A 57,671-nucleotide genomic window follows, 5' to 3' on the forward strand; every position below is an offset into this window, starting at 1 on the left:
ACCCCCACCAAAAACAATATCGTTATCCGGGTGCGGGTTTCTCTGGTGTCCCCCCTACAGACCCCCCCCCCCCCGGGGGGCGCCCCGGGGCCCGCCCCCCCACCGCTGCGATCCTCAGGGGACGCACGTATCGGGTCTCGTCGGGTTGTCGAAGGGGTGTTGTCTCAGGGTCAGCGCTCGTCTTCGGCCACGGTGGCCCGAGGCGCCGTCAAGCGGTCGGTCTCATCCTGTATTTCGACGGCGACCTTGCGCAGCTCGGGCTCGAACTTGCGTGCGTGGTGAGCACAGAACAGCAGCTCTCCGCCGCTGGCCAGAACCACCCGGAGGTATGCCTGTGCGCCGCACCGGTCACAACGGTCGGCGGCCGTCAACGGACTGGCGGGAGTCAGAACCGAATTCACGTCGCCTCTTCTCTACTCGACGAGGACTGCATCGATGTTCACAACATCAAACCAGCCTCGAACGTTCCCGGGGGTGATCGTGTCATGTTCGACCCCGGTTGGGCACACCCCATTTTCCCTTAGTTCGTACGAGCGTCCTTCCCGGATGTCTGTGTCGTCTGTCTCTGTGCATAAGGACGTGCCCCGGCGCGCGGTGGTTCATGCCATCACTCGATCGCGCGATCGAATGAATGTTCGAGCATCGGGTAGGCTCTAGCGGCGAGCCGCCGCCGAGCGGTCACCGCGCCCCGGTAGCCTGTGCTCCGGCGCCGCGCAGGTGATCACCGGGGGACAAGGCCCGATGGCCGCAGTTGAACCCCGGTCGCACCCCGGTGCCGCCGACAACTGCACCGGAACACCCGACGCACCCAACGACTCAGGGGAGTTGCACCGCGTGACCGCCCAGACGACTGCGCAGTCGACCGCGCTGCTGGCGGGCGAGCCCGACCACTCGAACTACACGGCACGCCACCTCCTGGTCCTCGAGGGACTGGACGCGGTACGCAAACGGCCCGGCATGTACATCGGCTCCACCGACAGCCGCGGCCTCATGCATTGCCTGTGGGAGATCATCGACAACTCGGTCGACGAGGCGCTCGCCGGCTACGGCACCCGCATTGACGTGGTACTTCACCACGACGGATCGGTCGAGGTACGCGACGGCGGGCGGGGTATCCCGGTCGACGTCGAGCCCAAGACGGGCATGTCCGGCGTCGAGGTCGTGATGACCAAACTGCACGCCGGCGGCAAGTTCGGCGGCGGTTCGTACGCCGCCTCCGGCGGCCTCCACGGCGTCGGCGCCTCGGTCGTCAACGCCCTGTCCGCCCGCCTCGACGTCGAGGTGGACCGCAGCGGGGCAACACACAGCGTGAGCTTCCGGCGGGGTACGCCGGGCCAGTTCACCGGCGAAGGGCCCGACGCCAAGTTCACCGTGGGCGCCGGTCTGCGCAAGGTCGGAAAGGTCCCGCGCACCCGCAGCGGCACGCGGGTCCGTTACTGGGCCGACCGGCAGATCTTCCTCAAGGAAGCCCGGCTGGACCTCGAACTGCTGCACAATCGCGCGCGACAGACCGCATTTCTGGTCCCCGGACTGACCCTCGTTGTTCGCGATGAGCGAAATTCCGATGCGGTCGACGAGCAGACGTTCCACTACTCGGGCGGCATCAGCGAGTTCTGCGAATTTCTCGCGCCGGACCGGCCGATTTGCGACGTTATCCGCATCAGCGGCGAGGGCACCTTCAAGGAGACCGTGCCCGTCCTGGACGACCAGGGCCACATGGTGCCCACCGAGGTCCAGCGCGAACTGGGCGTCGACGTGGCACTGCGCTGGGGCACCGGCTACGACACCACGGTGCGGTCGTTCGTCAACATCATCGCGACGCCCAAGGGCGGCACCCACGTCGCCGGGTTCGAGCAGGCCCTGCGCAAGACCGTCAACGACGCGCTGCGCGGCGCCAAGCTGCTGCGGGTGTCCGAGGACGACATCACCAAGGACGACGCCCTGGAGGGGCTCACGGCGGTCGTCACGGTGCGGCTCGCGGAGCCGCAGTTCGAGGGCCAGACCAAGGAGGTGCTGGGCACCTCGGCGGCCACGCGCATCGTGACCAACGTGGTCTCGCGCGAGCTCAAGGCGTTCCTGACCACGAGCAACCGGGCCCACAAGGCGCAGGCCCGCGCGGTGCTGGAGAAGGCCGTCTCCGCCGCGCGCACCCGGATCGCGGCACGTCAGCACAAGGACGCGCAGCGCCGCAAGACCGCGCTGGAGACGTCGGCCCTGCCGGCCAAGCTGGCCGACTGCCGCAGCGACGACGTGGACCGCAGCGAGCTGTTCATCGTCGAGGGCGACTCGGCGCTGGGCACCGCGAAGCTCGCGCGCGACTCGGAGTACCAGGCGCTCCTGCCGATCCGCGGCAAAATCCTGAACGTCCAGAAGGCATCCGTCTCGGACATGCTCAAGAACACCGAGTGCGCGGCGATCATCCAGGTCATAGGGGCGGGTTCGGGCCGGACGTTCGACATCGACCAGGCCCGCTACGGCAAGATCATCTTCATGGCGGACGCCGACGTCGACGGCTCGCACATCCGCACGCTGCTGCTCACGCTGTTCCAGCGGTACATGCGTCCGATGATCGAGGCGGGCCGCGTGTTCGCCGCGGTCCCGCCGCTGCACCGCATCGAGCTCTCCAATCCCAAGAAGGGCCAGGAGAAGTACCACTACACGTACTCCGACAACGAGATGAAGCAGACCCTGCTGGAGTTCCAGCGCAAGGGAGTCCGCTTCAAGGAGCCCGTGCAGCGGTACAAGGGCCTCGGCGAGATGGACGCCGACCAGCTCGCGGAGACCACGATGGACCCGCGGCGGCGCACTCTGCGGCGCATCAACCTCGCCGACCTCGAGGCCGCCGAGCGCGTCTTCGACCTGCTGATGGGCAACGAGGTGGCGCCCCGCAAGGAGTTCATCACCAACTCGGCGGCGCTGCTCGACCGTTCGCGCATCGACACCTGAGCGTCCCGGACCGGTCGCCGAAGGGCGGCGGGGGCGCGCAACGCACCGGCAACGGTCGGCGAAACGATCGGAATCGGACGTCCGAAACAGGGCCCGGAACCACGTGGTTCCGGGCCCTTTGGCACGCTCTGGCCGGGAACCGGCAAATCTCGCCACGCATTTCATCCGATCGTGTGAATCGGATGCAGGGCGCGCTCCGGCCGGGCGCCGACTGTCCATGCTGAAGTCCGGCCCTCCCCGACGACTCCCGAGTGTGCGACGCGCACGACCCGGCGGGGGAGGCCACCGGACGAGGAGAGTTTTCGTGACCACCAGTTCGTACCGCGACTCCGAGTACGGGCGGGCACAGGACCGGGGCCCCGTCCCGGTCGCGCGCACGGGGCGCCACGCACGAACCCCCGACACGCGGGAGGACGTCTACCTTCAGGTGCAGGCGAGCCCCGAGTTCCAGGAGATCCGCCGCCGCTACCGCGACTTCGTCTTCCCCATGTCGGCGCTGTTCCTGGCCTGGTACCTGGCGTACGTCCTCGCCTCCACCATGGCCCGCGACCTGATGGCGCGCCGCCTGGTCGGCGAGTTCAACGTCGCTCTCGCGTTCGGGCTCGCCCAGTTCGCGTCCACCTTCTTGATCACGTGGCTGTACGCACGCAACGCCGTGCGCAAGCGCGACCGCGCCGCGCTGAACCTGCGCTGGGACACCCAGGAGCGCTTCCGGTGATCGCCGCGAGCGACCTGGCCTCGGCGGCCGGGGACGACCACCGCATGCTCACCGTCGGCCTGTTCCTCGGGTTCGTCGCCATCACGCTCGGCATCACGATCTGGGCGAGCCGGCACAGCCGTACGGCCAACGACTTCTACGCGGGCGGGCGCGAGTTCTCCGGCGCGCAGAACGGCCTCGCCATCGCGGGCGACTACATGTCGGCGGCGTCGTTCCTGGGCATCGCCGGCCTCATCTCGCTGGTGGGCTACGACGGGTTCCTGTACTCGATCGGCTTCCTGGTCGCCTGGCTGGTCGTCCTGATGCTGGTGGCCGAACTCGTCCGCAACTGCGGCCGCTACACGATGGCCGACGTCCTCGCCTTCCGTATGAGCCAGCGCCCGGTGCGCACCGCCGCGGGCGCGTCCTCGATCGTCGTCTCGATCTTCTACCTGCTCGCCCAGATGGTCGGCGCGGGCTCGCTGGTCGCGCTGCTCCTCGGCGACGCGAACGGCTCGGCGCAGACGCTCACCATCATCGCCGTCGGCGGCCTGATGATCGTGTACGTGACGTTCGGCGGCATGAAGGGCACGACCTGGATCCAGATAGTCAAGGCCGCGCTGCTCATGGCCGGCGCGGTGACCCTGACGGTGCTGGTGCTGCTGCGCTTCGACGGAAACGTCAATGCGATGCTGCACACCGCGGCCCAGACCAGCGGGCACGGCGAGGCGTTCCTGCAGCCGGGGCTCCAGTACGGGAGCTCGCTGACCAGCCGCATCGACTTCATCAGCCTCGCGCTCGCACTCGTGCTGGGGACCGCGGGGCTGCCGCACATCCTGGTGCGGTTCTACACCGTGCCCACCGCGCGGGCCGCGCGCCGGTCGGTCATGTGGGCGATCGGCCTGATCGGCGCGTTCTACCTCATGACGATCGTGCTGGGCTTCGGCGCCGCCGCGATCCTCGGCTCCGACGCCATCAGGTCGTCCAACGCCGCGGGCAACACCGCGCTGCCGCTGCTGGCCGAGGAACTGGGCGGGGGCGGCGACTCGATCGGCGGCGTCGTGCTGCTGGCGGTGATCGCGGCGGTGGCGTTCGCGACGATCCTCGCGGTCGTCGCGGGGCTGACGCTGGCGTCCTCGTCGTCCGCCGCGCACGACCTCTACGCCGCGGTCATCCACAAGGGCCGGGCGAGCGAGAAGGAGGAACTGGCGGCGGCACGGCTTTCCGCGATCGTGATCGGCGCGGTCGCCATCGCGCTGAGCCTGACCGCGCAGAAGCTCAACGTCGCCTTCCTGGTCGCACTGGCGTTCGCCGTCGCGGCCTCGGCGAACCTGCCGACGATCCTGTTCACGCTGTTCTGGCGCCGCTTCAACACCCGCGGCACGGTGTGGGCGATCTACGGCGGACTCGTCTCGTCGGTGGTCCTGGTGATCTTCTCGCCGGTCGTGTCCGGCGGCCCCAACCCGCTCGTGACGGGCGTCGACTTCCACTGGTTCCCGCTGGCCAACCCGGGCATCGTCTCGATCCCGATCGGCTTCCTGGCGGGCTGGATCGGCACGTTGCGCTCCAAGGAGGAGCCCGACGACTCGAAGTTCGCGGAGATGGAGGTCCGTTCCCTGACCGGCGCCGGCGCGTACTGACGAGGCGCAAGGTCACGCGGCGCGCGGCAAAGCGGCACGTGGCAAGGCAGCAGGGGCATCGCAGTGCGCGGCGCTCGGTACGCGCGACGCTAGTGCGCCGGCATCACCAGGCGCGGGCGCATGCTCAGCGGGTTGAGCAGCCCCTTGCCGCAGCTCTCCGGCCGCTCAGGCTCCTCGGCATGGGCCGTCACCTCGACGGTCCACGTCCGGCCGTCCACGTGGTCCACGCGTACGGTCCACACGCCGTCGGCGTGCTCCTCCGGCTCGGCGACGGCCAGGACGTCGGCGGTGTGCTCGACCGCCTCCTCGCGCACCGCGAGCTCCGCCGCCTGGGCGGGCCGCGACCACGTCGAGCGGCCCCGGCAGCCCGCCACGAGCATCATGCCGGTACGCGCGGCGTCGAGGGCCGCGACGGCCCCGTCCGCGTCGAGGCGGCCGTACACGTACCCGTCCGGCAGCACGACGGCGGTCGGGGCGAAGCGGTGGCCGCCCAGGTGGGTGGCCTCCCAGACCGAGCCCGGCACACGCCCGGCCAACGCGTCGGCGAGCGGGCGCCCGGCCGTCGCGCAGCAGCGGTCGCGCTTGCCGTTGGTGCACACCAGGACCAGGGGCTCGTCGGACGGGACGCCGATCTCCGGTTCCGCGGCACCCGCAAGCGCCGCGAAGTCCAGCGCGAGAAGGTCCTCGACGGAGTCGACGGAGAGCCTGCGCATCCAGGTGTTGCCGGGCTCGGTCCAGGCCAGGAACACGGTGCGGGACGCGCCCGGCAGGTCCGCGGTACGGCCCGGCGTCCGGATCAGCGTGGCCCGGAACCCCGCCGCGGCGGCCCGGCGCTCGACGGTGCCGCCGATCTCCGGGTCGATGCCCCGGCTGCCGGTCAGGGCCTTGGCCGCCCAGGGACCGGGGTGCTCGATCAGGAGCCAGCCGCGCGCGGTCGGCGCCGTCCCGGCCATCGGCTCGGCGTACGTGCTGGACAGAACAGAGCAGGTCTCCACGGATGTGTACCGTACATGGTCAACTTTTCGGACGGAGCGGCCGCCGGGCGGGTATCCGGTCGGTTGCCGGTGGCATTTCCGGATCTTTACGGATCAACCGCTCCGCCCGGGCCGGAATGATCGCGGCGGGCTACGGTTGGGAGCAGTAACCGAGACCGGGGGAGCGCACCGGCATGGCAGACCAGACGTCCGGGACACCGGCCTTCGCCCTCGACGACGCGGTGGCGATCGCCCGCCGGGCGCACGAGGGCCAACTCGACAAGGGCGGCAAGCCGTACATCGCCCACCCGCTGCGCGTCATGCGCGCCGTCGAGGCCGAGGGCGAGTGGCACCAGATGGCCGCCGTCCTGCACGACGTCATCGAGGACACCGACGTCACCGCCGCTGACCTGCACGGGGCCGGCTGTCCGAACCCTGTCGTGGCGGCCGTGATCGCGTTGTCCAAACTGCCGGGCGAACCGCTTGAGGCCGGCATGGCCCGGGCCGCGGCCGATCCGATCGCCCTCGTCGTCAAACGTGCCGACATCGCCGACAACTGCTCCGAAGCACGCCTCGGCCAGCTCGACGAAGTCACCCAGACCCGCCTGCGTGCCAAGTACGCCCTCTCGGTGGCCCTCCTGGAGCAGTACGCCCCGCACTGAGCGCGTCGACAACCCCAAGAGCACCACGCCCCCGCAGCAGCCGGCCGCAACGGTTCGGGGGTGGCTGACGTCTCGTCAGCCACCCCCGCTTGTCGCGCGTACGTCCGTCAGGGCGTCGGCGGTCCCGCCACCACCGCCACCGGCTTGGCCAGCGGGGACCCGGAGCCGTCCCGGCGGCGGTCCACTTCCGGGAGGTCGACGGGGGTGCCGTTGGCGTTCGCCGCGCGGAGGGGGGTAGGGCCTGCCCAGGCCAGGGCCAGCGCGGTCTCGCCCTTGAGGAAGCGTTGGCAGCGCACCCCGCCGGTGGCGCGTCCCTTGCGCGGGTACTCGTTGAACGGGGTGACCTTGGCGGTGCCGTGCTCGGCGCCGAACAACGCGTCGCCGCTGTACGCCGCGACCGTGACCACGAGGGCGTCCGCTCCCGGGTCGACCGCGGTGAACGAGATGACCGAGTGGCCTTCGGCCAGCTTGATGCCGGCCATGCCGCCCGCCGGGCGGCCCTGGGGGCGTACCAGCGAGGCGGGGAAGCGCAGCAGCTGGGCGTCGTCGGTGATGAAGACGAGGTCCTCGTCGCCGGTGCGCAGCTCGACGGCGCCCACGATACGGTCGCCGTCCTTGAGCGCGATGACCTCCAACTCGTCCTTGTTCGAGGGGTAGTCGGGGGTGACGCGCTTGACGACGCCCTGGGCCGTGCCCAGGGCCAGGCCCGGGGAGTCGGTCGCGAGGGAGGTCAGGCACACCACCTTCTCGTCGCCCTCGAGGGTGACGAACTCGCTGATCGGCGCGCCGCCCGAGAGGTTCGGGGCGACGCTGCTCGGCGGCAGCGAGGGCAGGTCGACGACGTTGACGCGCAGCAGGCGGCCGGTGTCCGTGACGACGCCGATCTCGGCGCGCACGGTCGCGGCGATGCCGGAGACCACCACGTCGTGCTTGTGCCGCGCGCCCTCGGTGGCCAGCGGGTCGGCCCCGGGGGTACGCGCGAGCAGTCCGGTCGACGACAGCAGCACGTGGCAGGGGTCGTCCGTCACCTCGAGCGGCACCGCCGCGGTCGGCGAACCCGCCGACTCCAGGAGCACGGTGCGCCGCGGCGTCCCGTACTTCTTGGCCACCGCGGCCAGTTCGTCCGAGACGATCTTGCGGAGCCGCTGGTCCGAGTTGAGGATCTCGGTCAGCTCGTCGATCTCCGCCTGGAGCCTGTCGCGTTCGGCCTCCAGTTCGATGCGGTCGAAGCGGGTCAGGCGGCGCAGCGGCGTGTCGAGGATGTAGGTCGCCTGGATGTCGGAGAGCGAGAACGTCTCCATCAGGCGTTCCTTGGCCTGCGCGGCGTTGTCGCTGGCCCGGATCAGCTCGATGACACGGTCGATGTCGATGAGCGCGACGAGCAGGCCCTCGACCAGGTGCAGGCGCTCCTGGCGCTTGCGGCGCCGGAACTCGCTGCGCCGGCGTACCACCTCGAAGCGGTGGTCGAGGTAGACCTCGAGGAGTTCGCGCAGGCCGAGGGTGAGCGGCTGCCCGTCGACGAGCGCGACGTTGTTGATGCCGAAGGTCTCTTCCATCGGCGTCAGCTTGTAGAGCTGTTCGAGGATCGCCTCGGGGTTGAAGCCGTTCTTGACCTCGATGACCAGGCGCAGCCCGTGCGCTCGGTCGGTGAGGTCCTTGAGGTCCGCGATGCCCTGCAGCTTCTTGGACTGCACGAGCTCCTTGACCTTGGCGATCACCTTCTCCGGGCCGACGTTGTACGGCAGTTCGGTGACGACGATGCCCTTGCGGCGCGGCGTGACGTTCTCGACCGTCGCGGTGGCGCGGATCTTGAACGTGCCGCGGCCCGTCTCGTATGCGTCGCGTACGCCGCCGAGCCCGACGATGCGGCCGCCGGTGGGCAGGTCCGGGCCGGGGATGTGCTTCATGAGGTCGTCGAGGGTGGCGTGCGGCCGGCGGATCAGCTCGCGCGCGGCGGCGATGACCTCGGTGAGGTTGTGCGGCGGCATGTTGGTCGCCATGCCGACCGCGATGCCGGAGGTGCCGTTGACCAGGAGGTTCGGGAACGACGCGGGCAGGACCTGCGGTTCGCGCTCCTGGCCGTCGTAGTTGGGGCCGAAGTCGACGGTGTCCTCGTCGATCGACTCCACCATGAGCATGGCGGCGGGGGACAGGCGGCACTCGGTGTACCGCATGGCGGCGGGCGGGTCGTCGTTGCCGAGGGAGCCGAAGTTCCCGTGGCCGTCGACCATCGGGAGCCGCATCGAGAACGGCTGGGCCATGCGGACCAGCGCGTCGTAGATGGCGCTGTCGCCGTGCGGGTGCAGGCGTCCCATGACTTCGCCCACGACGCGCGCGCACTTCACGAAGCCGCGGTCGGGGCGCAGGCCCATCTCGTTGGCCTGGTAGAGGATGCGCCGGTGGACCGGCTTGAGTCCGTCGCGTGCGTCGGGCAGAGCGCGCGAGTAGATGACCGAGTACGCGTACTCCAGGAACGAGCCCTGCATCTCGTCGACGACATCGATGTCGAGGATGCGTTCCTCGAAGTCGTCGGGCTGGTCCTGGCCAGGCGTCTTCGTGCTGCGGCGGGCCATACTGCGGCGGGCTCCTTAGGCTTGGGGCGGACGCGCCCCATTGTGTCCCCCCGGTAGGACATGCGAGTGCAGCGACCCGACGCCGGGCGGGGGATCGTCCGGGTTTGCGGGCGTTCTTCGCGCCGGGTGAGGTATGAGGGCCACGCTAACGGGGAATGGGCCGGTGTTCGCCGCACTTACGCGAGGCACGGAGGGCTGCCATGGACGACCCGCAGATCCTGGACCGCATCCGCTCGATGGTCGACACCGAGCACGCGCTGCGCGACCAGCTGGCGCAGGGGAAGATCACGGCCGAGGAGGAGCAGCAACTGCTGCACGCCATCGAGGTCGAGCTCGACCAGTGCTGGGATTTGCTGCGGCAGCGCCGGGCGCGCCGCGACGCACGCGAGGACCCGGCGGCCGCCGCGGTGCGCCCCGCCCGCGAGGTCGAGGGCTACCAGCAGTAGGCGGTCGCGGGACAGTCGCGCGGTTTGTTCCCGGCTTCGCCCGCCGCGAACGCCGGCTTCGCCGCCCCGGGTCGGGTGCTTTCCGTCAGTAAGGTTGCATGCAGGCCGCCGATGCGGCCGCTCGTGGTGTGGGGCCGCGAGGCGCCGGCGGAGAGGACTGATGGGGCATGGCTGGTCTGGCCGAGACGTTCACGGCGACCGAGCACCGGCTCGCCAACGGGTTGCGGGTCGTGTTGTCCGAGGACCACATCGACCCGGTGGCCGCCGTGTGCCTGTGGTACGACGTGGGTTCGCGGCACGAACAGCCCGGCCGCACCGGGTTGGCGCACCTGTTCGAGCACCTGATGTTCCAGGGTTCGGCCAACGTGCACGGCAACCAGCACTTCGAGTTCGTGCAGTCGGCGGGCGGCTCGCTCAACGGCACCACGAGCTTCGAGCGCACCAACTACTTCGAGACCATGCCGGCCCACCAGGTCGAGCTCGCGCTGTGGCTGGAGGCGGACCGCATGGGCGGCCTGCTGGAGGCGCTGACGCAGGAAAGCCTCGACAACCAGCGCGACGTGGTGAAGAACGAGCGCCGCCAGCGCTACGACAACGTGCCGTACGGCACCGCGTGGGAGCGCCTGGTGGCGATGGCGTTCCCGGCCGGGCACCCGTACCACCACATGCCGATCGGTTCGATGGCCGACCTCGACGCGACGACGCTCGAGGACTGCCGGGAGTTCTTCCGCACCTACTACGCGCCCAACAACGCGGTGCTCGCGGTGGTCGGCGACATCGACCCCGAGCAGACGCTCGCCTGGGTCGAGAAGTACTTCGGCACGATCCCCGCGCACGACGGCAAGCCGGTCCCGGCCGACGGCACGCTGCCGCCGGTGATCGGCAGCGAGGTCCGCGAGACGGTGTACGAGGACGTGCCGTCGCGTTCGCTGATGGCCGCGTACCGGCTGCCCGTCGACGGCGCCCGCGAGGCCGACGCCGCCGACCTGGCGCTGACCGTGCTGGGCGAGGGCGAGAGCTCGCGGCTCAACACGCGCCTGGTGCGCCGCGACGAACTGGCAGTGTACGCCGGGTTCGGCATCATGCGGCTCGTCGGCGCGCCGTCGGTCGCGCTGCTGGACGTGAAGGCGTCCGGTGACGCGGAGGTCGAGGCGGTGGACGCCGCGGTCAACGAGGAGTTGGCGCGCTTCGCCGCCGAGGGCCCGACGCCGGCCGAACTGGAGCGGGCGCAGGCGCAGATCGAGCGCGGCTGGCTCGACCGAATGGCGACCGTCGGCGGCCGCGCCGACGAACTGTGCCGGTACGCCACGCTGTTCGGCGACGCGTCGCTTGCGTTCAGCGCATTGGACCGGGTCCTGGACATCACCGGCGAGGAGGTCCGCGCGGTCGCCGCCGAGCGCCTCCTGCCGGAGAACCGCGCGGTGCTGGTCTACGAGCTGCCTGCCGAGGACTCCGACGACGGCAGCGACACCACCGACACCGACGACGCCGAGGGGCAGGCCGCCTGATGACCCAGACCACGATGGTGTTCCACCCCCGCCCCGGCGCCGGTCCGGAGAAGTCCTGGACCTTCCCCGCGCCCGACCGCACGCGCCTGGCCAACGGGCTGTCGGTACTGCGCGTGCACCGCCCCGGGCAGCGTGTCGTCGCCGTCGAGCTGCTGCTCGACGCCCCGCTCGACGCGGAGCCGGAGGGCATCGACGGCGTCGCGACGATCATGGCCCGCGCGCTGAGCGAGGGCACCGACACGATGGACGCCGAGACGTTCGCCGCCGAGTTGGAGCGCTGCGGCGCCACGATGGACGCCGGCGCGGACCATGCGGGCGTGCAGGTCGCGCTGGACGTCCCGGCGTCCCGCCTGGAGCGCGCGCTCGGCCTGATGGCCGACGCGGTGCGCGCGCCCGCGTTCCCGGCCGACGAGGTCGACCGGCTGGTGCGCCAACGCCTCGACGAGATCGTGCACGAACTGGCCAGCCCCGCCCGCCGGGCCGCGATCGCGCTGTACGGCGAGTTGTTCGACGCGGCCGCGCGTATCTCGCGGCCGCGAGCCGGCACCGCCGAGAGCGTCGCGCGGGTCGACCGTGCGGCGGTCGCGGACTTCTTCGCCGCTCACGTGCGCCCCGCCACGGCGACCGTCGTCGTGGTCGGCGACCTGGACGGCGTCGACCTCGACGGCATCCTCGACCGCACGCTCGGCCGGTGGACCGGCAGCGACGCCCCGCCGACCGAGGTCGCGGCCGCACGGACCGACGACGCGGCGCGCGTGGTGATCGTGCACCGCGCCGGCAGCGTGCAGACCCAGGTGCTCGCCGGGCGTCTCGGCCCGGACCGGCACGACGCGGTGTGGCCGTCGCTCAGCATCGGGACGTACTGCCTAGGCGGCACGCTGACGTCGCGGCTGGACCGGGTGCTGCGCGAGGAGAAGGGCTACACGTACGGCATCCGCGCGCTCAACCAGTCGCTGCGCTCCGGCGCGCTGCTGGCGATCACCGGCTCGGTCGAGACGGATGTGACCGGGCCCGCGCTGGCCGACATGGTGGCGGTGCTCAAGACGCTGGCCGCCGAGGGGCTGACCGACGACGAGCGCGACGCCGCGGTGCAGAACCTCGTCGGCGTCGCCCCGCTCAAGTACCAGACGTCCCGCTCGGTCGCCGACTCGCTCGCCGACGTCGTCGCGCAGCGGCTCCCGGACGACTACCTGCCGGGGCTGTACGCGCGGCTCGGTGCGGTCGCGACCGCGGACGCCTCGGACGCCGCGGTGGCCGGCTTCGACCCGGAGCGCCTGGTGATCGTGCTGGTCGGCGACGCGTCGCAGATCCGTGAGCCGGTCGAGGCACTCGGCCTCGGGCCGGTCACCGTGATCGAGTAGGCACGGCCCGCTCGACCACTCCGGACAAACTCCTGGCAAAGTAGTCCCCAAGGATGACTTGGGTGCGCCTCCGCCGTCGCCCGTACGGCGGAGGCGCTCTGCTACCCGGGCATGAACGTCAACCCCGGCTTGTACGCCGCCCTTTCCAGCCGCATACGGTGAGGTCCATGACGCAGGAGACGACAACCGACGACGTGGCCGGCCGCGTGCTCGACGACAGGCGCGGACTGTCCGCCGCCGATGTCGCCGAACGCGTCGCGCGCGGTGCGGTGAACGACGTACCCGTACGCTCCAGCCGGTCGACCGGCGAGATCGTCCGCTCCAACGTCTTCACCCGGTTCAACGCGATCATCGGCGTGCTCTTCGTCATCATCCTGGTCGTCGGACCGATCCAGGACGGCCTGTTCGGCTTCGTCATCATCGCCAACACCGGCATCGGCATCATCCAGGAGATGCGCGCCAAGCGGACCCTGGACCGGCTGGCGGTGATCGGCGAGGCCAAGCCGAGGGTGCGCCGCGACGGCGTGGCGGTCGGCGTCTCCTCGCACGAGATTGTCCTCGACGACGTCATCGAACTGGGGTCCGGCGACAAAGCGGTGGTCGACGGCATCGTCACCGAGGCGGCGGGCCTGGAGATCGACGAGTCGCTGCTCACCGGCGAGGCCGACCCGGTGCTCAAGCAGCCCGGCGACCCGGTCATGTCCGGGTCGTTCGTGGTGGCCGGGTCCGGTGCGTTCCGGGCCACCCGGGTCGGCAAGGACGCGTACGCCGCCCAGCTCATGGAGGAGGCGTCGCGCTTCACGCTCGTCGCGTCCGAACTGCGCGGCGGCATCAGCACGATCCTCAAGTACGTCACCTGGGTCCTGATCCCGGCCGCGATCGCGCTGGTCATCAGCCAGTACCGGATCAACGACGACGACGTTCCCGAGGCGATCCGCCGCATGGTCGCGGGCGTGGTGCCGATGGTCCCCGAGGGTCTGGTGCTGCTGACCTCGCTGGCCTTCGCGGTCGGCGTCATCCGCCTCGGCCGCCGCCAGTGCCTCGTGCAGGAGCTGCCCGCGATCGAGGGCCTGGCCCGCGTCGACGTCGTGTGCCTGGACAAGACCGGCACACTGACCGAGGGCGGCATGAACGTCACCGAGGTCCGCGCGCTGGACCCGTCGCTGCCGGTGCGCGAGGCGCTCGGCGCGCTGGGCACCACCGACCCGCGCCCCAACGCGAGCCTCCAGGCGATCATCGAGGAGTGCGACGCGCCCTCGACGTGGACCGAGGACGCCACGATCCCGTTCTCCTCGGCCCGCAAGTACTCCGGTGCGACGTTCGTGGTCGACGGCGCGCGTCAGTCGTGGCTGCTGGGCGCGCCCGAGGTGCTGGCCCGACCCGGCGACCCGATCCTCGCCGAGGCGGAGGACCTGGGCTCGCACGGACTGCGCGTCCTGCTGCTGGTCCGCACCGACGAGCCGGTCGAGGACCTGACCGCGCCCTACAACCCGCTGCACGGGCACCCCGCGGCGCTGGTCGTGCTGGAGCAGCGGCTGCGCCACGACGCGGCCGACACCCTCGCGTACTTCGCCGCCCAGGGGGTGGCCACCAAGGTCATCTCCGGCGACAACGCCGTCTCGGTGGGCGCGGTCGCGGCCAAGCTCGGCATCCCCGGTGCCGAGCACCCGGTGGACGCGCGCACGCTGCCCGAGGACCGCGACGCGATGGCCGACATCCTGGAGAAGAACACCGTCTTCGGCCGCGTGACCCCGCAGCAGAAGCGCGACATGGTCGGCGCGCTCCAGTCGCGCGGCCACACCGTGGCGATGACCGGCGACGGCGTCAACGACGTGCTGGCTCTCAAGGACGCCGACATCGGCGTCGCGATGGGCTCCGGCAGCGAGGCAGCGCGTGGTGTCGCGCAGATCGTGCTGCTCAACAACAGCTTCTCGGCGCTGCCGTCGGTGGTGGGGGAGGGCCGCCGCGTCATCGGCAACATCGAGCGCGTCTCGAACCTGTTCCTGACCAAGACGTCGTACGCGGTGCTGCTGGCGATCCTCGTCGTGATCGTCAACGTGCCGTACCCGTTCCTGCCGCGCCACCTCACGCTGCTGGCCTGGTTCACGATCGGCACGCCCGCGTTCTTCCTGGCCCTGGCCCCCAACAAGGAGCGGGCGAGGCCGGGCTTCGTGAACCGGGTGCTGCGCACGGCGGGGCCGGCCGGGTTCATCGCCGGTACGGCGTGCTTCACGTCGTACCTCATCGCCCGCGACTACTACGGCGGTACCGAGGCCACTCGCAGCGCCGAGACGTCGATCGCGACCCTCACGCTGTTCCTGGTCGCCCTGTGGGTCCTTGCGATCATCGCCCGGCCCTACACCCTGTGGCGCATCGCGCTCGTCCTGACCATGGCCCTGGGCTTCGCCCTGGTGATCAGCGTCCCGGCCTTCCAGAAGTTCTTCGACCTCAAGCTGGTCGGCACCGAGATGCCCTGGACCGCCGTCGGCATCGCCGTGGTCGCGGCCCTGCTCATCGAGATCGTCTGGCGCTGGATCGGCAAGCGCTGGCCCGCCGTGGAGGACGCGGCCGCCCCCAAGGCGACGGCCGGTCTCCCCGCGGCATAAGCGGTCCCTCGCGGCGCTCGCCTAGGCGCTGATCAGGCGGACGACGGCACCGCTCAGGTTGAGCGCCAGGGTGGCGAAGGACATCACGGTCGCCGGGATCCGTAATCTGCCGGCCGGGTCGGTCGTCGGCTGGCGGCTCCCGCCGCCGAGGACGATCCGCGTCTCGGCGCGCACGTTGTGTCGGCGCACGCTGAGCCAGGCGGCCGGTCCGCCGGCCGCCGCGCACAGGCACGACGCGCCGAGCGACACGGGTGCCGGGAGCAGGCCGTCGGACAAGACGGTCGCGGCGATCGACACGATCATGGCGGCGAAGGCCGCGAGGACGGTGACGTTCACCTGCTGGAAGGTCGTCAGCGGTTGGCGGATGCCTTCGCGGACCTGGTGCGCGCGCAGTACGTCGGCGGCGTTGTCGCGGATTCCGCGGCGCCTGGACGCGTCCGCGCAGCGCACCGACACCGTGGCGCCGGACAACCGGTCGAGGGCGACGACGAGCCGGGTGTCCGCCGTGGTCAGCGTGATGGTCAGGTTGTCCAGCGTGTCGGGGTCGCCCAGCCTGCGGCCGAGTTCGGTGCGGAGGGCGCGCAGGCTCCGTGCGGTGACCTCCTCGCCGTTGCGGCGAGTGCCGAGGCACACCGATGCGCCGTGGCCGACGAAGTGCCGGAACTGGTCGAGGACGCGCGGCAATTGGCCCGGCTCGAACTTGCAGCCGAAGTACGCACTCGTCGTCGTGGTGGTGGACGGGGCGCCGGTCGGCGCGTCCGCAGATGTTGTCATTGCTCGATTCCGTCGGAGGCTCCGGAGGCCGGAGGCGTGGGTCAGGAGGCGGTCGTGTCGCGCGAGTCGCGTACGACACGGCGCGCGGCGTCCTCGGCGAGGCGCGCGGCCGCCCACCGGTTCGTGAATTCGTCGATGTCCCCGCCGAGGGCCGCCACGACCAGCTCGGTCTGCGGGAGGCGGGGAAGCCGTGGCCCGCGCAGGACGCGCAGCACGGTCTCGGTGCTCATGCCGCCCGCGGCCCGCCGGGCGACGATCGCCGCCGGGGGTTCCCCGGCCGCGGCGTGCAGTTCGGCCATGGCGCCGAAGAACCGCTCCACCGGGCCGGACCCGCGGCTGCGGGACCTGTCGCCCGGGAGGCCGGATCGCGCGCGTTTCGGCTTGTTCCATTCGGCGCGGGCGCGCAGCCACGTCTGGTGCAGCAGCCACGGATCGGCGCCGCAGGACAGGGCAAGTTGCCGCGTGACGGGCCACGAGGGGACGCCGCGCCCGGCGAGCACCCGCTTGAGGTACGAGTGCGAGATCTCGGATCGGGCGGCGAGTTCCCGGGGCGCGGTCCCGGACGACGTGACCATGTCCGCCAAGAGGCGGGCGAACGCACGGACGACGGGCGGGCCGGGCCAGGTCGCATCCTGGGCCGCGGCCGCCTCCTGGAGGTCGCGGACGGTCCCCAGCCGCCGTTCGGCGCCCGCATAGCGCTTGCGGGCCACGGCGGGAGTCAGCGAGAGCGAGTTGGCGACCACGGTCCAGGGCAGGCCCTCGCGTCGGGCGCGGACGACGCAGGCCTCCACCAGGCGCTCCACATGCGCCGTGAGCTCGGCCGCTTCGCGCAGCAGCGCCGGATCCGGGCCCGTCGCGTGGCGGAGCCGGAACCGGAGGTGCGCGACCATGCGGAATGTCTGCGGCCCGAACCACCTGGTGAACTCGTCCGCGGGGGGCTGCCCCGGGTCGCTTTGCGCGGACCTCGACTTCCGGTACGCCGCGCTCCGGCACGCGCCGCCGCAATACCGCCGCGGGCGCCCGCGCGAAACGGCGCGACCTCGGATTTCCGTGCCGCAATGGCAACACGTTGCAATTTCTGCCGGTGTTTCGACGGTCACCGGGCGCCTCGCGGAGGGCGGCTCCCCGGAATATCGTGTCGCGGCATGGTCGTATTCGAATTTCGTGACAATGCCACGCGCGTCGCGTCCCGCCCGGCGCAGGAATATGTCGACAGGCCACGGGCCCCGCGCGTTGCCGCCACGACTGTGCAGGACACGGTCCCATTCGTGGCGGCGCGTGGGCCACGTGCTTCGGAGCGCGGGGCTGACGCGATGTCGACAACGCCGGCTACGGGCACGCGGGGAGCCCGCGCCCGACGGCGTTTTCCGGCCGGTGCGTCCGGGCCTGTGATAGCACTGACCTGTGGCGCCGTGGGGCGTGACCTATCTACGCTCGGCGCGTTGTGCCTGGTGTGCTCGGGCAGGCCCGAGCACATCGGAACGGTCGGTGGACTGGTCAATTGGGACCTCGGGTTCTGTTTGTGGGAATTCGGACACACCGGCTGGTCGGGTAGCCCCCGGGAGAATGGATTGGTAGCCCTGATCCCGGGGGACTACGGCTAGAGATTACTCGCGTGGGAGCCACCGAGCGGATATCTGGGGCTGGAAGGCAACGCCTCGCCCGAGATTTTCCCTGTTGATCAAGCGTGATCGCATGATCGGTCCCGAGGGGCCGCGAATTAGGCGTGTCCCGGTCGAATTCCCAAGGCAATGTGATCGTTATCCGTGACGGCATGAACCGTTGGACGGAGAATCGCCAAAATGTCGCGATCGACAGGCGATGAATCTGCCCTTTGTCGCGATGGTCGGTCTTGGGTGGCGATAGCGGGGGGTGGCGCGGTGACGGCTGAACGCGCGCCGGTCTCTCGGACACCGGGCTCCGGCCCGGCCGGATCATGCGGGCCTGGTCAAAACGGTGAGGCCACACCGCCTCGGTGGAGGCGATGTGGCCAGGCGCGGTGGTCGGACCTGTCGGGCCGCGAGGCCGCGCGAAGCGGCGGGTGCATCGGCCGCCGGCCCGTCGAGGGGCGGACCCCGCACGTGCGGAAGCCCCGGGCACGCGGTGGCGTGTTCCGGGGCTCCGTCAGGTTGTTCGGCGCCGGGCCGTCCCTGGTCAGGCGCGCGGGGCCGGCTGGTAGAGGACGGCGGCCCAGCCGTCGGGGCCGACGACCTGGGCGCGGACCTCGTGCGGGCCCTGCACCGGCTCGGCCACCTTGAAGCCCGCCTCGCGCAGCGGCGTCAGCGCCGCCTCCAGGTCCGCGACCTTGACCATGACCGACGCGCCCTCGCCCTCGCGGTCGGTGCCGGACAGGGCGATCCGGTTGCCGTTCACGTCGAACTGCGCCCAGCGGTCGCCGTCGACGAAGGTCGGCTCGGTGCCGAGCACCGCGCTCATGAACGCGACCGCGGCGGTCATGTCGGCGACGGGGAACGCGGCGGACAGGCCCTGTGCGGACATGACGACCTCCAGCGGGATACGTGGTCGGGGGCAGTGCGCCACCGGGTGCGACAGGCGTACATCGGGGCACACGGCCGATCGGGAGCCGATCGGGATCATCTGATGGTCTATCAGATCCCGGGGGGTGGCGGGCCGGTCGCGCGCGGTGACACCGGTCACGGCTCCCGGCGCCGACCGCCCGGGCCGGAAACGCGCAAATCCCCGCCACGGCACCGACGCCGCGCCTCGCTGCCCCCGCGTCCGGTGGCTTAGTGTCGGCAGCGTGGACCCCACACAGCCGACCCCGCCATCCGCCGGGCCGCCAGTAGGGCCGGCCGCGCCGCCCGAGCCCCCGGCGTTCCCGCAGCACTGGGAGGCCGACGTCGTGCTCCGCGACGGGGCGACCGCGCACCTGCGGCCGGTCGGGCCGCACGACGCCGACCGGCTCGTCGAGTTCTACGCCCGGGTCTCCGACGAGTCGAAGTACCTGCGGTTCTTCACGCCGTACCCCCGTCTCTCGGCACGCGACGTGCGGCACTTCACCAACCACGACTGGATCGACCGCGTCGGCCTCGGCCTGTTCGTCGGCGACGCCCTGGTGGCGATCGTCCGGTACGACCGGATCGGCCCCGACGGACGCGCCGTCCGCACCGGCCCGCACGGCAGGTCCTCGACCGCCGAGGTCGCCTTCCTCGTCCAGGACGACCAGCAGGGGCGCGGCGTCGCCTCCGTCCTGCTGGAGCACATCGCGGCCGTCGCGCGCGAGCGCGGCATCCGCCGGTTCGTGGCCGACGTGCTGCCCTCCAACCGCCGCATGATGAAGGTCTTCACCGAGGCGGGGTACACCCAGCAGTCCGCGTTCGAGGACGGCGTCGTACGCCTGACCCTCGACCTGGAGCCGACCGACACCTCCACCGCCGTCATGCTCGCCCGCGAGCACCGCGCCGAGGCCCGGTCCACCGCCCGCCTGCTCAACCCCCGCTCGGTGGCCGTCATCGGCGCGGGCCGCCGCGAGGGCACGGTCGGCAACACCCTGCTGCGCAACCTGGCCGAGAGCGGCTTCGCCGGGCCCGTGTACGCGGTCAACCCGGCCGCGGGCGACCCGATCGAGGGCGTACCGGTGTACCCGACCGTCGTCGACATCCCCGGCGAGGTGGACCTCGCCATCGTCGCGGTCCCCGCCCGGGCCGTGCAGCAGGTCGCCCAGGACTGCGGCCGGCACGGGGTACGCGGCCTCGTCGTCGTGTCGTCCGGCTTCGCCGAGACCGGACCCGAGGGCCGCGAGCGGCAGCGCCGCCTGGTCCGCACCGCGCGCAGCCACGGCATGCGCGTCATCGGGCCGAACTGCCTCGGCGTCCTCAACACGGACCCCGAGGTGAGCGTCAACGCGAGCCTGTCGCCCCGCATGCCGCGCCGCGGCCGGGTCGGCATGTTCGCGCAGTCCGGCGCGCTCGGCATCGCGATCCTGGAGTCGACGGTCAACCGGGGCATCGGCCTGTCGACGTTCGTCTCCGCGGGCAACCGCGCCGACGTGTCCGGGAACGACCTGCTCCAGTACTGGGAGGACGACCCGGCCACCGACGTCGTCCTCCTGCACCTCGAATCACTCGGCAACCCGCGCAAGTTCACGCGCCTGGCCCGCCGCGTCTCGCGCCGCAAGCCGGTGGTCGTGGTCAAGAGCCTCCGGCACGCCGAGGGCGTCCCGCTGGGGCACGCCACCCGGGCGCTCAGCCTGCCCGACCAGGCGGTCGACTCGTTGTTCCGGCAGGCCGGCGTGATCCGCGTGCCCACCGTCGCGGAAATGTTCGACGTCGCCCAGCTCCTCGCCTACCAGCCGCTGCCCGCGGGCGACCGCGTCGCGATCGTCGGCAACTCGGACTCGCTCGGCCTGCTGACCCAGGACGCCTGCACGAGCGCCGGGCTCGACCCCCTCCGTCCGATCGACCTCACCACCTCGGCGACCGCCGAGGACTTCCGCAAGGCGCTCGGCGACGTCCTCGCGTCCCCCGACTCGGACGCCGTCGTCGTGGTCTTCATCCCGCCCCTCACCACCTCCGGGCAGGAAGTCGCGTCCGTCATCGCGGAGATGGCCGAGCGGGCGGTGACGGCGGGCAAGCCGCTCGTGGCGACGTACCTCGCACACGAGGGGCTGCCGGACCAACTGCGGCGGCTCGACCCCGACGGGGTACCGGCGCCGGGCTCGGTGCCGTCCTACCCCGCGCCGGAGAACGCCGTGCGCGCCCTCTCGGAGGTCGTGCGCTACGCCGCCTGGCGCCGCCGCCCCGCCGGCGAGGTCGTCGAGTTCGAGGACGTCGACGCCGACACCGCGCGCGGCCTGGTCCGCGCCCGCCTCGGCGCCGCGGACGCGGCCGGGCTCTCGCCCGCCGAAGCGGCCGAACTGCTCGGCTGCTACGGCATCCACCCGAGCCCCGCCGTACGCGTCGACAGCGAGGACGCCACCGTCGCTGCCGCCGAGCAGATGGGCTATCCCGTCGTGCTCAAGACGATCGCCGAACATTTGCGGCACCGCGTCGACCTCGACGGCGTACGCCTGGACCTGGGCACCGAAGCGGGTCTGCGCCGCGCCTTCCGCCGCATGTCCACGCGCCTCGGCGGCCCCGACCAGGCCCGGCTGGTGGTCCAGCGCATGGCGCCGCGCGGGGTGGCGACGATGGTGGGGCTCACGTACGACGAGTCCTTCGGCGCGCTGCTGCGCTTCGGTCTCGCGGGCCCGGCCTCCGAACTGCTGGGGGATGTGGCGCACCGCGTGGTGCCCGCGACCGACCAGGACGTCGCCGACCTGGTCCGGGACATCCGGGCCGCGCCCGTGCTGTTCGGCTACCGCGGCGCGCCGCCCGTCGACGTCGGGGCGCTGGAGGAACTGCTGCTGCGGCTTTCGCAGCTGGCCGAGGACCTGCCGCAGGTCACCTCGGTCGTGCTCGACCCGGTGGTGGCGACGGGGGAGGGGCTGACGGTGCTGGACGCGCGTGTACGCCTGTCGCGGCCGCCGCTGCGCACCGACCTGGGCCCGCGATCCATGGGCAACCCCCGCTGAACCGCACGCCGGAGCCCGGGGTTGCAGCGTCGATTGAAGCGTCGAATTGAAGGCGCCGCATGAAGCGTCGAGCCGAAGCGTCGCATCGAAACGCTGCATCGAAGCTCCGGTTGACGCCCGGAAGCCGTAGGCCGGCAAGCCCCCGAAACGCGAGCCGCGGCGGTACGCGCCCGTCTCCAGGTCATACCGCCGCCGGCCCGGCCGCCGCGGCGCCGATGCCACCCCGAGCCGTGGCACCCGCGCCGCCGCTGCGGCCTCCGGTCAAGCCCGTCGCCATGCCCCTCCGCGCACGCCCTCCACGTGGCGGCGCATCATGCCGACCGGCCCGTCCGGACCGACCGCTCCCACGCCGGGTTTCCCCGATCCCACCGGCGCGGGTGCGGTGCCGCCCGAACTCCCGGTGCGGGAGCGCGGACGCTGTGCCGGACGGCCGGGGGCCACCGCGAACGGTGCGTCCCTATCGCCCCGTCCGTCCTGCACAACGGACAGTCAACCGGGTCGTGCCGGACGAGGGGAGGGCGCGCGTGGGGCGCGCGGTTGCGCGGCACGTGGGGTCCCCCGGGGGTGTGCCTCACCGTCACCCGTACGGGGACTGTCGTGAGGTCGACAAAGAGTCATAAGGCGAATGCGCCGGGTCGCGGCGCGCGACCCGGCAGACGCCGCCGCGAACCCGACGCGGTCCCGTCGCGAACCGTTCGGCGGCCCGTCCGAGCGCGCTCGCAGCACGCCCCGATCGCCAGGATGGCGCGCGGGGGCGCTCGGAGGTGCCAGGATGGGGGGCATGGCGAAGACCACCACCTCGACCCAGGGCCTGCGTACGGCCATCGAGCGCAGCGGCTACTACCCGAGCCTCGTCGCCGACGCGGTCGAGTCCACGATCGGGACCGAGCAGGTCGACGCGTTCCTGGTGCACCAGGAGACCACGTTCGACTCCAACGAGGTCCGGCGGCACGTGACCGTCCTCGTCCTCACGCCCGGCCGCTTCCTGGTCAGCCACACCGACGAGCACGCCCCCGACGACACGTCCCCGACGCCGTATGCGACGACGTCCACCGAGACGGTGCGGATCGACCGCATCGAGTCGGTGGTGGTCAGCCGCGTCGTCGGCAACCCCGCCGAGTACGTCCCCGGCGCCCCGCCGCGCGAGGTCGTGCTCACCATCGGGTGGGGCGCCGTCGGCCGCATCGACCTGGAGCCGGCCGGCTGCGCGGACCCGAACTGCGACGTCGACCACGGCTACACCGGGGCGATGACCGCCGACGACCTCTCGCTGCGCGTCAGCGAGGCGGCCGACGGCCCGGACGCGGTCGAGCACACGCTCGCGTTCGCGCGCAGATTGTCCGAGGCCATCGCCGGCTCCGGCCGGTGAGCGCCGCACCCTGGGCTCCGGAACCACCACCAGTCCCCGTCCCGCGCTACGGCGCCGGGGCACTGTCCGACCTGCTCCCGTCCGTCGCGGCGTCCCTCGGGATGCCCGGTGAGCGCAACGTCCTGGGCCTGCGTGAGACCGAGCGCGCCGTCGTGTTCCTCGTCGACGGCCTCGGCTGGGAGCTCCTGAAGGCCCATCCGGACTGGGCGCCGTACCTCACGTCGCTGGTCCCCGGCGCGTGGGGCGGGCGCGGCGAACCGCTGACGGCCGGCTTCCCGGCGACGACGGCGACGAGCCTGGCGTCGTTCGGCACGGGCCTCCCGCCGGGCGCGCACGGCCTGCTCGGCTACACCGTCGCGATCCCCGGCGACGCGCGGCTGATGAACCAGCTGCGCTGGGACCCCTATGTGCCGCCGCGCGAATGGCAGCCGCATCCTCCGCTGATGGAGCGTGCCGCCGCCGCGGGCATCACGGTCGCCCAGGTATCCGACCCCCTGTTCGAACGCACGCCGCTGACCCAGGTGGCGCTGCAGGGCGGCACGTTCGTCGGCCTGCAGGGCGGGCTCCCGCGCATGCACGGCGTCGTGGAGCAGTTGTCCCGGCCCGGGCCGGTGCTGGTCTACACGTACGTCAGCGACCTCGACAAGGCCGGGCACGTGCACGGCGTCGACTCCGACGCATGGCGGATCGAACTCGCGCGCGTCGACGGCCTGGTCCGTGCGCTCGCCGAGCAACTCCCGCCCGGCACCGCGCTGTACGTCACCGCCGACCACGGCATGATCGACGTGCCGATGGCCGACCGCATCGACGTCGACACCGACCCGGAGCTCTCCGCCGGAGTCGCGCTGCTCGGCGGCGAGGGCCGGGCCCGGCACGTGTACGCCGTCCCGGGCGCGGCGTCCGACGTCCTGGCGATCTGGCAGGACGTGCTCGCCGACAGCTGCTGGGTGCTCTCCCGCGACCAGGCCGTCGACGCGGGCTGGTTCGGCGAGGTCGAGGACCGCGTGTACCACCGCATCGGCGACGTCGTCGCGGCGCCGTGGGCGGATGTCGCGATCGTCGCGACGCGCCGGGAGCCCAACGAGTCGCGCATGGTCGGCCTGCACGGGTCCATGACCGCGGTCGAACAACTGGTGCCCCTGCTCGAAGTGCACGCCTGACCCGCGCCTGCCCCCGAGTTCGGTCCATGCCACAGGCTGACCAAGACCTGACCGGCGTCGTCGGCCGGACCGGCTCGCCGGTCGTCCGCCGGGCAAGCGAAAGGGCGCCCTCCCGGCGGTAACCGGCAGGGCGCCCCGCGCGCTTCGCGGGCCGCGGCCCTCGAATGCGTCAGCTCAGGCCTGCTTGCGCTTCTTCAGCAGAACCGAGGTGAGGGCCGCGATGACGGCGATCGGCAGGACTATCTTGAAGAGCTTGCCCATGGTGGTGAACCCCCTCGAGTGATCGGGTGCCGGGCCGATGGCAGTGGGTGCCCGCGGCCGACCCCGCGCCTTTCCGGTGACGCGGGATCAACTCCCGGGCGGGCCCGACGGTTCCGACTCTATGCGATGAGGTCCCTTACGGCGCCGACGCCTCGTCCATGTCGCCGGTCGACGCGATCACGGAGAACGTCGCGCCGTGCGGGTCACCGCAGGTGGCGTGGCGTCCGTACGGCGAGTCCTGCGGCTCGCTCAGCACCGCGCCGCCCGCGCGGCGCACCTTGGCCACCGCGTCGTCGGCGTCCTCGACGCAGAACGTCACGGCCCAGTGCGCGTGCACCTCGTCGGGCCAGTTCTCGTCCATGCCCATGACGCCGCCGATGGGCCGCCCGTCCACCAGGATCGCGTGGTAGTCGAAGCCGTCCGCGCTCATGTCCTCGTAGTCATAGCCGAACGCGGTGGCATAGAACTGCCGCGCGGCCTTGCTGTCGCGCGTCATCAGCTCGTTCCACACGATGCCGCCCGGCTCGTTCACGAGTTCGGCGCCGATGTGGGTGCCGGCCTGCCACAGTCCGACCACCGCGCCCGTCGGGTCGGCGAGCAGGGCCATGCGCCCCAGGTCGAGGACGTCCATCACCGGGAACACCTCGGTCGCGCCCGCCGCCTTCATCGCCAGGACCGCCGCGTCCGCGTCGCCGACCGCCAGGTAGGTCGTCCAGGCGATCGGCATGTCGGGTTCGGGAAGCTTCATCATCCCGGCGACGCGCTTGCCGCGGACGGTGCAGTTTGTGTAGAAGCCGAGCTCCTCGGGGCCGATCTCGCCCTCCCAGCCCAGCACCGTGCCGTAGAAGTCCAGCGATGCCCGGAGGTCCGGCGAGCCCATGTCGACCCAACACGGGACGCCCTGCTTGTACGGGCCAGTCACTTCGCTCATCACTGCCTCCACAGCACAGCTGTCCGGTCAAATCCGGGAATTACCGAAAGTCGGGAGAAATAGCGAGCTATCGGTTCGATGCTGGCACGGCGGGCAGGCGGTGTCGCGGGGAACGCGCGAAGCGCCAGGGGTGAACGCCGACACAGCGCGGGGCGGCGCACGCCGGACCCTCCGGCACGGCAGGATGCGGTGGGTGAACCCAGTCATCGACACCACAGAACTCGCCGCCGCGCTGCGCTCCGCCGAGCCGCCGGTCCTGCTCGACGTGCGCTACCGCCTCGGCGGCCCGCACGGCCTCCCGGCGTACCGCGCCGGACACCTGCCCGGCGCGCACTTCGCCGACATGGACGCCGAACTGTCCGCGAAGCCGGGCGGCGACGAGCGCGGGCGCCACCCGCTGCCGGACCCGGAGGACTTCGCGGCGGCGATGCGCCGCGCGGGGGTCTCGGCGGACCGCGACGTCGTCGCGTACGACGCCGCGGACGGCATCGCCGCCTCGCGGGCGTGGTGGCTGCTGCGCTACTTCGGCCACGAGCGCGTGCGCGTGCTGGACGGGGGCTACGCCGCGTGGGTCGCGGCGGGGCACCCGGTCGACGCGAGTGACCCGGAGCCGGGGGCGGGCGACTTCACCCCGGTGCCGGGCGGGATGCCGCTGCTGGACGCCGACGAGGCCGCGCAACTCGCACGCGACGGCGTGCTGATCGACGTACGCGCGGCCGAACGGTTCCGGGGCGAGACCGAGCCGGTCGACCCGGTCGCCGGCCACATCCCCGGTGCGGTCAACATGCCCGAGACGTCGGTGGCTGGTCCGGGCGGCCTCCTGCTCGGCGCCGACGTGCTGCGCGAACGGTACGAGGCGCTCGGCGCGTTCCCGGGCGCCCGCGTCGGCGCGTACTGCGGCTCGGGGGTGACCGCCGCGCATGCGGTCCTGGTGCTGGAGCGCTCGGGCATCGAGGCGGCGTTGTACGCGCCTTCGTGGAGCGGCTGGATCGCCGACCCGCGCCGCCCGGTGGCGGTGGACCCGGCAGGGTGAGGCGTAGGCGGCGTACCGGCCGGTGACCCGGCGGTCGGGGCGGTGGCGTACCGCGGCGGCTGACGGGGTGTCAGATGGCCGTCCAGTGCGTCGCCTCGCGCCGCCCGGACGCCGTGTAGGCGACGAAGCCGATCAGCCCGGAGGGCAGGTCCGTCATCGTGAAGCGTCCGAAGCCGTCGGTCAGCACGGTGCGGACCCCTTCCGCGTGCCGGACCTCCAGGCAGACGCGGCGCGGCACGGTGAGCTGGCCGAGGATGCGGCGGCGCGGGCCGAGCGGGTACACCTCGACCACCACGGTGAGGGTCGGCGCGTCGAAGGTCAGGACGTGCGGCGCGTCGCCGACCGCCCAGCGGCTCATGGCGAGCGGCGGCGCGGCGGCGTGGTGGTGGTGAGAGGGCGGCTGGTCGTGGCGCGCAGGAAGTCGGCGAGCCAGGGGTCGACGGCGCCGAACAGCAGCCGGACCTCGGCGAGCAGTGCCCGCTCGTCCTGATGCGTGACCCGGTCCGACGTGCCAACGCTCATTTCCCACCGCCCCCCGTAGACAGGTACTGCGGAGCAACACTGAGCATCCTTGCGGACACACTAGGGCTCTGGGGCACAAATGAGGAAGTGATCAGCGAACTCCGCCGGTTGGGTGACCCGGACGCCCGGGTCACTCCCGCTTCTTGCGGCGGCTGCCGAAAACGATCTCGTCCCAGCTCGGCACGGTCGCGCGCCGGCCGGGGCGGACCCCGTCGGCCTCGGCCTGCCGGTCGGTCGCCCCGATGAGGCGGTCGCGGTGCGGGCCCACGACGCGCGGCACCAGGACGTTCTCGTACGCCGATCCGGCCGACGGCGGCGCGCCGCCGCCCGCGGCCGCTGCGGCCGGGGCTTCGGGCTCCTCCTCGTCCGGCACGGGGGCGGGCACCGGGCGCGTACGCTCGGCGCCGATCGCGGGCACGTCGATGCGCATCGGCTCGCGCACGGTGTCGCGCATGGCCTCGCGCTGCGGGCCGGACGGCTCGCGGCCGAGGCCGGGGACCGCGTCGAGGAGGCTGGTGATGGCGTCGTCGCCGGTGTTGCGCGGCAGCGACGCGAGGCGCGGGCGGAACGGGAACGGCGTCTCGGCGCCCGCGGTCTGCTCGCCGACCAGCGAACGCGCCTCGTCGTCGTTGGTGGTGACGTGGCGGCGGGGCGGGTCGAAGCTCCAACTCGCCGAGTGCATCTCGCCGTCGGCGCGGTAGAGGAGGAGGATCTCCCAGCTGCCGTCGTCGCGCCGCCACGAGTCCCACTGGATGGAGTCGGCCTCGGCGCCGCGCAGGTGCAGGCGCTCGGTGACGATCTCGCCGAGCAGCGGTCCGGCGGACTCGCCCTGGCGGCGGATCGGCGTCTTGCGGGCGCGCTCGGCCATGAACGCGCGCTCGGCGAGGACGGGGCCCTCGAACCGGCGCACGCGGTCGACGGGGATGCCGGCGAGCTGCGCGACCTCTTCGGCCGTCGCGCCCGCCCTTATGCGTGCCTGGATGTCACGGGGGCGGAGCTGGCTCTCGACCTCGATCTCGATCTGTCCGAGCCGTGCGCGGTCGCCGCGGACGGCGGCGCGCAGCCGCTCGTCGATGGCAAGGCTGAACTCGGTACCGTCGGCAGCCTTCAGCACCAGCCGTGTGCCGTCGTTGCTGACGGCCACGACACGCAGTTCGGGCATGGGGACCTCCCGGGTGGTGCCTGCCGACGTCACCTGCGTCGTTGCTCCCGTTACGAGTGTGACTTGCCCAGTGGCGGCGTGCCACAACCTGACCGATTTGTCCTGGCGTGTCGGATTTTCGTACCCGTCACACCGGTATGTCGTGGTTGCTCCTTGGGTGGAGATTCCGGAGAAATCAGCCGCAGGAGTGCAGTGTCTGATTTGCGGGCCTCCGATCACATTGCGATCGGTCGCTTCCCCCCTCCACGCAGGTCGTTCCGGAACCTGGCGTGAACAGTACTCCATTCGGGGGCGGGGCCGGGCCGCACCGCGCCGTAACGACGCGTCCACATCCGGGCGAAAAATTTCGGCCGTCTCCGGTGAGGTTCCTCACAAGATCCCCGCAGACGGAACGGCCGTGGGGTTCCCGGGGGTCCGAGAGGGAGGAAGTGTCCGTACTAGTCCATTGGAGTCCCTCTCGTTACGTCTGATCATCTCTCATCCCTACTCGTCCGATCTGATGAGCCATCAGTTCGCCCGCCCGCACCGGAATCCCGTGGTCCGGCGGCGGCTCCGACCGACCGTGAGCAAGGAACGTGATGCAGGAAAGGCCCGACACCGAACGCCGTCGGATCGAACTCAGCGTTGTCCAGGTGGTGGGAAGCGCGCTTGCCGCCGTCTCCTCCGCGTTCCTGCTCTCCAAGCTCGGGGCCGCGGGGACGGTGATCGGCGCGGCGATAGCGAGCGTGGTCGCGACCGTCGGCAGCGCGGTGTACGTCCATGTGTTCCGCCGCACGAGCGAACAACTGCGCGACGTACGCGCGCAGATCGGCTCCGCGGTTCCGGGCGCGCCCGGTCCGTACGGCGGCCACCGCGGCCATGGCGCAGCCGACACGGCCAGGACGGCCGGCGCGGACCCGGGAGCCTCCGGAGCGGGCGCGGACGACGCGACGCGCGTACTCCCGGTGTTCGAGCCGGTGTTCGACCAGGCGTTCGACCCCGGGCCGCGGGCGACCGCACCGCTCGGCCCGACGGGTGAACCCGCAGCCGTGCGCGAGCAGTCGCGGGCCCGGACGTGGTTGGTGCGCTCCGGGATCGCCGCCGTCGCGGTGTTCGCCATCGCGATGGCGTCCATCACGGTGGTCGAGCTCGGCATGGGCCGTTCGTTCGCCAGCCTGTTCGGCAACGGCGGCAGCAGTTCGACGATCGGCGACTTCACCGGCGGAGGCGGCGACAAGCCCACGCCGGAGAAGAAGGAGGGCCCCCAGGACACGCCCGGCACCGAGGAGGGCACGACGCAGGACGGTCAGGAGGACAAGGGCGGCAGCGGAGGAAAGGACCCGTCGGGGACACCGGCCTCGCCGACCCCCGGCGCGTCCCAGGGCACCCCCTCCGATGGCACGACCGACAGCCCCGACCCGACCGGTGGCGCCAAGCCGCCCACGGGCTCGCCTGATCCGACCGGCGCGCCTTCGTCCGGAACGCCCCCGACCACCCCGTCCGCACCCCCGTCCGGCGGCGCGGCGAGCCCGCCCGCGGGGGACAAGCAGTCGGGCTCGGGGCAGCAGGCCGACACGCAGCGCCAGGACGCCGGCTCCGCGTCCTGACCGCCGCGCCGCGGCCGACCGTCCGGCACCCGCCGGGTGCGGCTACTCGCCCAGCACCCGGCGCAGGTAGTCGTTGCCGAAGCGGCGGTCGGGGTCCACCCGGTCCCGCAGCGCGGCGAAGTCCTTGAAGTGCGGGTAGGCGTCCGCGAAGTACGCCGCGTCGCGCGTGTGCAGCTTGCCCCAGTGCGGGCGCCCCTGATGGGCCGTCATGATCTTCTCGACCGCCGAGAAGTAGCGCTCGTGCGGGGTGCCGCGGAACATGTGCACGGCGATGTACGCGGTGTCGCGGCCGTTGGCGGTCGACAGCCACATGTCGTCGCCGGGCGCGATGCGTACCTCGACCGGGAAGGACACGTACTCGTCGCCCTTGTTGACGAGTTGGTGGACCTCGCGGAGGGCGGCGGTCAGCGCCTCGCGCGGCAGCGCGTACTCCATCTCCACGAAGCGCACCCGCCGCGGGCTGGTGAAGACCTTGTACGACGCGTCCGTGTACGTGCGCGCCGACAGGGCCTTGCTCGACACGCGCGCGATCGCGGGGATCGTCTTCGGGGCCGCCTTGCCCAGGCGGCACGCGAGCCCGAACACGCCGTTCGACAGGAGTTCGTCGTCGAGCAGGAACTTCGCGCGCGAGAGCGGCTTCGCGGGTCCCGAGCTGCGGTTGTTGCGCTTCACGTTGCAGCTGTCGGTGTGCGGGAACCAGTAGAACTCGAAGTGGTCGTTGTCCTCGCGCAGCTCGTCGAATCGCCCGAGCACCTCGTCGAACGGCATCGGCTCCTCGCGCGCCTCCAGGAGGAACGCGGGTTCGACGCCGAAGGTCATCGCCGTGACGACGCCGAGTGCGCCGAGGCCGACGCGGGCGCCCGCGAACAACTCGGCGTTCTCGTCGGGCGAGCAGTTCACGATCTCGCCGTCCGCGAGGACCATCTCCAGGGCCTGGACCTGGCCGGCCAGCGCGCCCGACGCGCGTCCGGTGCCGTGTGTCCCGGTAGCGGTGGCGCCCGCAAGGCTCTGCACCGCGATGTCGCCCATGTTGGTGAGGGCGAGGCCGTGTTCGGCCAGAAGGTCGTTGAGGCGTTCGAGCCGCAGCCCCGAGCCCACGGTCACCGTGCCGCCGGCCGCATCCACTTCACGGACCTCGGTGAGCCCGTCGGGGCGTACCAAAACCCCGTCCGTGACCGCGACGGATGTGAAGGAGTGGCCCGCCCCGACCGCCTTGACCCGCAGGCCGTCGGACGCCGCCCGCCGCACCAGCGCGGACACCTCCTCGGGGGACCGCGGCGTGGCCACGCGCCTGGGCTGGGCGGTCTGGTTCCCGGCCCAGTTCCTCCAGGGCATCGGGGTCAAGCTGCTCAACGGCTCCTCCAAAGGTGCGGAGGCGGGCCGTCGGCCCTGACGGGCTTCCTGCGCGCGGGCCTCCTGCGTGGGATGTCCGGACATTACCCGCCGGTCACCAGCCTCGGGAAGACCCGTGGACCGCAGGGGGACTCCTTGCGGCCGTGGTTCGGCGCAGCAGGACGCGCGTCACACGCGCACGCCGCGACCGCACCGCGCCGAGGTCGCGCGGGTGGGAGGATCGGCACATGCACGACGCCGCGCCCGGCAACGACGCCGGACCCTTCGACGCCCTGCTCCTCCTGTCGTTCGGCGGCCCCGAGGGCCCCGACGAGGTCGTCCCGTTCCTGGAGAACGTCACGCGGGGGCGCGGCGTGCCGCCCGAACGCCTGGCCGAGGCCGGCGCGCACTACGCGCAGTTCGGCGGGGTGAGCCCGATCAACGCGCAGAACCGCGAGCTGATCGCGGCGATCGAGAAGGAGTTCGCGGCACGCGGACCCGCGCTGCCGGTCTACTGGGGGAACCGCAATTGGCGGCCCTACCTGACCGACACGCTGCGGCGGATGGCCGACGACGGGGTGCGGCATGCGGCGGTGCTGGTGACCAGCGCGTACGCCTCCTACTCGGGCTGCGGGCAGTACCACGAGAACCTGTTGGCCGCCCAGGCCGAACTGGGGGACGCGGCGCCGCGCCTCGACAAGTTGCGGCACTTCTTCAATCACCCCGGCTTCGTGGAGCCCCTGGTCGACCACGTGGTGGCCGCGCGCGCGAGCCTCCCCGAAGCGCTGCGGCCGGGGGCCCGCCTCGTGATGACGACGCACTCCATCCCGACCGCGACCGCCGAGACCTCGGGCCCGGACGGCAACGCGTACGTGCGCCAGCACCAGGAGACGGCCCGCCTGGTCGCCGCCGGGGTGAAGAAGGCGGTCAAGTTTCCGCACGTTCCATGGGACCTCGTGTTCCAGAGCCGCAGCGGGCCGCCGCAGGTGCCCTGGCTGGAGCCGGACGTCAACGACCACCTCGAACGCCTGCACGCCGACGGGGTGCGCGCCGCGGTACTGGTGCCGATCGGCTTCCTGTCCGACCACATGGAGGTCGTCTACGACCTGGACGTGGAGGCGGCCGCGACCGCCGAGCGCCTCGGCATGCAGGTCGTCCGGGCCGCGACGACCGGCAGCGACCCGAGGTTCGCGGCGGCCGTACGCGATCTCGTGCTCGAACGCGCCGCCGTGCTGCGCGGCGACCACCCCGAGCGGTGCGCCCTGGGCACGATGGGCCCCTCGCACGATGTGTGCCCGCTCGGGTGCTGCCCGGACCCGCGGGGCAGGGGCGAGGGCCTGCGTGGCGCCGCACTGCACGGCACTCCCGCCTGACCACCCCCGCCTGAGCCCCGGCCCCCACACCCTGGGCAGCCTCCGCGCGGCCGACCCCCGCGACGCGCCCGCGCGGACCGCGGGAGCGGCTGCCAGGATGGCTCTGTGACCACGGCACCCCACGGCGACACCGCCGACCTGCTCGAACTGGCGCTCGGCGCCGCGCGGCTCGCGGGCGGCATGCTGCTCGCCGACCGTCCCGCCGACCTCGGTGTGGCGGCGACGAAGAGTAGCCCGACCGACGTCGTCACCGAAATGGACACGGCGGCCGAGAAGCTGATCGTCGAGTACCTGCGCGCCCGGCGCCCGCACGACGGGTTCCTCGGCGAGGAGGGCGGCGGCGCGCGCGGCGAGAGCGGCATCCGGTGGGTGATCGATCCGATCGACGGCACCGTCAACTACCTCTACGGACTGCCGGCCTGGTGCGTCTCGATCGCGGCGGAGGACGCGGACGGCGCGGTCGTCGGCGTGGTCGAAGTGCCGACCCAGCGCGAGACCTTCCACGCGGTGCGCGGCGCGGGGGCCTTCCGCGACGGGACCGCGATCCGCGCGAACGACGCGGTGCCGATGTCCCGTGCGCTGGTCGCCACGGGCTTCGGCTATACGGTCGAGCGCCGTACGCGGCAGGCCGGCGTCGTGCACGAGCTGCTGCCCCGGGTGCGCGACATCCGCCGGTACGGCTCGGCGGCGATCGACCTGTGCGCGACCGCGTGCGGCCGCGTCGACGCGTACTACGAGCGCGGGCTCAACCCCTGGGACGTCGCGGCGGGCGCGCTGATCGCCGCCGAAGCCGGCGCGCGCGTGGGGCTGCTGAGGCACGAGGACGACGGGTCGAACCTCGTGGTGACCGCGGCGCCCGCGTTGTACGCGGAGCTGGTCGAGGCACTGGACGCCCTCGGCGCCTGACGCGCGTGGCCCGGACAAACAACAACCCCCGGCCGACGCGCGATTCGCGTCCGGCCGGGGGAGTGGTCACCCCGTTGATTCCTTCGCTTGTTCCAGGTGGGTCCGTCAAAGCCGAGACGGGTCCTTCAGGCTGACTCGGGCAGCACCTGCACGCCGTGGTCCGAGGCCATCCGTACCAGGTCCTGCAACTCTTCCTGCTGAACTTCGACCAGGAAGTCGTCGCCGGTGTCGGAGGCCAGCTTGAGGGCCTGCTCTGTCTCGCGTATCCGACGAAGGACGTCGGCAGTGAACTCGTCCATCATGTGGGGGCCCCAAGAGACTCGAATGGTCGCCGGTTTCGGTTGTCCTACCCCTGGTTTCGCGCGCCGAAAACCGGGATGCCAGGTGGCAGTGTGACCCTCGTCGCATTGATGGGCGGCGGGATGCGGGCGCTTCACCCGGGAGGGAACATTCGGGGCGGCCCGTGCCCTTACCGACGCTTTACCGAGGCCCGGGGCAAGATGGAGGCACCGTCGGCGCCGTCCCTCGAGGCAGGGCGCGCAGTCAGGCCGCGGACGGCGGCCGACGGTCCAATCTCTCGGTGGCCGCGTGTCGCCGAGCGGCAGATGTGAATCGGAAGGACATCCAGGTGCGGGTTCTCGTCGTCGAGGACGAGCAGTTGCTGGCCGACGCGGTGGCGACAGGCCTGCGCCGCGAGGCGATGGCCGTCGACGTCGTGTACGACGGCGAGGCCGCTCTCGAGCGCGTTGCGGTCAACGACTACGACGTGGTGGTGCTGGACCGCGACCTCCCGCTGGTGCACGGCGACGACGTGTGCCGGGCCGTGATCGACACCGGGCTGCCCACGCGCATCCTGATGCTCACCGCGTCCGGCGACGTCAGCGACCGCGTCGAGGGCCTGGAACTGGGTGCGGACGACTACCTGCCCAAGCCCTTCGCGTTCAGTGAACTGACGGCCCGGGTAAGGGCGTTGGGGCGCCGTGCGGTGACCGCGCTGCCGCCGGTGCTGGAACGCGCCGGGATCCGCCTCGACCCGAACCGCCGCGAGGTCACGCGGGACGGCAACGCGATCCACCTGTCGCCGAAGGAGTTCGCCGTCCTCGAAGTGCTCATGCGCGCGGACGGCTCCGTCGTGTCCGCCGAGCAGATGCTCGAGAAGGCCTGGGACGAGAACACCGACCCGTTCACCAACGTCGTCCGCGTCACCGTCATGACGCTGCGCCGCAAGCTCGGCGAGCCTCCCGTGATCATGACCGTGCCCGGCGCCGGGTACCGCATCGGCGATCCGGCGTGACCGGGCAGCCGCCGGAGGGTTCCCCGGATCCCGGGGCCGCACCGCGGCGCCCGAGGCACCCGCCCCGTCCGGTACGCCCGCCGCAGGCGCAGCCCCCCGCACGCCCCTCGGAGCAGTCCCCGGAGCAGTCGCCCGCGGATTCCCCGGCGCGGTCCCGCTCGCAGCCTCCCGCGCAGCCGCCGAGGCCCCCGGCCCGACCGCCGCACAGTCTGAACCACCAGTCCTCAGGGCAGCAGCCCCGGGCCGCCCAGCGGTCGGGGCCGTTCGTACAGCCCTTGGCCGAACCGGCCGCGCAGCCTGGCACGCCGGGCGTGGGCGGGGCGGTGCCTCCCGGCGGGCCCCCGGGTGGGTCCGGGGAAGCGCCGCCCAAGCCCAGCCGGGCGCCTTCCGCGCGGCGGCTGATCCTCGGAGCCGACCCGGCCACCGGGTACTCCGCGCGCCTCAGCTACGCGCCCGACTGGCTGCGCCCCTCGATCCGGATGCGCCTCACGGCGTTGTACGGCGGCATGTTCCTGATCGCCGGCGTCCTGCTCCTGGGCAGCGTGTACCTGCTCGTCGGGCGCCGCCTCGCGGACCAGAAGCCACCGTCCTTCGAGGTCACGGAGGGCGTGCGGTTCTCGGACGCGCTCGGCCGCGAACTCTCGCCGGACGACCTCAACCAGTTCCTGGAGGACCGCCAGGGCAATCAGCGGGACCTCGTGCTGCACGCGCTGCTCCAGCAGTCGCTGCTGGCGCTGGTCCTCCTGTCGGTCATCGCGTTCGGGTTCGGCTACCTGATGGCCGGGCGTGTGCTGAGCCCGCTCGGCCGCATCACCGCCGCCGCGCGGTCGGTGGCCGGCACCGGCGGGTCGGGTCTGCACCGGCGCATCGACATGGACGGCCCCGACGACGAACTGAAGGAACTGGCCGACACGTTCGACGAGATGCTGGAGCGCCTGGACCGGGCGTTCGACTCGCAGCGAAAATTCGTCGCGAACGCCTCGCACGAGTTGCGCACGCCTCTCGCGATCAACCGCACTCTGCTGGAGGTCGCCCTCGGCGATCCCGCGGTGCCGCCGGAACTGCGGGACCTGGGCGACAAGTTGCTGTCCACGAACGAGCGCAGCGAACGCCTGATCGAGGGGCTTCTGCTGCTCGCCCGCAGCGAGAACGAACTCACCGACCGCAAGCCGGTCGACCTCGCCGAGGTCGCCGGACGTACCCTCGAACAAGTCGCCCCGGAGGCCGCGGAGCGCGGTGTCCAGCTGCGCGGCGACTTCCAGCAGGCGGACGTGTCCGGCAACCTCGTGCTGCTGGAGCGCGTCGCCCTCAACCTGGCGCAGAACGCCGTGCGCTACAACGAGCCGGACGGCTGGGTGGAGATGTCCACGTCGTCCGTCGCCGGGACGACCATGCTGACCGTCGCGAACAGCGGCCCCGTCATCCCTCCGGACAATCTCGAGACAATTTTCGAGCCGTTCCGACGCATGCGCGGCGACCGAACGGAAAGCGAGAAGGGCGTCGGACTCGGGCTTTCGATCGTACGTTCGGTCGTCCGGGCGCATGGTGGCTGGATCGAGGCGGAGCCGCGCGTCGAGGGCGGCCTGATCGTGCGCATCGGGTTCCCCGGCCCGACGGTATGACCCGAACGACGTACTACGACGTACCTGAGCAGGCCGGTTGCCCGCAGGCCACCCGACAACCTACGGTGTCGTAAGTTACGACATCGTAGGAACGCGTTGTGCGCCGAAGCGACGGCGGCCGACGCAGCCCTGTGCCCGTGTTGTCGAAAGCCGCTGCGTCCACATGCTGCGTATGCCCGCCGCACCCCACGCTTTGGAGTTGCCGTGACCCTGATCGCCCCCGCACCGACCGGTATCGACCTGCTGCGCGAACTCGAGCAGGTCGTCGCCGTCGAGATCGACCGCCACCTCGCCATCGCCAAGGAGTGGTTCCCGCACGAGTACGTGCCGTGGTCGCAGGGCCGTGACTTCGACGGCGTGCTCGGCGGCGAGGCATGGCGTCCCGAGGAGTCCAAGCTGACCGAGGTGGGGCGCATCTCGCTGACGCTCAACCTGCTCACCGAGGACAACCTGCCGAGCTACCACTTCGAGATCGCCAACATGTTCGGCCGCGACGGGGCGTGGGGCACCTGGGTGCACCGCTGGACGGCCGAGGAGGGCCGCCACGGCATCGCGATCCGCGACTATCTGATGGCCGTCCGCGCGGTCGACCCGGTGGCCCTGGAGCGCTCCCGCATGGAGCACATGGAGGCGGGCTACGCGGGCGACCACATGGACAACCCGCTGCACGTCGTGGCGTACGTGACGTTCCAGGAGTTGGCCACGCGCGTCTCGCACCGCAACTCCGGCCGGGAGTGCGGCGATCCGCTCGCCGAGCAGCTTCTCGCGCGCATCGCGACGGACGAGAACCTGCACATGGTCTTCTACCGCAACCTGCTCAAGTCGGCGTTCGACCTCGCCCCGGACGTCGCGATGCGCGCGGTGACCGACATGGTCACCGACTTCCGCATGCCGGGCCACGGCATCTCCGGCTTCGAGCGCGCGTCGGTCAAGATCGCCCTCGGCGGCGTGTACAACCTGCGCATCCACCTCGACGACGTGCTCCAGCCGGTGCTGCGGAACCTGAAGGTCATGGAGCGCACGGACCTGGGCCCGGAGGGCGAGCAGGCGCGCGAGGAGTTGGCCGCGTTCCTGGCGATCCTGGAGACGAAGGCCGCGCAGTTCGACGAGCGCCTGGCGGCGCGCCAGGCACGGCTGGCTGCCCGCGCCTGACCCTGGCGCCCGCGCATTCTCGGCGCCGTCGCCGCCGGAAGGCGCACAAGCCCGCGTGAGCACATGGCAGAGCCCCGGCCGCCCGCACCCTGGAAGTGCGGGCGGCCGGGGCTCTCGCGTACGCCTGCCGCCGCTCAGGCCGCCGCGCAGGGCCGGGCGTGCGGCCCCGCGTGTGCCGGCCCGCGTGTGCGGGCTGGAGCGCGCGACCCGGGCGTGTGGGTCGGCGCGAGGGGCTCAGCCGGCCCGGATCAGGAGCGGACCCGGGGTCGGGATCCCCACGCGTCCTTCACCGAGACCTTGCCGCCGGTACGCAGCACCGCGCCCTCGTACATGCGCGCCGCCACGGACATCAGCCCCACCAGCGCGACCACCGCGATGGCCGCGGCCAAAAGGTTCTGCCACACGGCGAGTTCGCCGCTCGCGGTGAGCACCGGTTGCAGCATCGCGGAGAACGGCGGTACGTACGCCATGAATTGCGCGAACGCGCCGCCGGACTGGCTGAGCACGATGGCCAGGAAGAACGAGGCGATCAGCAGCGACGTCATCGGCGTGATGACGTTCTGCAGGTCCTCCATGCGCGACACCCGCGCCGCCGCGGCGGCGAACATGCACGAGTAGATGGCGTATCCGAGCACGAACCAGGCCACCACCAGCGCCGCCGGGTAGACCATCGAGCCGCTGAGGTCGATGGTGTCCAGCGCCGTCGCCGCGGTGAGGCCCACGACGGCCGTGAGGGCCATCTGCGCGAGTCCGAGCAGGCCGATGCCGACGACCTTGCCGGTCAGCAGCGCGCGGGCCGGCACGGCGGCGAGCAGGATCTCGACGATGCGGCTCGACTTCTCCTCCACGACGCCGTTGGCGACCCACATGCAGAAGAGCATGAGCATGCCGTACAGCATGATCACACCGATGAAGGCGATGCCCTTGCGGGCCTGGCGTTCGTCCGCGTCCGGGTCCAGTGTCTGCTTCGTCAGCGGCTGCACCTGCATCGCCTGGTCGACGGCCGACGCGTCGATGCCCTGCGCGCCGAGGCGGTTGTCGCGCTCGACCGTCGCGTACGCGCTCTGCAGCACGGCCGCGAGCCGGTCCGGCAGTTCGCTGTCCACGACGACCCGGCCGCCGGTCACGTAGGCGTCCAGGTCGCCGTCCTTGACGGCCTTCTCGGCGACCGCGTCGTCCGGGTACGCCTTGACCACCACGTCGGTGTCCAGCAGTTCCGCCTGGGCGCTCGCGACCTGGCCCAGCCGGCTCGCCTGCGGCCCGCCGAACGCGACGTCGTACTCGTCGTCCCCGCCGCCCACCGCCGCCGGGATGGCGACCGCGGCCAGCAGGACCACGAGCATGACCGCGACCGACACCAGGAAGCCGCGGTCGCGGATGCGCTCGACGAACTCGCGGCGCGCCACCAGCCGCACAGACGTCCAGAAGCGCTCGGTGGGGTCCACCCTCGGGGACGTCACGCGCGGGCCTCCTCGTGGCTTGTGGGGGCCTCTGACGGGGGCTGGGCGTCCCCGTTGACCACCTCACGGAACAGTTCGGTCAGGGACGGGTTCACCGGCGCGAAGGCGCGCACCCGTCCGGCCGCCCGGGCGGCGTCCAGGAGCCCCTGTTCGTCGGTGCCCTGGGCCAGCTCGACCAGGGTGCCGTCGGCGTCCTCGGTCAGCACCGTCACGCCGGGCACCGCCTCGGCCCAGCCCTTGGGCGCGTGCGCACCGACACCGTCGACGGCGACCCGGTAGCGCACCGCGCGACTGTCCCCGCGCAGCTCCTGGACCGTGCCCACCGCATGCATGCGGCCGTCCTTGATGATCCCCACGGCGTCGCACAGCCGCTCGACCAGGTCGAGCTGGTGGCTGGAGAACACCACGGACGCGCCCTGGTCGACGCGGCTGCGAAGGGCGGCGGCCATGACGTCGACGCCCACCGGGTCGAGGCCGGAGAAGGGTTCGTCCAGGATGAGCAGCTCGGGCTCGTGCACGAGGGCCGCGGCCAGTTGCACGCGCTGCTGGTTGCCCAGCGACAGGGTCTCCAGGCGGTCCGACGGCGTGCCGGACACCCCGAGGGTCCGCAGCCAGGACAGGGCGGACTCGCGGGCGTCCGTACGCGACATGCCGTGCAGCTCGGCGAAATACACGAGCTGGTCAAGGATCCGCATCTTCGCGTAAAGGCCGCGCTCCTCCGGCATGTAGCCCCAACGCCTGCGTATAGCCGCGTTGACGGGCGCGCCCTGCCACCGGACCTCGCCCGTGTCGGTGGCGAGCACACCCATGGCAATGCGCATCGTCGTGGTCTTGCCGGCGCCGTTGGTTCCGACGAATCCGAACATCTGGCCGGCGGAGACCGAGAACGACAGGTCGCGCAAAACGACCTTTTCTCCGAAACGTTTTCCGAGTCCTGCGAGGTCGAGCACTGTTCTCCCTGGTCGGAGTTTGTCTCCCGGCTGCGGTCGAGAGCGGCGTGCGTCAGTCGACGCGGCGCAGCTGCTCCTTGAACCTCTGCCCGTTCTCCACGTACTGGCGCACGGCCGTTTCGAACGCGCCCGGCTTGACCGCGTCAGGGCGGATCTTCGCAGGTACGCCAAGGGCCATCGCATACGAGGGCACCTCGACGCGGTTCCCGATGAAGGCACCCGCCCCGACGAGCGCCCCGCTGCGCACGACCGCCTCGTGCAGCACAATCGCGCCGTTTCCGACCAGGCAGTCGTCCTCGATCGTGCATCCTTCGAGGTGGACAAGGTGCCCCACGACACAGCGGTTGCCGACACGTGTGACCAGACCCGCACTGACATGGAGGACGGATCCGTCCTGGATCGATGTACGCTCCCCGACGACAATCCGGCCGTAGTCGGCCCGGAGCACCGCGGACGGCCACACCGTCGACCCGGCGCCGATTTCCACGCTTCCGATCACCACGGCATCGGGGTGGACGTAGGCATCCGGGTGTACGAGGGGTACTTGTTCACCAAGCGCGTAGACCGTCACGATTCCTCCTGGTTACCGGCCATCATGGAGAGTTACAGTGGGCCACCCATCCAACCAAGTCACCCCTTCGGGGGTTCGGTTGGGTGTCGATTGAGTAACAAGCCTTGCTATGAGGCAGAATCTGCGCCTCAGGTCGGGCACAACTCCGGCCCCTGATGCGTTACGTGCGCTGAAGGCAAGCGTCAAGGGACGCATCGGCAAGCAGATCCACCCGGAGGGGGAGAGGTATATGGCGACTGACTACGACACTCCACGCAAGACCGACGACGACGTCAACGAAGACAGCATCGAGGAGCTCAAGGCCCGGCGCGTCGACAAGTCCGCCAGTGCGGTCGACGTCGACGAGTTCGACCAGGCCGAGGGCCTGGAGCTGCCCGGCGCGGACCTCTCGAACGAAGAGCTGTCCGTGCGCGTGCTGCCCCGGCAGGCGGACGAGTTCACGTGCGCCCGCTGCTTCCTCGTGCACCACCGCAGCCAGCTGGCCAAGGAGAAGGACGGCCAGCAGATCTGCGTCGACTGCGCCTGACGTCCGATCCTCGGGCCTCGGGCCTGCTCAGGATCGATCATCGGCAAGCGGAACCCTGCGCACGCGACCGGGTCCTGGCAGGAGCGGACCGCCCCTGCCGATGATCGATACGAGCAGAGCGCACCACGTGCACCACTGGCACCTATCGGCAGGACGAGCAGGACAGGCAGGCCACGCAGGACAAGCAGGACCGGCACCACCCGGCACGTGAGCACACGTGCTCCCGCAGCAACTCCAAACGCCTCCGCCGCAGGAGGCGCGAAGGCCTCAGGGCCAAAGACAAGGGACGTCCGCCGCACCCCCGGCGGGCGTTCTTCCGCGTCCGCAGCCTGTGCGCCGGATACGCGCCGTCCGGGCGCCGCGTGCGCCGGGCGGTGGGGGCGCACCCAAGGGCGCGCGGCGCGGCACCGGGCCGACCGGCGGCGGCCGTACGCCCGGCGGGATCAGCCCTGCGCGGCGTTGCGGCGGCGTACCGCGTCGAGCACCTCGACGAACCGGGCCGGGTTGCGCGACGACACGTACAGGTACGGCGTCGGGTCGTCCGGGTCGGTGACCTCGACGCGCACGGCGGTGGGCACATAGCTGCGCAGCAGCATGAACGCGCGCGGATCGGCGCCTTCCATGCGCAGCGACCGGGCCTCCTCCGCGTCCAGCGCGGACGCGGTCCCGAGCGCCGCGAGCGGCAGCCGCGCCCGGCCGGCCTCCAGGAACCCGTCGGTGACGCGCACCCGCACCGAGCCGTAGGCGTTGACCGCCCAGGCGGCCAGCACCGCACCCACCACCACGGCGACAGCCGCGGCGACCGGGCCGACGGGCAGCAGCATGAGCCCGCTCACCAGGCCGGCACCGGCCACGAGGCCCCACCAGGACGTCGGCACCACGAGCCGCTCGCTATACGCCTGCATGGCACAAGCCTGTCATCCCCGCCGGGCCCGGCACACCACCGGCCCCGCGCCCGGGCACGCCCGCGCGGGGTCAGCGGCGGCGGGTGACCTTGTCCAGCAGGCGGACCACCCGTTCCGGGGGAGTGCGGACGCCGGTCGCCACGCCCTTCGCGTAGTCGGACAGCATGCGCGGGGCCAGGGCGTCCAGGACCGCCCCGGTCTTCGCGTCCGAGCCCACCAGGTAGCGCGGCCGGGGGCGCGGCGTGAGCAGTGCGTGGCGTACCGCCTGCGCGACCGGCCCGGGGGCGGGCAGCGACGACGAGCGGCGCAGGATGCCGTCGGCCATCTCGTACGACTCGGTGTACGCGGAGTTCTTGCGCGGCGGGAGGCGGTTCATGCTGCGCTCCCAGATGTCCGTCCCGAAGCTGCCCGGCTCGATGAGGACGACCCTGACCCCGAACTGCGCGACCTCGATCCGCAGCGCGTCCGACACGGCCGCCAGCCCCTGCTTGCTTGCGCAGTACCAGCCCAGGAACGGCGCCGAGACCCGCCCGGAGATCGACGAGATGTTGACGATGCGCCCGCTGCGCCGCTGCCGCATCTGCGGCAGGACCAGCCGGGCGATGCGCGCCGGCGCGATCAGGTTCGTCTCAAGTTGCAGGCGGGCCTGCTCGTCGTCGACGTCCTCGACCGCGCCCGGCTGGGCGAAGCCGGCGTTGTTGACGACCGCCCACGGGCCGCCGCCGGTCATCGTGGCGATCTCGGTGAACGCCCGGACCGTCGAGGTGGCGTCGCACACGTCCAGCAGCACGGTCCGCACGCCGAGTCCGTCGCGCTCGGCCGCCTCCCGCAGCCGCTGCGCCTTGTCCTCGGAGCGCGCGGTCCCGATGACGTCGAGCCCCGCGCGGGCCAACTCCAGAGCGGTCGCGAGACCGATGCCGCCGGTCGCGCCCGTCACGACCACGCTCTTGGTCATTTGCGTCCTTCCGTCCTGCCGCCTGCCCACCCGCTGGACGCCCGCCCGCCTGAGCGGCCCGTGCCGCCCCGAGCCCCGGCCCACGACCGTAGTGCTCCCGGGCCCGCGCCGCCCACCACCCGCGACGCCGCCGCGGGGCGGGCTGGACACCGTCCGACCGGCGAAAGGCAGTAATGTCCCCCGGGTGAGTCGACCTTCATCCCTGACCCCGGCTCCGGACGCCACGGTGCCCGGGCCGCATGCGAGCGCACCTCCCCCGGGCACCGAGTTGGGCGAGCATTACGACGGCTGCTTCGGCTGCGGCGAGGACCTCGAGAACGGGCTGCGGCTGCGCACCCGGGTCGGCGAGGGCGTCAGCGTGGACACCGAGTTCGTGGTGGGCACCGGCCACCAGGGCGCCCCCGGCCTGGCCCACGGCGGACTGCTGAGCTGCGCGTTCGACGAGGCGCTGGGTGCGCTGGGCTACCTGCTGCACCAGCCGGCGGTCACCGCCCGCCTGGAGACGGACTTCCGCCGCCCGGTGCCGGTGGGCTCGACGCTGTACATCCACGCGTGGTGCACGGGCGTCGAGGGCCGCAAGATCTTCGCCCGCGCGACCGGACGCCTGGACGCGCCGGACGGCCCGGTCGCGGTCGAGGCCGCGTCGCTGTTCATCGCCGTCGGGTTCGAGCACTTCGTGTCGCACGGGCGTGCCGAGGACGTCGAACGGGCGATGGCGAACCCCGATGTCGTGAAGGCCGCGCGGGCTTTCGAGGTGAACCCGTGACCGGTCCGGTGGACATCCTGGTGCAGCGGCTCGACGCCGAACTGCCGCTGCCGGCGTACGCCCATCCGGGCGACGCGGGCGCGGACCTGGTCACCGCCGTCGACGCCGAGCTCGGCCCGGGGGAGCGCGCCGTGCTGCCCACCGGGGTCGCGATCGCGCTGCCCGACGGCTATGCCGCGTTCGTCCACCCGCGTTCCGGACTTGCGGCACGTTGCGGGGTGTCGCTGGTGAATACCCCGGGCACGATCGATGCGGGATACCGTGGCGAGATCAGGGTCATCGTGGTCAACCACGATCTGCGCGAAAGCGTCTCGTTCCGCCGCGGTGACCGGATCGCCCAGCTTGTCGTGCAGAAGGTCGAGCGGGCGAGATTCCACGAGGTCGGCGTCCTGCCGGGTTCGGACCGGGCCGAGGGCGGCTTCGGATCGACCGGCGGCCACGCCGCCGTCGTGGGCAACGGCACCGACGCCGGTGCCGTCACAGTGACAGTGCAGGACTCGGCTTCCGACAGGGAAGGGATCTGACGTGTTCCGACGTCGCCGACGCAACGAAGAAGCCGACCAGCCCGTCGACGAACTCGACGACGACCTCGCCGCCGACGAGGACGAGGCCGAGGCGGAGGACGGGCCGGCCGACGCCCCGGCGGACGACGAGGCGCTGAACCGCCCGCTGCCGCCCGCGCCGCGGCCGGACGGGCCGTGGGACGAGGACGAGCTCGACGAGCCGCACGAGGGCCGCATCGACCTGGGCGGGCTGCTGGTGCCCGCGGTCGAGGGCATGGAACTGCGCGTCGAGGTCGCCAACGACCTGATCATCGCGGCCACCGTGATCCTCGGGGACAGCGCCGTGCAGCTGCAGGGTTTCGCGGCGCCGCGCAGCGAGGGCATCTGGCACGAGATCCGCAAGGAGATCGCGAGCGGCATCACGCAGCAGGGCGGCCTGGTCGACGAGCTCGACGGCGGGCTCGGCTGGGAGCTGCGCGCGCAGGTGCCCGTACAGCTTCCGGACGGCACGCAGGGCGCGCAGCTGGTGCGCTTCGTGGGCTGCGACGGCCCGCGCTGGTTCCTGCGCGGGGTGATCTCCGGCCGCGCCGCGGTGGACGCCGACACCGGTGCGGACCTGGAGCGGATCTTCCGCGAGACGGTGATCGTGCGCGGCGCCGACCCGATGGCGCCCCGCGACCCGATCCTGCTGCGCCTGCCGGACAACGCCCAGATCGACCCGGCGAGCGGCGTGGCGCCGCCCACCGCCGAGGAGGTCGACGACTCGGGCAAGAACCCGTACAGCGGCGACCTGAACCCGTTCTCGCGCGGCCCGGAGATCACCGAGGTCCGCTAGTCGGCCAGGTCGTGTCGACCTGAGCGCACCCGGCTTCCGCAAGGGGCCCGGACACACCCGAACGAGGGTGTGGCCGGGCCCCTTTCGCATGTCCGCGGCCGCCCCCTCGGAAGCCGCGCATCAGGGCCGCGTATGGACGGCGTCAATATGCCGCGGGGCCGCGTCAAGGCGCCGCTAGCGCTCGACGAAATGCCTGATTTATAGCGCTTTTGTGGGAGCTGGGGCTGCTACCAATGACCCCGCAACACACAACCTCTCACCAACTCTCACGAGGAGACCCGCGATGGCTGACCTGGCCTTCGTACTCCTGACGGTCGCGTTCTTCGCGCTCGTCGCCGCCATCGCCAAGGGGGTGGCCAAGCTGTGAACGCGGACAGCGTTGTCGGCCTCGTCGTCGCCGTCGCCCTGCTCGGCTACCTGGTGCTCGCCCTCATCTTCCCCGAGAGGTTCCAGTGAGTCCCACCATCGCAGGGATCCTGCAGATCTCCCTGCTGATAGCCCTGCTCGCCGCGGTGCACCGCCCGTTCGGCGACTACATGGCCAAGGTCTACTCCTCGGACAAGCACACGCGTCCGGAGCGCTGGATCTACCGGGCCATCGGGGCCAACCCCGACTCCGGCCAGCGCTGGGGCATCTATCTGCGCAGCGTGCTGGCGTTCTCGATGTTCTCGCTGCTCGGCCTGTACGCGCTGCTGCGCTTCCAGGACAAGCTGCCGTGGAACCTCGGCTTCCAGCCCATGAAGGCCGACCAGGCGTTCAACACCGCCGCATCCTTCACCGCCAACACCAACTGGCAGTCCTACTCCGGTGAGTCCGCGGTCGGCCACACCGTGCAGATGGCCGGCCTGACGGTGCAGAACTTCGTCTCGGCGGCGGTCGGCATGGCCGTCGCGGTCGCCCTCGTACGCGGCTTCATCCGGGTTCGCACCGGCGAAATCGGCAACTTCTGGGTCGACCTGGTGCGCGGCTCGGTCCGCATCCTGCTGCCCATCGCGGTCATCGGCACCATCGTGCTGGTCGCCTCGGGCACCCTGCAGAACCTCGCCGACCCGCACACCGTCACCACGCTCAACGGCGGTACGCAGACCATCACCGGCGGTCCGGTGGCCTCGCAGGAAGTCGTCAAGGAGCTCGGCACCAACGGCGGCGGCTTCTACAACGCCAACTCCGCGCACCCCTTCGAGAACCCGAACGCGTTCACGAACCTGTTCGAGATCTTCCTGATCCTGGTCATCCCGTTCTCGATGCCGCGCACGTTCGGCACGCTGGTCGGCTCGGCCAAGCAGGGCTACGCGATCCTCGGCGCGATGTTCGCCCTGTGGTTCGTCGCGGTAGTGCTGATGACCTGGACCGAGATGCACCACAACGGCACCGCCCTGGAGATCGCGGGCGGGTCGACGGAAGGCAAGGAGCAGCGCTTCGGCGTGCCGGGCTCATCGCTGTTCGCGACGTCGACGACCATGACCTCGACCGGCGCGGTGAACTCGTTCCACTCCTCGTTCACCGGCCTCGGCGGCGGCCTGACGATGCTCGGCATGATGCTCGGCGAGATCTCGCCCGGCGGTGTCGGCTCCGGCCTCTACGGCATGTTGATCATGGCGATCCTGGCGGTCTTCGTGGCGGGCCTCATGGTCGGCCGCACGCCCGAGTACCTGGGCAAGAAGATCGGCGCCGGTGAGATGAAGCTCGTCGCGATGTACATCCTGGTCGTCCCGGCCACCATCCTCACGATGACCGGCATCGCGCTCGCGCTCCCGGGTGAACGCGCCTCGATCCTCAACTCCGACTCACCGCACGGCCTGTCGGAAGTGCTGTACGCGTACACGTCCGGTGCCAACAACAACGGCTCCGCCTTCGCCGGCCTGGGCGCGAACACCGAGTACTACAACACCACCATCGGCTTCGCGATGCTGATCGGCCGGTTCCTCACCATCGCACTCGTCCTCGCACTGGCCGGCCGCCTGGTCGAGCAGCGCCACGTCCCGGAGACGGTCGGCACGCTCAAGACCCACCGGCCGCTGTTCGTCGGCACGCTCATCGGCGTGATCGTCGTCGTCACGGGCCTGACCTTCTTCCCGTCTCTCGCCCTCGGCCCGATCGCGGAGGGGCTCGCATAACCATGACCACCACACTCAACGCTCCGCAGAGCGCCCCCACCCCGTCGCCCGAGCACCCGTCCGGCCCCGGCCGCGTCTCGGCCGGCCTCTTCGACCCCGCGCAACTGCTGCGCTCGCTGCCCGAGGCGCTGCGCAAGCTCGATCCGCGCGTGATGGTGCGTACGCCCGTCATGTTCGTCGTCGAGGTCGGCTCGGTCCTCACCACCGTCATGGCGGTCAAGGACCCTGGCACCTTCGCCTGGGTCACCGCCGTCTGGCTGTGGCTGACCGTGCTGTTCGCCAACCTCGCCGAGGCGGTCGCAGAGGGCCGCGGCAAGGCGCAGGCGGACACGCTGCGCAAGGCCAAGACCGACACCGTCGCGCGGCGCCTCGTTGGGGACCGCGAGGAGCGCGTGCCCGGTGCCGACCTCAGGATCGGCGACCTGGTCGTTTGCGAGGCCGGCGACGTGATTCCCGGCGACGGCGACGTCGTCGAAGGTGTCGCGAGCGTCGACGAGTCGGCCATCACGGGCGAATCGGCGCCCGTCATCCGCGAGTCCGGCGGCGACCGTTCGGCGGTCACGGGCGGCACCAAGGTGCTGTCCGACCGGATCGTCGTCAAGATCACCACGAAGCCCGGCGAGACCTTCATCGACCGGATGATCGCCCTCGTCGAGGGTGCCGCAAGGCAGAAGACGCCGAACGAGATCGCCCTCGACATCCTGCTCGCGTCGCTCACGATCATCTTCCTCTTCGCGGTCGTGACGCTTCAGCCGCTGGCCGTCTACTCCGGCGCCGAGCAGTCGCTCGTCGTCCTGGTGGCCCTGCTGATCTGCCTGATCCCGACCACCATCGGGGCCCTGCTGTCCGCGATCGGCATCGCGGGCATGGACCGGCTGGTCCAGCGCAATGTGCTGGCCATGTCCGGGCGCGCGGTCGAGGCCGCGGGCGACGTCAGCACGCTGCTGCTCGACAAGACCGGCACCATCACGCTGGGCAACCGCCAGGCGAGCGAGTTCGTCGCGCTGGACGGCGTCGCCCAGGACGAACTGGCGGACGCCGCGCAGCTCTCGTCGCTCGCCGACGAGACGCCCGAGGGACGGTCGATCGTGGTGCTCGCGAAGACCGCGTACGGCCTGCGCGAGCGCCACGAGGGCGAACTCGGGCACGCCGAGTGGATCGCCTTCACGGCGCAGTCCCGCATGTCCGGTGTGGACCTCGTCGAGAAGGACGGCGTACGCCGCATCCGCAAGGGCGCCGCCTCCGCCGTCAACGCCTGGGTCGCCGAGCGCGGAGGCTCCGTACCGCGGCAGTCCGGCGAGACCGTCGAAGCCATCTCCGCGGCCGGCGGCACCCCGCTGCTGGTCGCGGTCGAGGACGCCGGCGGCGCGCGCGTCCTCGGCGTCATCCACCTCAAGGACGTCGTCAAGGAGGGCATGCGCGAGCGGTTCGACGAACTGCGCCGCATGGGCATCCGGACGATCATGATCACCGGTGACAACCCGCTGACCGCCAAGGCGATCGCGGACGAGGCCGGCGTCGACGACTTCCTCGCGGAGGCCACTCCCGAGGACAAGTTGGCGCTGATCAAGCGCGAGCAGGCGGGCGGCAAGCTCGTCGCGATGACCGGCGACGGTACGAACGACGCGCCCGCGCTCGCCCAGGCGGACGTGGGCGTGGCCATGAACACCGGCACTTCCGCCGCCAAGGAAGCCGGCAACATGGTCGACCTCGACTCGAACCCGACCAAGCTCATCGAGATCGTCGAGATCGGCAAGCAGCTCCTGATCACGCGCGGTGCGCTCACCACGTTCTCCATCGCGAACGACGTGGCGAAGTACTTCGCGATCATCCCCGCGATGTTCGCGGTGGCGGGCGGCCCGGCGGGCCTGGCCCCGCTCGACAAGCTGAACATCATGCACCTGGCGACGCCGCAGTCGGCGATCATCTCGGCGGTCATCTTCAACGCCCTGATCATCGTCGCGCTCATCCCGCTGGCGCTGCGCGGCGTGCGCTACCGGCCCATGTCGGCGGACAAGATGCTGTCGCGCAACCTCGGCGTCTACGGCCTGGGCGGCCTGATCGCCCCGTTCGTCGGGATCAAACTCATCGACCTGGTCGTCTCGCTCATCCCCGGAATCGGTTGATAACCATGGCCACCCAGACAAGCACCCGCATCCGCGTCTTCCTCGCGGGACTGCGCGCCCTGCTGGTCCTCACGGTCCTGCTCGGCATCGCGTACCCGCTGGCCATGACCGGGATCGCGCAGGCCGCGTTCCCCGCCCAGGCCAACGGCTCGAAGGTGAAGGTCGACGGCAAGGAGGTCGGCTCCAGCCTGATCGGCCAGAGCTTCGACCTCGTCGACGGGGACGGCAACCCGCGCCTGTTCGACGCCCGGGGCCAGGAGGTCGTCGGGCACGAGGCCGACGACGGCACCGTGACCTACACCTACCTCGCAAGCGGCGCGCAGCTGTCCGAGGAGCAGGCGGAGGGCGTCGGCACGCAGCCGGACCCGTCGTGGTTCCAGCCGCGGCCGTCGGCGGGCGGCTACGACCCGCTGGCCTCCGGCGCCTCGAACTACGGCCCGGAGAACCCCGAGTTCATCCAACTGGTCAAGGACCGCAAGGCCGCGGTGGCGTCCTTCAACGGCGTCCCCGAGGACCGGGTGCCGGCCGACGCGGTCACCGCGTCCGGCTCGGGCCTCGACCCGCACATCTCGAAGTCGTACGCGCTCATCCAGGTGAACCGCGTCGCCGCCGAGCGCGGGCTCGACCCGGCCGTCGTCGGGAAGCTGGTCGACGACCACGTCGACGGGCGTGTCATCGGCATCCTCGGCGAACCCCGCGTCAACGTGCTGGAACTGAACATCGCACTGCAGAAGGCGGCCAAGGCGGAGTAGCCCCGGCCTCCGGGCCCACCCCGCCGGGTGGGCCCGGATCGTTCGGAATCCCCTGATGAGGACGACAATGGACGCCATGGGACGCGGAAAGCTGCGCATCTACCTGGGCGCCGCCCCCGGCGTCGGCAAGACGTACGCAATGCTGGGCGAGGGACAGCGCCGCCGGGCCCGCGGCGCGGACGTGGTGGTCGGTCTGATCGAGTGCCACGGACGCCCGCGCACGGCGGAGATGCTGGAGGGCCTGGAGGTCGTCCCGCGCCGCGAGATGGCGCACCGGGGATCGGCGTTCACCGAGATGGACGTCGACGCGGTCCTGGCCCGGCGCCCGAAGGTGGCGCTCATCGACGAGCTCGCCCACACCAACGTGCCCGGCTCGCGCAACGCCAAGCGCTGGCAGGACATCGACGAGATCCTCGACGCCGGCATCGACGTCATCTCGACCGTCAACATCCAGCACCTCGAATCCCTCAACGACGTCGTCGAGTCGATCACGGGCGTGCCGCAGCGCGAGACCGTGCCGGACGCCGTCGTACGCCGCGCGAACCAGATCGAACTGGTCGACATGTCACCGGAGGCCCTGCGCCGCCGCATGGCCCACGGCAACGTCTACGCACCCGAGAAGGTGGACGCGGCGCTGTCCAACTACTTCCGGGTCGGCAACCTCACCGCACTGCGCGAACTCGCGCTCCTGTGGGTCGCCGACCGCGTCGACGAATACCTCCAGCAGTACCGCGCCGAACACGACATCAGCGCCACCTGGCCCGCCCGCGAGCGCATCGTCGTCGGCCTCACCGGCGGCCCCGAGGGCGGCACGCTCCTGCGCCGCGCCGCCCGCGTCGCCACGCGCGGGTCCGGCGGCGAACTGCTGGCCGTGTACGTCTCCAAGAGCGACGGCCTCACCGGCGCCTCACCGGAGGCCCTGGCCCAGCAGCGCGCCCTCGTGGAGTCCCTGGGCGGCACCTTCCACTCGGTGATAGGCGAGGACGTGCCCAGCGCGCTGCTCGACTTCGCACGCGGCGTCAACGCGACGCAGATCGTGCTCGGCTCCAGCCGCCGCAAGCCGTGGCAGTACATCCTCGGGCCGGGCGTGGGGGCCACTGTCGCGGCCTCGTCGGGCGACATAGACGTGCACATCGTCACGCACGAGCACGCGGGGGTCGGGCGGACGGTACGCGTACCGCGGTCCGCCGTCAGCCGGCGGCGCCTGCTCATCTCCTGGCTCTTCGCCCTGATCGGCCCGCTGCTCCTGACCATCGTCATGGCGCAGAGCCGCGACCACTTGGGCCTGTCCACCGAGATGCTGCTCTACCTGATGCTGACGGTCGGCGTGGCGCTGCTCGGCGGGCTGTGGGCGTCCACCCTGACGGCCGTCATGTCGTCGGTCCTGCTGAACTACTACTTCACGCCGCCACTGCACACGCTGACCATCCGCGACGCGGAGAACATGTTCGCGCTGGCCGTCTTCGTCCTCGTGGCGCTCTCGGTCGCGTCCGTGGTCGACGTCGCCGCACGGCGCACCCACCAGGCCGCGCGCAGCCAGTCCGAGTCCGAGACGCTGAGCTTCCTGGCCGGCAGTGTGCTGCGCGGCGAGCAGGCACTGCCGGCGCTGCTGGAGCGGGTGCGCGAGGCGTTCGGCATGGAGTCGGTCGCCATGCTGGAGCGGACCGAGCCGCACGGGCCGTGGGCGTGTGTCGGCAGCGTCGGCCCGCATCCGGTGCGCAAGCCCGAGGAGGCCGACGTCGACGTGCCGGTCTCCGACTCGATGGCCCTCGCCCTGTCGGGCCGCATGCTGCCCGCCGAGGACCGCCGGGTGCTCGGCGCGTTCGCGGCCCAGGCGGCGGTGGTCCTGGAGCGGCGGCGCCTGGTCGCCGAGGCCGCGGAGGCGCGGCGGCTGGCCGAGGGCAACCGGATCCGCACCGCGTTGCTCGCGGCGGTGTCGCACGACCTGCGTACGCCGCTCGCCGCGATCAAGGCCAGTGTGTCGTCGCTGCGCTCGGAGGACGTGAGCTGGTCGCCCGAGGACGAGGCGGAGCTGCTGGCGGCCATCGAGGACGGCGCCGACCGCCTCGACGCGCTGATCGGCAACCTGCTCGACATGAGCCGCCTGCAGACCGGGACCGTGACCCCGCTCTTCGGCGACGTCGCCCTCGACGAGGTGGTCCCGGGCGCGGTGCTCGGGGTGCCGGAGACCTCCGTCGTCCTGGACGTCCCCGAGACGCTGCCGACCGTGTGGGCCGATGCCGGGCTCCTGGACCGGGTGCTGGCCAACGTCATCGAGAACGCGGTCAAGCACAATCCGCCGGACCGCCGTGTGCACGTACGCGCGGAGGCAGTGCGCGATGGCGTGGAGCTGCGGGTCGTGGACCGCGGCCCGGGGGTGCCCGACGAGGCGAAGGAGCGCATCTTCGAGCCCTTCCAGCGCTACGGCGACGCCCCGGCGGGCAACGGCGTCGGCCTCGGACTGGCCGTCGCCCGCGGCTTCGCGGAGGCGCTGGGCGGTTCCCTGGCTGCCGAGGACACCCCCGGCGGCGGGCTCACGATGGTGCTGACGCTCCGGATGTCCGCCGGCCGCCCGCCGACCGGGCAGGGTGCCGCGAGCGAAGCGCCCGTCCCGGCGGCGACATGATGCGTCGCACCCGGCGGACCGGGTACCGCAGCAGGACGGGCCAGGGGGCCGGGACGACGGAGGGGCGCGGGTTCGAGGGTTTCGACGGTTTCCTGAGCACGACTCATAGTCGAACAGATATTCGACATGGGCGTCGATGCCACGCCGCTGGAATCCCACGAACGAGTGAACACTTCGGTGGCCGCGCAGTCGCGGACGCCGCGCGAACGGGTTCGGAACGTACGGAGGCAATTCGATGACACGGGTGCTCGTCGTGGACGACGAGCCGCAGATCGTCCGCGCGCTGGCCATCAACCTCAAGGCCCGGGGCTACGAGGTCGACACCGCCGCGAACGGCACTCAGGCGCTCGCCGCGGCCGCCGACCACCACCCCGACGTGGTCCTCCTCGACCTCGGGCTGCCCGATCTGGACGGCGTCGAGGTGATCCGCGGGCTGCGCGGCTGGACCAAGGTGCCGATCATCGTGCTCAGCGCGCGGCAGGCGTCCAACGAGAAGGTCGCGGCGTTGGACGCGGGTGCCGACGACTACGTCACGAAGCCCTTCGGCATGGACGAACTGCTGGCCAGGCTGCGTGCCGCGGTCCGCCGTTCGACCCCCGAGGACGAGGTGCCGGTCGTGGTCACCGAGGCGTTCACCATCGACCTCGCGGCCAAGAAGGCGCACCGCGACGGGGCCGACGTACGCCTGACCCCGACCGAGTGGCACCTGCTGGAGGTCCTGGTCCGGCACGCGGGCCGCCTGGTCAGTCAAAAGGCGCTGCTTCAGGAGGTATGGGGCCCGCAGTACGGCACCGAGACCAACTACCTGCGGGTCTACATGGCCCAGCTCCGCCGCAAGCTGGAGGCGGATCCGTCGCACCCCAGACACCTGCTGACCGAGCCCGGCATGGGGTACCGCTTCGAGCCGTGACGGGCCGCGGGCGGATCCCGGGTCACGTGTCGACCAGGTACCTTTGCGTTCATGAGTGGTGCCACCGGAGTCGAACGCGAGCCGGGCCGTTTCCGCCGGATGTTCAACCGGCTGACCTCGACCCACGAGGAGCTCGAGGCCGAGGAGCTGCAGCAGGACTGCAGCCGGCTGGGCTGCACGGCCATCGGGTCCGTCGTCGAGCGCGACCTCGTCACCGTCGGCGGGACCCTGCGCACGGTCACCTTCCGACCGCGGGCCGGCGTGCCCGCGCTGGAGGCGGAGCTGTACGACGGGTCCGGCGCCCTGTCGGTCGTCTGGCTCGGCCGACGCCGCATCGCCGGGATAGAGCCCGGCCGCCAGCTGGTCGCCCAAGGCCGTCTCACCACGGCCCAGGGCCGCTACGTCCTGTTCAATCCGAAATACGAGCTGCGTCCGGTGGGCAATGGGTGACCGAGATCTGCGAACCGGTGACGGCTGGGGTGGCACGGGCGAGGGCCGGCCGGTGACCGCGGAGGCCGAGCTCCCGCGTCCGGCGAGCGAGGCCGCGTCTCCCGGTTCGGGCGACAGGGCCGCTGACGGACGTACGGCGGCCGGCACCGGCGCCGAGGAGAAGGCATTGGACCGGGCGGACGACACCGCGGGCGGGGCGCACGCAGCCCCCGCGGCGGACGGCACCCCGGACAGCGCCATGTCGCTCGTGGCGGCGTTCGGCGGCGTGCGCGGCATGATCGACATGACCGTCCCCGGACTGGTCTTCGTCGTCGTCTTCACCATCACGCGCACGACCGCGACATCGGCGTACGCCGCCGTCGCCGTCGCCGCCGTCCTGGCCGGCATCCGGTTGATGCGCCGCGAGACCCTGATGCACGCGCTCGGCGGGTTCCTCGGCGTGGCGATCGCCGCCTTCGTGGCCATCAAGTCGGGCAAGGCGGAGAACTTCTACCTGCTGGGCGTGCTGCTGTCCGGCGGCTACGCGGTCGCGTACACGGTGTCGATCCTGGTGCGCTGGCCGCTGATCGGCGTCGTGCTCGGGCCGATCCTGGGCGAGAACTTCACGTGGCGGAAGAACCCGGCGCGGGCCGCCGCGTACACGAAGGCGACCTGGGTGTGGGTCGCGCTGTTCGTGCTGCGCATCGTCGTGCAGGTGCCGCTGTATCTGGCCGACAAGGTGACGTGGCTCGGCGCCGCCAAGGTGGCGCTCGGGGTACCCCCGTGGCTGGTGGCGATCTACCTGACGTGGCTCATCATGTCGAAGGCGCCGCCGCCGGTGAAGGTGACCTACGACGACGACCGGCCATCGGCCACAGGTTCGGAGTCGACCTCCCGCTGATCAGCAGACAACACTGAACGGCCGCTTGCGAAAGCGGCCGTTCATGTTGTGTGCCCGCAAGTCAATTTCCTGACTATTTCCCCGTTCGGCCGTATCCCGGCAACTAGCGTCCTTGTTATGCCTCGTGTGAAAGGAGGCGGGGACGGTGGCCGGAAACGGTGACCTTCGCGCACTGGTCGAAGAGGCCGGTCTGACGAGGCGTGAAATCGCCCGTTGGGTGAACGTGGTGGCCGAGCGCCGGGGGCAACACCTGGGATGCACCCATACCTCGGTGGCCCGTTGGCTCGACGGTGCCCAACCGCGTTGGCCCATTCCCGAACTGCTGGCCGAGGTTCTCGGCCGGAGGTTGGGATACGAACTTACGGTCAGCGACCTGGGCTTGCGGGACCGGCGCCCACCTGCCGCCGACCCTTTCGACGGGTTGAGTGTCGCTCGCACGGTGTCCGATATCCGCCGCGCCGTGGTCGAGCTGACGGGGAGAGACATGAACCGCCGCAATTTCCTGCTCGGCTCGACGTTCGGAGCCGCGGCCTTTTCGAGCCCGGCTTTGTTCTGGTCGACGGCGACCGGAGCGGAACCCGAACCGATGGAGCACGGCGGCAGCGGCCGGGTGCGCGAGGCGGATGTGGAGCGCATCCGCCAGACCGTCGTCATGTTCCGCAAGCTCGACCGCGCCCAGGGCGGCGGCGACTTGCGCGACACCGTGGTCAACCACCTCAACGGCGTCGCCCGGACCAAGCTGTCCGGGTCGTACGGCGACGACGTCGGGCGCGGCCTCTTCCGTGCGGTGGCGGAACTGACCGAGCTGGTCGGCTGGTTGTCGTTCGACTCGGGGCGGCACGCGCTCGCGCAGCGGTACCACATCCAGGCGCTGCGGCTCGCGCAGGCGGCCGACGACCGGGCGTACGGCGCCTATGTCATGGCCAACATGGCCTGCCAGGCCGTCTACCTCGGGCACGGCTGGGAGGCCGTGCAACTCGCGCGCGCCGCCCAGCAGGGCGCGCGCGGCTCGCTGACGCACCGGGGCCAGGCACTGGTCCTGGCGATGGAGGCGCGCGGCCATGCGGCGCTCAGCGACGAGCGCGCGTGCGTCGAGGCGCTGAGCGCCGCGGAACGCAGCCTCGACGCCGCGGACGGCGACGACGACCCGGCCTGGTGCCAGTACTTCGACAAGGCCGAGCTGATCCACGAGTTCGCGCACTGCCACCGCGACCTGCGGCTGCCGCGCGCGACCCAGGAGTTCGCGAACGAGGCCATAGGGCTTCGGACGGACGGCTACACCCGCCGCTGCGCGCAGGACACGACGTTCATGGCGGCGGCGCACCTGGAGGAGGGCGACCTCGACCAGGCGTGCGCCAAGGCGTCCGAGGCGCTGGACATCGCGAGCCGGCTCAACTCGTCGCAGTGCAACGACTTCCTGCGCGAGTTCCGCACCCGGCTGCACCCGCACGAGCGCGAGCCCGTGGTCCGCGAGTTCAGCGAGCGCGCCGAGGAGCTGTACGCCGGGATGGCCGTGTGAGCGCGGCCCACGCGCCCGTACACGTCGCCGCGAGGCAGCTCACCGCGAGACATCTCGCGAGGCACCTCACCGCGAGGACAGCAGGTCCTCCAGCTCCTCCTCGCGGTCCGGTGCGGCCACGAACAGCAGTTCGTCGCCCGCCTCCAGCGAGTCGTCCTTGCTCGGCACCAGCACGCGGCCCTCGCGGATGATCGTCACCAGCGCGGTGTCCACCGGCCACGCGACGTCGCCGACGCGCGTGCCGACCAGCGGCGTGTCCTCCGGGAGGGTCAGCTCGACGAGGTTCGCGTCGCCCTGGCTGAAGCGCATGAGCCGCACCAGGTCGCCGACGCTGACCGCCTCCTCGACCAGGGCGGACATCAGGCGCGGCGTGGACACCGCGACGTCCACCCCCCACGCCTCGTTGAACAGCCACTCGTTCTTCGGGTTGTTGACGCGCGCGACCACGCGCGGCACGCCGTACTCGGTCTTGGCGAGCAGCGACACGACGAGGTTGACCTTGTCGTCGCCGGTCGCCGCGATGACCACGTTGCAGCGTTGCAACGCGGCCTCGTCCAGCGACGAGATCTCGCACGCGTCGGCCAGCAGCCATTCGGCCTGCGGGACCGACTCGACCTTGATGGCCTCGGGGGTCTTGTCGATGAGCAGGACCTCGTGGCCGTTCTCCAGGAGCTCGCCTGCGATGGAACGGCCGACCGCGCCCGCACCGGCGATCGCGACGCGCATCAGTTGGCCTCCGGGGCCTTCTCGAAGGCCGCCTCGACGGCGGCCACATCGGCCTGCTGCATGATCACGTGCACCAGGTCGCCCTCCTGGAGGACGGTGTCGGGGCCGGGCAGGATGCCCTCGCCCAGGCGCGTGAGGAACGCGACGCGCGCACCGGACGCCTGTTCCAGGCCGGACAGCCGGTGCCCCACCCACTGCGGGTTGACGTGCACCTCGGCGAGCTGCACGCTGCCGCTCGGGTCACGCCACAGCGGCTCGGCGCCGCTCGGCAGCAGACGCCGCAGCATCTGGTCCGCGGTCCAGCGCACGGTGGCCACGGTCGGGATGCCGAGGCGCTGGTACACCTCTGCACGCCGGGGGTCGTAGATACGTGCGACCACGTTCTCGACGCCGAACGTCTCGCGGGCCACCCGCGCGGCGATGATGTTCGAGTTGTCGCCGCTGCTGACCGCGGCGAACGCACCCGCCTCTTCGATACCGGCGGCGCGCAGCGTGTCCTGGTCGAAGCCGACGCCGGTGACGCGGCGGCCGGAGAAGTGGGAGCCGAGCCGGCGGAACGACGTCGCGTCCCGGTCGACCACGGCGACCGAATGTCCCAGTTCCTCCAGGGTCTGCGCGAGCGTGGATCCCACGCGCCCGCATCCCATGATGACGATGTGCACGGCCGTCCT

General features: G+C 71.7%; 50 protein-coding genes. 31 read left to right on the top strand and 19 right to left on the bottom strand.

Annotated elements, in window-relative coordinates; genetic code table 11:
- Positions 1 to 170: 170 nt before the first annotated feature.
- A complete protein-coding gene (locus tag AB0C36_RS15935) occupies positions 171 to 401 on the bottom strand; it encodes a DUF7455 domain-containing protein (RefSeq protein WP_358354152.1) in 231 nt (76 codons plus the stop codon).
- Positions 402 to 834: 433 nt separating this feature from the next.
- Here AB0C36_RS15935 and AB0C36_RS15940 point away from each other — a divergent pair, with 433 nt between their 5' ends.
- The 3 genes from AB0C36_RS15940 to AB0C36_RS15950 all read left to right on the top strand — a co-directional run bounded on the left by AB0C36_RS15940 (position 835) and on the right by AB0C36_RS15950 (position 5,283).
- Positions 835 to 2,946: a DNA gyrase/topoisomerase IV subunit B gene (locus AB0C36_RS15940; RefSeq protein ID WP_358354274.1), complete on the top strand. Its 2,112-nt coding sequence runs from the start codon at positions 835 to 837 to the stop codon at positions 2,944 to 2,946.
- A 304-nt stretch (positions 2,947 to 3,250) separates the two neighbouring features.
- Positions 3,251 to 3,664: a DUF485 domain-containing protein gene (locus tag AB0C36_RS15945; protein ID WP_358354154.1), complete on the top strand. Its 414-nt coding sequence runs from the start codon at positions 3,251 to 3,253 to the stop codon at positions 3,662 to 3,664.
- A 44-nt stretch (positions 3,665 to 3,708) separates the two neighbouring features.
- Entirely contained in the window at positions 3,709 to 5,283 is a 1,575-nt protein-coding gene (locus tag AB0C36_RS15950) for a monocarboxylic acid transporter (protein ID WP_358354277.1), read from the top strand.
- A gap of 89 nt (positions 5,284 to 5,372) precedes the next feature.
- Here AB0C36_RS15950 and AB0C36_RS15955 read toward each other — a convergent pair whose 3' ends face one another.
- Complete coding sequence (locus tag AB0C36_RS15955; RefSeq protein WP_358354156.1) at positions 5,373 to 6,278, bottom strand: ferredoxin family protein; 906 nt, start codon at positions 6,276 to 6,278, stop codon at positions 5,373 to 5,375.
- Positions 6,279 to 6,451: 173 nt separating this feature from the next.
- Here AB0C36_RS15955 and AB0C36_RS15960 point away from each other — a divergent pair, with 173 nt between their 5' ends.
- Complete coding sequence (locus AB0C36_RS15960) at positions 6,452 to 6,919, top strand: phosphohydrolase (RefSeq protein WP_358354158.1); 468 nt, start codon at positions 6,452 to 6,454, stop codon at positions 6,917 to 6,919.
- 107 nt (positions 6,920 to 7,026) lie between these two features.
- On the opposite strand, the gene AB0C36_RS15965 is transcribed toward AB0C36_RS15960, so the two are convergent.
- Positions 7,027 to 9,492, bottom strand: coding sequence for a DNA gyrase/topoisomerase IV subunit A (locus tag AB0C36_RS15965; protein WP_358354160.1), 2,466 nt, complete (start codon positions 9,490 to 9,492; stop codon positions 7,027 to 7,029).
- 200 nt (positions 9,493 to 9,692) lie between these two features.
- Here AB0C36_RS15965 and AB0C36_RS15970 point away from each other — a divergent pair, with 200 nt between their 5' ends.
- The 4 genes from AB0C36_RS15970 (at position 9,693) to AB0C36_RS15985 (ending at position 15,413) form a co-directional block, all read left to right on the top strand.
- A complete protein-coding gene (locus AB0C36_RS15970) occupies positions 9,693 to 9,938 on the top strand; it encodes a DUF2630 family protein (RefSeq protein ID WP_358354162.1) in 246 nt (81 codons plus the stop codon).
- A gap of 167 nt (positions 9,939 to 10,105) precedes the next feature.
- On the top strand, positions 10,106 to 11,446 hold the full coding sequence (locus tag AB0C36_RS15975; RefSeq protein ID WP_358354165.1) for a M16 family metallopeptidase: 1,341 nt from the start codon (positions 10,106 to 10,108) through the stop codon (positions 11,444 to 11,446).
- The gene (locus AB0C36_RS15980; RefSeq protein ID WP_358354168.1) at positions 11,446 to 12,807 is read left to right on the top strand and encodes a M16 family metallopeptidase; all 1,362 of its coding nucleotides are present in this window, start codon (positions 11,446 to 11,448) and stop codon (positions 12,805 to 12,807) included. Before AB0C36_RS15975 ends, AB0C36_RS15980 begins: the two co-directional genes overlap by 1 nt.
- 167 nt (positions 12,808 to 12,974) lie before the next feature.
- Positions 12,975 to 15,413 carry an HAD-IC family P-type ATPase gene (locus AB0C36_RS15985; RefSeq protein ID WP_358354171.1) on the top strand — a complete coding sequence of 813 codons (2,439 nt, stop codon included), beginning with the start codon at positions 12,975 to 12,977 and terminating at the stop codon, positions 15,411 to 15,413.
- Between the two features lie 21 nt (positions 15,414 to 15,434).
- Here AB0C36_RS15985 and AB0C36_RS15990 read toward each other — a convergent pair whose 3' ends face one another.
- The 3 genes from AB0C36_RS15990 to AB0C36_RS16000 form a co-directional block, all read right to left on the bottom strand.
- On the bottom strand, positions 15,435 to 16,187 hold the full coding sequence (locus tag AB0C36_RS15990) for a hypothetical protein (protein WP_358354173.1): 753 nt from the start codon (positions 16,185 to 16,187) through the stop codon (positions 15,435 to 15,437).
- Between the two features lie 41 nt (positions 16,188 to 16,228).
- The gene (locus tag AB0C36_RS15995) at positions 16,229 to 17,077 is read right to left on the bottom strand and encodes a helix-turn-helix domain-containing protein (RefSeq protein ID WP_358354174.1); all 849 of its coding nucleotides are present in this window, start codon (positions 17,075 to 17,077) and stop codon (positions 16,229 to 16,231) included.
- 1,264 nt (positions 17,078 to 18,341) lie between these two features.
- Complete coding sequence (locus AB0C36_RS16000) at positions 18,342 to 18,686, bottom strand: VOC family protein (RefSeq protein WP_358354176.1); 345 nt, start codon at positions 18,684 to 18,686, stop codon at positions 18,342 to 18,344.
- A gap of 262 nt (positions 18,687 to 18,948) precedes the next feature.
- Here AB0C36_RS16000 and AB0C36_RS16005 point away from each other — a divergent pair, with 262 nt between their 5' ends.
- From AB0C36_RS16005 to AB0C36_RS16015, 3 genes are all read left to right on the top strand, one after another.
- Positions 18,949 to 21,720: a bifunctional acetate--CoA ligase family protein/GNAT family N-acetyltransferase gene (locus AB0C36_RS16005; RefSeq protein WP_435839051.1), complete on the top strand. Its 2,772-nt coding sequence runs from the start codon at positions 18,949 to 18,951 to the stop codon at positions 21,718 to 21,720.
- A gap of 781 nt (positions 21,721 to 22,501) precedes the next feature.
- Positions 22,502 to 23,089, top strand: coding sequence for a DUF5998 family protein (locus tag AB0C36_RS16010; RefSeq protein ID WP_358354178.1), 588 nt, complete (start codon positions 22,502 to 22,504; stop codon positions 23,087 to 23,089).
- Complete coding sequence (locus tag AB0C36_RS16015) at positions 23,086 to 24,249, top strand: alkaline phosphatase family protein (protein WP_358354180.1); 1,164 nt, start codon at positions 23,086 to 23,088, stop codon at positions 24,247 to 24,249. Before AB0C36_RS16010 ends, AB0C36_RS16015 begins: the two co-directional genes overlap by 4 nt.
- Before the next feature lie 397 nt (positions 24,250 to 24,646).
- On the opposite strand, the gene AB0C36_RS16020 is transcribed toward AB0C36_RS16015, so the two are convergent.
- Positions 24,647 to 25,441 carry a VOC family protein gene (locus tag AB0C36_RS16020; protein WP_358354182.1) on the bottom strand — a complete coding sequence of 265 codons (795 nt, stop codon included), beginning with the start codon at positions 25,439 to 25,441 and terminating at the stop codon, positions 24,647 to 24,649.
- Between the two features lie 193 nt (positions 25,442 to 25,634).
- On the opposite strand from AB0C36_RS16020, the gene AB0C36_RS16025 reads away from it, so the two are divergent.
- A complete protein-coding gene (locus tag AB0C36_RS16025; protein ID WP_358354184.1) occupies positions 25,635 to 26,474 on the top strand; it encodes a sulfurtransferase in 840 nt (279 codons plus the stop codon).
- A gap of 70 nt (positions 26,475 to 26,544) precedes the next feature.
- Here the strand turns inward: AB0C36_RS16025 and AB0C36_RS16030 are convergent, their stop codons facing one another.
- The 3 genes from AB0C36_RS16030 to sepH all read right to left on the bottom strand — a co-directional run bounded on the left by AB0C36_RS16030 (position 26,545) and on the right by sepH (position 28,191).
- Positions 26,545 to 26,832, bottom strand: a complete 288-nt coding sequence (locus AB0C36_RS16030; RefSeq protein WP_358354186.1) for a hypothetical protein — start codon at positions 26,830 to 26,832, stop codon at positions 26,545 to 26,547.
- Positions 26,829 to 26,996, bottom strand: a complete 168-nt coding sequence (locus tag AB0C36_RS16035) for a hypothetical protein (RefSeq protein WP_358354187.1) — start codon at positions 26,994 to 26,996, stop codon at positions 26,829 to 26,831. The genes AB0C36_RS16030 and AB0C36_RS16035 overlap by 4 nt, the downstream gene beginning before the upstream one ends.
- 130 nt (positions 26,997 to 27,126) lie before the next feature.
- The gene (gene sepH, locus AB0C36_RS16040) at positions 27,127 to 28,191 is read right to left on the bottom strand and encodes a septation protein SepH (RefSeq protein WP_358354189.1); all 1,065 of its coding nucleotides are present in this window, start codon (positions 28,189 to 28,191) and stop codon (positions 27,127 to 27,129) included.
- A gap of 545 nt (positions 28,192 to 28,736) precedes the next feature.
- Here sepH and AB0C36_RS16045 point away from each other — a divergent pair.
- Positions 28,737 to 29,744: a hypothetical protein gene (locus AB0C36_RS16045; RefSeq protein WP_358354191.1), complete on the top strand. Its 1,008-nt coding sequence runs from the start codon at positions 28,737 to 28,739 to the stop codon at positions 29,742 to 29,744.
- A gap of 42 nt (positions 29,745 to 29,786) precedes the next feature.
- Here the strand turns inward: AB0C36_RS16045 and AB0C36_RS16050 are convergent, their stop codons facing one another.
- Positions 29,787 to 31,031: a D-arabinono-1,4-lactone oxidase gene (locus tag AB0C36_RS16050; protein WP_358354193.1), complete on the bottom strand. Its 1,245-nt coding sequence runs from the start codon at positions 31,029 to 31,031 to the stop codon at positions 29,787 to 29,789.
- A 293-nt stretch (positions 31,032 to 31,324) separates the two neighbouring features.
- On the opposite strand from AB0C36_RS16050, the gene AB0C36_RS16055 reads away from it, so the two are divergent.
- Together AB0C36_RS16055 and AB0C36_RS16060 are read left to right on the top strand one after the other, a co-directional pair.
- A complete protein-coding gene (locus AB0C36_RS16055; protein ID WP_358354194.1) occupies positions 31,325 to 32,449 on the top strand; it encodes a ferrochelatase in 1,125 nt (374 codons plus the stop codon).
- Between the two features lie 105 nt (positions 32,450 to 32,554).
- Complete coding sequence (locus tag AB0C36_RS16060; RefSeq protein WP_358354195.1) at positions 32,555 to 33,355, top strand: inositol monophosphatase family protein; 801 nt, start codon at positions 32,555 to 32,557, stop codon at positions 33,353 to 33,355.
- A gap of 125 nt (positions 33,356 to 33,480) precedes the next feature.
- Here the strand turns inward: AB0C36_RS16060 and AB0C36_RS16065 are convergent, their stop codons facing one another.
- Positions 33,481 to 33,657 (bottom strand): hypothetical protein, encoded by a 177-nt coding sequence (locus AB0C36_RS16065; RefSeq protein ID WP_358354288.1) that lies wholly within the window; start codon positions 33,655 to 33,657, stop codon positions 33,481 to 33,483.
- A 326-nt stretch (positions 33,658 to 33,983) separates the two neighbouring features.
- Between AB0C36_RS16065 and AB0C36_RS16070 the strand changes: the two genes are divergently transcribed.
- The 3 genes from AB0C36_RS16070 (at position 33,984) to AB0C36_RS16080 (ending at position 37,423) form a co-directional block, all read left to right on the top strand.
- Positions 33,984 to 34,649 carry a response regulator transcription factor gene (locus AB0C36_RS16070; RefSeq protein ID WP_358354198.1) on the top strand — a complete coding sequence of 222 codons (666 nt, stop codon included), beginning with the start codon at positions 33,984 to 33,986 and terminating at the stop codon, positions 34,647 to 34,649.
- A 311-nt stretch (positions 34,650 to 34,960) separates the two neighbouring features.
- Positions 34,961 to 36,271 carry a sensor histidine kinase gene (locus AB0C36_RS16075; protein ID WP_435839053.1) on the top strand — a complete coding sequence of 437 codons (1,311 nt, stop codon included), beginning with the start codon at positions 34,961 to 34,963 and terminating at the stop codon, positions 36,269 to 36,271.
- A 204-nt stretch (positions 36,272 to 36,475) separates the two neighbouring features.
- Positions 36,476 to 37,423: an acyl-ACP desaturase gene (locus AB0C36_RS16080; RefSeq protein WP_358354201.1), complete on the top strand. Its 948-nt coding sequence runs from the start codon at positions 36,476 to 36,478 to the stop codon at positions 37,421 to 37,423.
- A gap of 248 nt (positions 37,424 to 37,671) precedes the next feature.
- On the opposite strand, the gene AB0C36_RS16085 is transcribed toward AB0C36_RS16080, so the two are convergent.
- From AB0C36_RS16085 to AB0C36_RS16095, 3 genes are all read right to left on the bottom strand, one after another.
- Positions 37,672 to 38,883 (bottom strand): ABC transporter permease, encoded by a 1,212-nt coding sequence (locus tag AB0C36_RS16085; protein ID WP_358354203.1) that lies wholly within the window; start codon positions 38,881 to 38,883, stop codon positions 37,672 to 37,674.
- Complete coding sequence (locus AB0C36_RS16090; protein ID WP_358354205.1) at positions 38,880 to 39,785, bottom strand: ABC transporter ATP-binding protein; 906 nt, start codon at positions 39,783 to 39,785, stop codon at positions 38,880 to 38,882. The genes AB0C36_RS16085 and AB0C36_RS16090 overlap by 4 nt, the downstream gene beginning before the upstream one ends.
- 100 nt (positions 39,786 to 39,885) lie before the next feature.
- Complete coding sequence (locus tag AB0C36_RS16095) at positions 39,886 to 40,404, bottom strand: gamma carbonic anhydrase family protein (RefSeq protein ID WP_358354207.1); 519 nt, start codon at positions 40,402 to 40,404, stop codon at positions 39,886 to 39,888.
- A 229-nt stretch (positions 40,405 to 40,633) separates the two neighbouring features.
- On the opposite strand from AB0C36_RS16095, the gene AB0C36_RS16100 reads away from it, so the two are divergent.
- Positions 40,634 to 40,930, top strand: a complete 297-nt coding sequence (locus AB0C36_RS16100; RefSeq protein ID WP_358354210.1) for a DUF4193 domain-containing protein — start codon at positions 40,634 to 40,636, stop codon at positions 40,928 to 40,930.
- Positions 40,931 to 41,373: 443 nt separating this feature from the next.
- On the opposite strand, the gene AB0C36_RS16105 is transcribed toward AB0C36_RS16100, so the two are convergent.
- A complete protein-coding gene (locus tag AB0C36_RS16105; RefSeq protein WP_358354212.1) occupies positions 41,374 to 41,835 on the bottom strand; it encodes a DUF3093 domain-containing protein in 462 nt (153 codons plus the stop codon).
- Positions 41,836 to 41,905: 70 nt separating this feature from the next.
- Complete coding sequence (locus AB0C36_RS16110; RefSeq protein WP_358354215.1) at positions 41,906 to 42,790, bottom strand: SDR family oxidoreductase; 885 nt, start codon at positions 42,788 to 42,790, stop codon at positions 41,906 to 41,908.
- A gap of 184 nt (positions 42,791 to 42,974) precedes the next feature.
- Here AB0C36_RS16110 and AB0C36_RS16115 point away from each other — a divergent pair, with 184 nt between their 5' ends.
- The 12 genes from AB0C36_RS16115 (at position 42,975) to AB0C36_RS16170 (ending at position 56,274) form a co-directional block, all read left to right on the top strand.
- Positions 42,975 to 43,556: a PaaI family thioesterase gene (locus AB0C36_RS16115; RefSeq protein ID WP_358354218.1), complete on the top strand. Its 582-nt coding sequence runs from the start codon at positions 42,975 to 42,977 to the stop codon at positions 43,554 to 43,556.
- Positions 43,553 to 44,080, top strand: coding sequence for a dUTP diphosphatase (dut, locus tag AB0C36_RS16120; protein ID WP_358354220.1), 528 nt, complete (start codon positions 43,553 to 43,555; stop codon positions 44,078 to 44,080). The genes AB0C36_RS16115 and dut overlap by 4 nt, the downstream gene beginning before the upstream one ends.
- Position 44,081: 1 nt before the next feature.
- On the top strand, positions 44,082 to 44,894 hold the full coding sequence (locus AB0C36_RS16125; RefSeq protein ID WP_358354222.1) for a DUF3710 domain-containing protein: 813 nt from the start codon (positions 44,082 to 44,084) through the stop codon (positions 44,892 to 44,894).
- 363 nt (positions 44,895 to 45,257) lie between these two features.
- Entirely contained in the window at positions 45,258 to 45,350 is a 93-nt protein-coding gene (gene kdpF / locus AB0C36_RS16130; RefSeq protein ID WP_358354225.1) for a K(+)-transporting ATPase subunit F, read from the top strand.
- Positions 45,347 to 47,011 carry a potassium-transporting ATPase subunit KdpA gene (gene kdpA, locus AB0C36_RS16135; protein WP_358354226.1) on the top strand — a complete coding sequence of 555 codons (1,665 nt, stop codon included), beginning with the start codon at positions 45,347 to 45,349 and terminating at the stop codon, positions 47,009 to 47,011. Before kdpF ends, kdpA begins: the two co-directional genes overlap by 4 nt.
- 2 nt (positions 47,012 to 47,013) lie before the next feature.
- Positions 47,014 to 49,137: a potassium-transporting ATPase subunit KdpB gene (gene kdpB / locus AB0C36_RS16140; RefSeq protein WP_358354229.1), complete on the top strand. Its 2,124-nt coding sequence runs from the start codon at positions 47,014 to 47,016 to the stop codon at positions 49,135 to 49,137.
- Between the two features lie 5 nt (positions 49,138 to 49,142).
- A complete protein-coding gene (locus AB0C36_RS16145) occupies positions 49,143 to 49,889 on the top strand; it encodes a potassium-transporting ATPase subunit C (protein WP_358354232.1) in 747 nt (248 codons plus the stop codon).
- 76 nt (positions 49,890 to 49,965) lie between these two features.
- The gene (locus AB0C36_RS16150) at positions 49,966 to 52,515 is read left to right on the top strand and encodes a DUF4118 domain-containing protein (RefSeq protein ID WP_358354235.1); all 2,550 of its coding nucleotides are present in this window, start codon (positions 49,966 to 49,968) and stop codon (positions 52,513 to 52,515) included.
- Positions 52,516 to 52,750: 235 nt separating this feature from the next.
- On the top strand, positions 52,751 to 53,425 hold the full coding sequence (locus AB0C36_RS16155; protein WP_358354238.1) for a response regulator: 675 nt from the start codon (positions 52,751 to 52,753) through the stop codon (positions 53,423 to 53,425).
- 51 nt (positions 53,426 to 53,476) lie between these two features.
- Positions 53,477 to 53,875 carry an OB-fold nucleic acid binding domain-containing protein gene (locus tag AB0C36_RS16160; RefSeq protein WP_358354240.1) on the top strand — a complete coding sequence of 133 codons (399 nt, stop codon included), beginning with the start codon at positions 53,477 to 53,479 and terminating at the stop codon, positions 53,873 to 53,875.
- Positions 53,876 to 53,927: 52 nt separating this feature from the next.
- On the top strand, positions 53,928 to 54,755 hold the full coding sequence (locus tag AB0C36_RS16165) for a DUF3159 domain-containing protein (protein ID WP_358354242.1): 828 nt from the start codon (positions 53,928 to 53,930) through the stop codon (positions 54,753 to 54,755).
- 145 nt (positions 54,756 to 54,900) lie between these two features.
- The gene (locus AB0C36_RS16170) at positions 54,901 to 56,274 is read left to right on the top strand and encodes an NsdA family TPR-like regulatory protein (protein WP_494410250.1); all 1,374 of its coding nucleotides are present in this window, start codon (positions 54,901 to 54,903) and stop codon (positions 56,272 to 56,274) included.
- A 66-nt stretch (positions 56,275 to 56,340) separates the two neighbouring features.
- On the opposite strand, the gene AB0C36_RS16175 is transcribed toward AB0C36_RS16170, so the two are convergent.
- On the bottom strand, positions 56,341 to 57,000 hold the full coding sequence (locus tag AB0C36_RS16175; RefSeq protein WP_358354246.1) for a potassium channel family protein: 660 nt from the start codon (positions 56,998 to 57,000) through the stop codon (positions 56,341 to 56,343).
- The gene (locus AB0C36_RS16180; protein ID WP_358354248.1) at positions 57,000 to 57,662 is read right to left on the bottom strand and encodes a potassium channel family protein; all 663 of its coding nucleotides are present in this window, start codon (positions 57,660 to 57,662) and stop codon (positions 57,000 to 57,002) included. The genes AB0C36_RS16175 and AB0C36_RS16180 overlap by 1 nt, the downstream gene beginning before the upstream one ends.
- Between the last annotated feature and the right edge of the window lie 9 nt (positions 57,663 to 57,671).

Origin of the sequence: Streptodolium elevatio (genome assembly GCF_040649515.1) — a bacterium.
Lineage (GTDB): Bacteria > Actinomycetota > Actinomycetes > Streptomycetales > Streptomycetaceae > Yinghuangia > Yinghuangia elevatio.

Excerpts from the sequence above, each read along its gene's own strand:
- AB0C36_RS15950 (WP_358354277.1), top strand. The coding sequence starts at position 3,709 with ATGCTCACCGTCGGCCTGTTCCTCGGGTTCGTCGCCATCACGCTCGGC.
- AB0C36_RS15960 (WP_358354158.1), top strand. The coding sequence starts at position 6,452 with ATGGCAGACCAGACGTCCGGGACACCGGCCTTCGCCCTCGACGACGCG.
- AB0C36_RS15965 (WP_358354160.1), bottom strand. The coding sequence starts at position 9,492 with ATGGCCCGCCGCAGCACGAAGACGCCTGGCCAGGACCAGCCCGACGAC.
- AB0C36_RS15970 (WP_358354162.1), top strand. The coding sequence starts at position 9,693 with ATGGACGACCCGCAGATCCTGGACCGCATCCGCTCGATGGTCGACACC.
- AB0C36_RS15975 (WP_358354165.1), top strand. The coding sequence starts at position 10,106 with ATGGCTGGTCTGGCCGAGACGTTCACGGCGACCGAGCACCGGCTCGCC.
- AB0C36_RS15980 (WP_358354168.1), top strand. The coding sequence starts at position 11,446 with ATGACCCAGACCACGATGGTGTTCCACCCCCGCCCCGGCGCCGGTCCG.
- AB0C36_RS15985 (WP_358354171.1), top strand. The coding sequence starts at position 12,975 with ATGACGCAGGAGACGACAACCGACGACGTGGCCGGCCGCGTGCTCGAC.
- AB0C36_RS15990 (WP_358354173.1), bottom strand. The coding sequence starts at position 16,187 with ATGACAACATCTGCGGACGCGCCGACCGGCGCCCCGTCCACCACCACG.
- AB0C36_RS15995 (WP_358354174.1), bottom strand. The coding sequence starts at position 17,077 with ATGGTCGCGCACCTCCGGTTCCGGCTCCGCCACGCGACGGGCCCGGAT.
- AB0C36_RS16000 (WP_358354176.1), bottom strand. The coding sequence starts at position 18,686 with ATGTCCGCACAGGGCCTGTCCGCCGCGTTCCCCGTCGCCGACATGACC.
- AB0C36_RS16010 (WP_358354178.1), top strand. The coding sequence starts at position 22,502 with ATGGCGAAGACCACCACCTCGACCCAGGGCCTGCGTACGGCCATCGAG.
- AB0C36_RS16020 (WP_358354182.1), bottom strand. The coding sequence starts at position 25,441 with ATGAGCGAAGTGACTGGCCCGTACAAGCAGGGCGTCCCGTGTTGGGTC.
- AB0C36_RS16030 (WP_358354186.1), bottom strand. The coding sequence starts at position 26,832 with ATGAGCCGCTGGGCGGTCGGCGACGCGCCGCACGTCCTGACCTTCGAC.
- AB0C36_RS16035 (WP_358354187.1), bottom strand. The coding sequence starts at position 26,996 with ATGAGCGTTGGCACGTCGGACCGGGTCACGCATCAGGACGAGCGGGCA.
- AB0C36_RS16045 (WP_358354191.1), top strand. The coding sequence starts at position 28,737 with ATGCAGGAAAGGCCCGACACCGAACGCCGTCGGATCGAACTCAGCGTT.
- AB0C36_RS16055 (WP_358354194.1), top strand. The coding sequence starts at position 31,325 with ATGCACGACGCCGCGCCCGGCAACGACGCCGGACCCTTCGACGCCCTG.
- AB0C36_RS16065 (WP_358354288.1), bottom strand. The coding sequence starts at position 33,657 with ATGATGGACGAGTTCACTGCCGACGTCCTTCGTCGGATACGCGAGACA.
- AB0C36_RS16100 (WP_358354210.1), top strand. The coding sequence starts at position 40,634 with ATGGCGACTGACTACGACACTCCACGCAAGACCGACGACGACGTCAAC.
- AB0C36_RS16105 (WP_358354212.1), bottom strand. The coding sequence starts at position 41,835 with ATGCAGGCGTATAGCGAGCGGCTCGTGGTGCCGACGTCCTGGTGGGGC.
- AB0C36_RS16110 (WP_358354215.1), bottom strand. The coding sequence starts at position 42,790 with ATGACCAAGAGCGTGGTCGTGACGGGCGCGACCGGCGGCATCGGTCTC.
- kdpB (WP_358354229.1), top strand. The coding sequence starts at position 47,014 with ATGACCACCACACTCAACGCTCCGCAGAGCGCCCCCACCCCGTCGCCC.
- AB0C36_RS16145 (WP_358354232.1), top strand. The coding sequence starts at position 49,143 with ATGGCCACCCAGACAAGCACCCGCATCCGCGTCTTCCTCGCGGGACTG.
- AB0C36_RS16150 (WP_358354235.1), top strand. The coding sequence starts at position 49,966 with ATGGGACGCGGAAAGCTGCGCATCTACCTGGGCGCCGCCCCCGGCGTC.
- AB0C36_RS16155 (WP_358354238.1), top strand. The coding sequence starts at position 52,751 with ATGACACGGGTGCTCGTCGTGGACGACGAGCCGCAGATCGTCCGCGCG.
- AB0C36_RS16160 (WP_358354240.1), top strand. The coding sequence starts at position 53,477 with ATGAGTGGTGCCACCGGAGTCGAACGCGAGCCGGGCCGTTTCCGCCGG.
- AB0C36_RS16175 (WP_358354246.1), bottom strand. The coding sequence starts at position 57,000 with ATGCGCGTCGCGATCGCCGGTGCGGGCGCGGTCGGCCGTTCCATCGCA.